General features: G+C 70.3%; 48 protein-coding genes and 3 tRNA genes (1 of these 51 running past the window's edge). 28 read left to right on the top strand and 23 right to left on the bottom strand.

Annotated elements, in window-relative coordinates; genetic code table 11:
- The 6 genes from ABD250_RS12590 to ABD250_RS12565 all read left to right on the top strand — a co-directional run.
- Positions 1-142, top strand: the end of a protein-coding gene (locus tag ABD250_RS12590; protein ID WP_344392581.1) for an alpha/beta hydrolase-fold protein. 1850 nt of this gene lie to the left of the window's left edge; only the last 142 of its 1992 coding nucleotides appear in the window; the start codon falls outside the window, past its left edge; the stop codon is at positions 140-142.
- On the top strand, positions 139-630 hold the full coding sequence (locus tag ABD250_RS12585; RefSeq protein WP_095717075.1) for a hypothetical protein: 492 nt from the start codon (positions 139-141) through the stop codon (positions 628-630). The genes ABD250_RS12590 and ABD250_RS12585 overlap by 4 nt, the downstream gene beginning before the upstream one ends.
- 240 nt (positions 631-870) lie before the next feature.
- Entirely contained in the window at positions 871-1836 is a 966-nt protein-coding gene (locus tag ABD250_RS12580; RefSeq protein ID WP_182659222.1) for a cutinase family protein, read from the top strand.
- Positions 1837-1947: 111 nt separating this feature from the next.
- Entirely contained in the window at positions 1948-3948 is a 2001-nt protein-coding gene (gene fadD32 / locus ABD250_RS12575) for a long-chain-fatty-acid--AMP ligase FadD32 (RefSeq protein ID WP_182659223.1), read from the top strand.
- An 87-nt stretch (positions 3949-4035) separates the two neighbouring features.
- Positions 4036-9120 carry a polyketide synthase Pks13 gene (gene pks13, locus ABD250_RS12570; RefSeq protein ID WP_344392576.1) on the top strand — a complete coding sequence of 1695 codons (5085 nt, stop codon included), beginning with the start codon at positions 4036-4038 and terminating at the stop codon, positions 9118-9120.
- Positions 9117-10670 (top strand): carboxyl transferase domain-containing protein, encoded by a 1554-nt coding sequence (locus ABD250_RS12565; protein ID WP_182657979.1) that lies wholly within the window; start codon positions 9117-9119, stop codon positions 10668-10670. Before pks13 ends, ABD250_RS12565 begins: the two co-directional genes overlap by 4 nt.
- Before the next feature lie 179 nt (positions 10671-10849).
- On the opposite strand, the gene ABD250_RS12560 is transcribed toward ABD250_RS12565, so the two are convergent.
- The 7 genes from ABD250_RS12560 to ABD250_RS12530 all read right to left on the bottom strand — a co-directional run bounded on the left by ABD250_RS12560 (position 10850) and on the right by ABD250_RS12530 (position 24382).
- Positions 10850-14176, bottom strand: coding sequence for an arabinosyltransferase domain-containing protein (locus tag ABD250_RS12560; RefSeq protein ID WP_182657980.1), 3327 nt, complete (start codon positions 14174-14176; stop codon positions 10850-10852).
- Positions 14177-14198: 22 nt separating this feature from the next.
- Entirely contained in the window at positions 14199-17561 is a 3363-nt protein-coding gene (locus ABD250_RS12555; protein ID WP_344392573.1) for an arabinosyltransferase domain-containing protein, read from the bottom strand.
- Positions 17562-17573: 12 nt separating this feature from the next.
- Entirely contained in the window at positions 17574-19535 is a 1962-nt protein-coding gene (locus tag ABD250_RS12550) for an arabinofuranosyltransferase (protein ID WP_344392571.1), read from the bottom strand.
- 2 nt (positions 19536-19537) lie between these two features.
- Positions 19538-20299, bottom strand: coding sequence for a decaprenylphospho-beta-D-erythro-pentofuranosid-2-ulose 2-reductase (dprE2, locus tag ABD250_RS12545; protein WP_017837464.1), 762 nt, complete (start codon positions 20297-20299; stop codon positions 19538-19540).
- A 285-nt stretch (positions 20300-20584) separates the two neighbouring features.
- Positions 20585-22033 (bottom strand): decaprenylphosphoryl-beta-D-ribose oxidase, encoded by a 1449-nt coding sequence (dprE1, locus tag ABD250_RS12540; RefSeq protein WP_182659396.1) that lies wholly within the window; start codon positions 22031-22033, stop codon positions 20585-20587.
- Positions 22034-22239: 206 nt separating this feature from the next.
- Entirely contained in the window at positions 22240-22854 is a 615-nt protein-coding gene (locus ABD250_RS12535) for a hypothetical protein (RefSeq protein ID WP_182659397.1), read from the bottom strand.
- 127 nt (positions 22855-22981) lie between these two features.
- A complete protein-coding gene (locus ABD250_RS12530; protein ID WP_344392567.1) occupies positions 22982-24382 on the bottom strand; it encodes a lipase family protein in 1401 nt (466 codons plus the stop codon).
- 93 nt (positions 24383-24475) lie between these two features.
- Here ABD250_RS12530 and ABD250_RS12525 point away from each other — a divergent pair, with 93 nt between their 5' ends.
- On the top strand, positions 24476-25246 hold the full coding sequence (locus ABD250_RS12525) for an ABC transporter permease (protein ID WP_338404227.1): 771 nt from the start codon (positions 24476-24478) through the stop codon (positions 25244-25246).
- 88 nt (positions 25247-25334) lie between these two features.
- Here ABD250_RS12525 and ABD250_RS12520 read toward each other — a convergent pair whose 3' ends face one another.
- On the bottom strand, positions 25335-25517 hold the full coding sequence (locus ABD250_RS12520) for a hypothetical protein (protein ID WP_182610805.1): 183 nt from the start codon (positions 25515-25517) through the stop codon (positions 25335-25337).
- Positions 25518-25845: 328 nt separating this feature from the next.
- Between ABD250_RS12520 and ABD250_RS12515 the strand changes: the two genes are divergently transcribed.
- Positions 25846-26352 carry a GtrA family protein gene (locus ABD250_RS12515; protein ID WP_338404226.1) on the top strand — a complete coding sequence of 169 codons (507 nt, stop codon included), beginning with the start codon at positions 25846-25848 and terminating at the stop codon, positions 26350-26352.
- A gap of 112 nt (positions 26353-26464) precedes the next feature.
- On the top strand, positions 26465-28336 hold the full coding sequence (locus ABD250_RS12510) for a glycosyltransferase (protein WP_182659178.1): 1872 nt from the start codon (positions 26465-26467) through the stop codon (positions 28334-28336).
- A gap of 46 nt (positions 28337-28382) precedes the next feature.
- Here the strand turns inward: ABD250_RS12510 and ABD250_RS12505 are convergent, their stop codons facing one another.
- Positions 28383-29879: a metallophosphoesterase family protein gene (locus ABD250_RS12505; RefSeq protein WP_182659177.1), complete on the bottom strand. Its 1497-nt coding sequence runs from the start codon at positions 29877-29879 to the stop codon at positions 28383-28385.
- A 236-nt stretch (positions 29880-30115) separates the two neighbouring features.
- Here ABD250_RS12505 and ABD250_RS12500 point away from each other — a divergent pair, with 236 nt between their 5' ends.
- Positions 30116-31138, top strand: coding sequence for a hypothetical protein (locus ABD250_RS12500; protein WP_344392563.1), 1023 nt, complete (start codon positions 30116-30118; stop codon positions 31136-31138).
- A 7-nt stretch (positions 31139-31145) separates the two neighbouring features.
- Here the strand turns inward: ABD250_RS12500 and ABD250_RS12495 are convergent, their stop codons facing one another.
- Together ABD250_RS12495 and ABD250_RS12490 are read right to left on the bottom strand one after the other, a co-directional pair.
- A complete protein-coding gene (locus ABD250_RS12495; RefSeq protein WP_095717090.1) occupies positions 31146-32345 on the bottom strand; it encodes a TerC/Alx family metal homeostasis membrane protein in 1200 nt (399 codons plus the stop codon).
- Between the two features lie 68 nt (positions 32346-32413).
- Positions 32414-32887, bottom strand: coding sequence for a DUF4442 domain-containing protein (locus tag ABD250_RS12490; RefSeq protein ID WP_017837455.1), 474 nt, complete (start codon positions 32885-32887; stop codon positions 32414-32416).
- A gap of 204 nt (positions 32888-33091) precedes the next feature.
- Between ABD250_RS12490 and ABD250_RS12485 the strand changes: the two genes are divergently transcribed.
- Positions 33092-34606 carry a fatty acid desaturase gene (locus tag ABD250_RS12485; RefSeq protein WP_182658088.1) on the top strand — a complete coding sequence of 505 codons (1515 nt, stop codon included), beginning with the start codon at positions 33092-33094 and terminating at the stop codon, positions 34604-34606.
- 53 nt (positions 34607-34659) lie between these two features.
- Positions 34660-34854, top strand: coding sequence for a ferredoxin (locus ABD250_RS12480; RefSeq protein WP_095717092.1), 195 nt, complete (start codon positions 34660-34662; stop codon positions 34852-34854).
- Between the two features lie 16 nt (positions 34855-34870).
- Here ABD250_RS12480 and ABD250_RS12475 read toward each other — a convergent pair whose 3' ends face one another.
- The 4 genes from ABD250_RS12475 to wzm all read right to left on the bottom strand — a co-directional run bounded on the left by ABD250_RS12475 (position 34871) and on the right by wzm (position 38191).
- The gene (locus ABD250_RS12475) at positions 34871-35470 is read right to left on the bottom strand and encodes a maleylpyruvate isomerase family mycothiol-dependent enzyme (protein WP_182658087.1); all 600 of its coding nucleotides are present in this window, start codon (positions 35468-35470) and stop codon (positions 34871-34873) included.
- Positions 35467-36363 (bottom strand): galactofuranosyltransferase GlfT1, encoded by an 897-nt coding sequence (gene glfT1, locus ABD250_RS12470; RefSeq protein ID WP_241730517.1) that lies wholly within the window; start codon positions 36361-36363, stop codon positions 35467-35469. The genes ABD250_RS12475 and glfT1 overlap by 4 nt, the downstream gene beginning before the upstream one ends.
- A gap of 109 nt (positions 36364-36472) precedes the next feature.
- The gene (gene wzt, locus ABD250_RS12465; RefSeq protein WP_182658086.1) at positions 36473-37291 is read right to left on the bottom strand and encodes a galactan export ABC transporter ATP-binding subunit Wzt/RfbE; all 819 of its coding nucleotides are present in this window, start codon (positions 37289-37291) and stop codon (positions 36473-36475) included.
- Positions 37292-37303: 12 nt separating this feature from the next.
- Complete coding sequence (gene wzm, locus ABD250_RS12460) at positions 37304-38191, bottom strand: galactan export ABC transporter permease subunit Wzm/RfbD (RefSeq protein WP_182658085.1); 888 nt, start codon at positions 38189-38191, stop codon at positions 37304-37306.
- Positions 38192-38257: 66 nt separating this feature from the next.
- Here wzm and ABD250_RS12455 point away from each other — a divergent pair, with 66 nt between their 5' ends.
- The 4 genes from ABD250_RS12455 (at position 38258) to ABD250_RS12440 (ending at position 42344) form a co-directional block, all read left to right on the top strand.
- Positions 38258-39274: an NADP-dependent oxidoreductase gene (locus ABD250_RS12455; RefSeq protein WP_182658084.1), complete on the top strand. Its 1017-nt coding sequence runs from the start codon at positions 38258-38260 to the stop codon at positions 39272-39274.
- A 49-nt stretch (positions 39275-39323) separates the two neighbouring features.
- On the top strand, positions 39324-40703 hold the full coding sequence (locus ABD250_RS12450; RefSeq protein ID WP_344392556.1) for a polysaccharide pyruvyl transferase family protein: 1380 nt from the start codon (positions 39324-39326) through the stop codon (positions 40701-40703).
- A 119-nt stretch (positions 40704-40822) separates the two neighbouring features.
- The gene (locus tag ABD250_RS12445; RefSeq protein WP_182658089.1) at positions 40823-41788 is read left to right on the top strand and encodes an NAD(P)H-dependent flavin oxidoreductase; all 966 of its coding nucleotides are present in this window, start codon (positions 40823-40825) and stop codon (positions 41786-41788) included.
- A 4-nt stretch (positions 41789-41792) separates the two neighbouring features.
- The gene (locus tag ABD250_RS12440; RefSeq protein ID WP_182658090.1) at positions 41793-42344 is read left to right on the top strand and encodes a helix-turn-helix transcriptional regulator; all 552 of its coding nucleotides are present in this window, start codon (positions 41793-41795) and stop codon (positions 42342-42344) included.
- A gap of 69 nt (positions 42345-42413) precedes the next feature.
- On the opposite strand, the gene ABD250_RS12435 is transcribed toward ABD250_RS12440, so the two are convergent.
- On the bottom strand, positions 42414-42869 hold the full coding sequence (locus tag ABD250_RS12435) for an SRPBCC family protein (RefSeq protein WP_182658106.1): 456 nt from the start codon (positions 42867-42869) through the stop codon (positions 42414-42416).
- A 74-nt stretch (positions 42870-42943) separates the two neighbouring features.
- Entirely contained in the window at positions 42944-43984 is a 1041-nt protein-coding gene (locus tag ABD250_RS12430; protein ID WP_182658091.1) for an NAD(P)H-quinone oxidoreductase, read from the bottom strand.
- Positions 43985-44122: 138 nt separating this feature from the next.
- Here ABD250_RS12430 and ABD250_RS12425 point away from each other — a divergent pair.
- Positions 44123-44208, top strand: a tRNA-Ser gene (locus ABD250_RS12425).
- A 238-nt stretch (positions 44209-44446) separates the two neighbouring features.
- A complete protein-coding gene (locus tag ABD250_RS12420) occupies positions 44447-45934 on the top strand; it encodes an ATP-binding protein (RefSeq protein WP_182658092.1) in 1488 nt (495 codons plus the stop codon).
- A gap of 303 nt (positions 45935-46237) precedes the next feature.
- On the opposite strand, the gene ABD250_RS12415 is transcribed toward ABD250_RS12420, so the two are convergent.
- Positions 46238-46492, bottom strand: a complete 255-nt coding sequence (locus ABD250_RS12415) for a hypothetical protein (RefSeq protein WP_182658093.1) — start codon at positions 46490-46492, stop codon at positions 46238-46240.
- Positions 46493-46587: 95 nt separating this feature from the next.
- Here ABD250_RS12415 and ABD250_RS12410 point away from each other — a divergent pair, with 95 nt between their 5' ends.
- Positions 46588-47859 carry a lipase family protein gene (locus tag ABD250_RS12410; RefSeq protein ID WP_182658094.1) on the top strand — a complete coding sequence of 424 codons (1272 nt, stop codon included), beginning with the start codon at positions 46588-46590 and terminating at the stop codon, positions 47857-47859.
- A 30-nt stretch (positions 47860-47889) separates the two neighbouring features.
- On the opposite strand, the gene ABD250_RS12405 is transcribed toward ABD250_RS12410, so the two are convergent.
- The 3 genes from ABD250_RS12405 to ABD250_RS12395 form a co-directional block, all read right to left on the bottom strand.
- Positions 47890-48804, bottom strand: a complete 915-nt coding sequence (locus tag ABD250_RS12405; RefSeq protein ID WP_182658095.1) for an alpha/beta hydrolase family protein — start codon at positions 48802-48804, stop codon at positions 47890-47892.
- Between the two features lie 218 nt (positions 48805-49022).
- Entirely contained in the window at positions 49023-50819 is a 1797-nt protein-coding gene (locus tag ABD250_RS12400) for a bifunctional metallophosphatase/5'-nucleotidase (protein ID WP_182658096.1), read from the bottom strand.
- 129 nt (positions 50820-50948) lie between these two features.
- Positions 50949-52007: a pyridoxal phosphate-dependent aminotransferase gene (locus ABD250_RS12395; protein ID WP_182658097.1), complete on the bottom strand. Its 1059-nt coding sequence runs from the start codon at positions 52005-52007 to the stop codon at positions 50949-50951.
- Positions 52008-52112: 105 nt separating this feature from the next.
- Here ABD250_RS12395 and ABD250_RS12390 point away from each other — a divergent pair.
- Positions 52113-52204 (top strand) — tRNA-Ser (locus ABD250_RS12390).
- A 48-nt stretch (positions 52205-52252) separates the two neighbouring features.
- A tRNA-Arg gene (locus ABD250_RS12385) sits at positions 52253-52325 on the top strand.
- A gap of 82 nt (positions 52326-52407) precedes the next feature.
- Here ABD250_RS12385 and ABD250_RS12380 read toward each other — a convergent pair.
- Together ABD250_RS12380 and ABD250_RS12375 are read right to left on the bottom strand one after the other, a co-directional pair.
- Positions 52408-53532, bottom strand: a complete 1125-nt coding sequence (locus tag ABD250_RS12380) for a tyrosine-type recombinase/integrase (RefSeq protein ID WP_182658098.1) — start codon at positions 53530-53532, stop codon at positions 52408-52410.
- A 79-nt stretch (positions 53533-53611) separates the two neighbouring features.
- A complete protein-coding gene (locus ABD250_RS12375) occupies positions 53612-54130 on the bottom strand; it encodes a helix-turn-helix domain-containing protein (RefSeq protein WP_344392705.1) in 519 nt (172 codons plus the stop codon).
- A 157-nt stretch (positions 54131-54287) separates the two neighbouring features.
- Between ABD250_RS12375 and ABD250_RS12370 the strand changes: the two genes are divergently transcribed.
- From ABD250_RS12370 to ABD250_RS12340, 7 genes are all read left to right on the top strand, one after another.
- Positions 54288-54485, top strand: coding sequence for a helix-turn-helix transcriptional regulator (locus ABD250_RS12370; protein ID WP_206685728.1), 198 nt, complete (start codon positions 54288-54290; stop codon positions 54483-54485).
- A complete protein-coding gene (locus tag ABD250_RS12365) occupies positions 54482-54775 on the top strand; it encodes a hypothetical protein (protein ID WP_182658100.1) in 294 nt (97 codons plus the stop codon). Before ABD250_RS12370 ends, ABD250_RS12365 begins: the two co-directional genes overlap by 4 nt.
- Positions 54772-54966: a hypothetical protein gene (locus tag ABD250_RS12360; RefSeq protein ID WP_182658101.1), complete on the top strand. Its 195-nt coding sequence runs from the start codon at positions 54772-54774 to the stop codon at positions 54964-54966. Before ABD250_RS12365 ends, ABD250_RS12360 begins: the two co-directional genes overlap by 4 nt.
- Positions 54967-55007: 41 nt before the next feature.
- A complete protein-coding gene (locus ABD250_RS12355; protein ID WP_182658102.1) occupies positions 55008-55160 on the top strand; it encodes a hypothetical protein in 153 nt (50 codons plus the stop codon).
- Positions 55161-55205: 45 nt separating this feature from the next.
- Entirely contained in the window at positions 55206-55415 is a 210-nt protein-coding gene (locus ABD250_RS12350) for a hypothetical protein (RefSeq protein ID WP_182658103.1), read from the top strand.
- Between the two features lie 142 nt (positions 55416-55557).
- Positions 55558-57288 (top strand): DUF3987 domain-containing protein, encoded by a 1731-nt coding sequence (locus tag ABD250_RS12345; RefSeq protein ID WP_182658104.1) that lies wholly within the window; start codon positions 55558-55560, stop codon positions 57286-57288.
- The gene (locus ABD250_RS12340) at positions 57285-57533 is read left to right on the top strand and encodes a hypothetical protein (RefSeq protein WP_182658105.1); all 249 of its coding nucleotides are present in this window, start codon (positions 57285-57287) and stop codon (positions 57531-57533) included. Before ABD250_RS12345 ends, ABD250_RS12340 begins: the two co-directional genes overlap by 4 nt.
- Positions 57534-57671: the final 138 nt, after the last annotated feature.

The raw sequence follows: 57671 nt of genomic DNA, 5'->3' as shown, positions 1-57671 counted from the left end.
CGACGCCTGGGGCACGGTCGACTACGAGCGCGGCCGGCTCGGCTATCCCACCAGCGCGCTGCGCACCACCCGGGACGGCCAGGTCATGGATTTCGAGGGCGGCCGGATCACGGTGACCGGCGGCCGGGCGGAGATCTCGTGACGGCCAGGGCGGCGGCTCTCGGCGCGGCGCTCGTGGTGGCGGGCGGGATGCTCACCGCGTGCGGCGGAGGCGACTCGACGGTGTCGGGAGTCCCCGACTCCGAGACGATGGCCCCGCCCCCGGGCGGCGCCGCCACCTCGCAGGCCCGCGTCCCCGCCACCGAGGACTCGGGGCGGTTCACCGAGGCGCCGGCACCGGTGGGCTCGGACGCCCCGGGGTACACGGCCCCGGTCGTGGGGGCGCGGGAGCGCGGGTACCTCGCGGCGCTCGAGGCCCAGGACATCGAGACCGCGGAACTGTCCGACTCGCTCGTGGCCGCCGGCAACACGATCTGTCGGATCCGGACCACCGGCGGGGCCGCGGGGGAGACCACCACGATCGCCGACGCCGTGGCCGGGCAGATCTCGGTGGGCGGGTACTCGGACCGCGAGGTCGACGAGATCTCCCGGATCGTCGTGGACTCCGCGGCCGGGCAGCTCTGCCCGTGACACCGCTCGACCCCTGACACCGCTCTGCCCGTGACGCCGGTTTACCCCTGACGCCGGTTCACCCCTGACAGAGCCCGACCCCAGACGCGCGTGCGCCCCGGGCGCCGCCCGCGCCGCCCGGGGCGGTGCGTCGTGACACGTGCCACGACCGCCGGCGGAACCCGGCGGCCCCGTGGCGCGTTGGACCTGTCGTCGGCCGCCCGCGGACTCGTGTCGGGCGCCCGGGAAGGAGTTCGTATCGTGGCTCGTGGATCGCGTCGTGGAGGTGGCCGCCGTCTCGGGTGCTCGCTCGGAGCGCTCGTCATGGTGGTCCTGCTGGTGCTGGGGATCGGCTGGTGGATCGGTGACCGGGGGCTGCCGACGGGTCCGGACGGCCCGCTGCCCGGCCCGGCGGAGCCGGAGCTGACCCAGCCCGCGGACTGCCCCGACGTGCAGATGATCGCCGTGCCGGGGACCTGGGAGAGCAGCCCCACCGACGACCCCTACGCGCCGTCGTTCCTGCCCAACGCGCTGCTCAAGACCATCACGGACCCGCTGGGGGAGCAGTACCCCACCGAGCGCCTGGAGGTCTTCACGGTCCCGTACGTGGCGCAGTTCCGGAACCCGCAGCGCCCCGACGAGATCACCTACGACCAGAGCCGGGCCGAGGGCACGGATCGCGCGCGCGCCGAGCTGGTCGCGGTGCACGATCGCTGCCCGTACACCTCCTACATCCTGCTCGGCTTCTCCCAGGGGGCGGTGATCGCCGGCGATCTCACCAGCGAGATCGGCACCGGCAACGGGCCGGTCCCGGCGGAGCTCGTCCGGGGTTCGGTCCTCATCGCCGACGGTCGGCGCCTGCCCGGTGAGGGCCAGTCCCCGGGGCTGTCGCCGGGGACCGGTCAGGGGATGGAGATCTCGCTCCAGCCGGTGACGGGCTTCACGCAGCTCATCGCGGGTGCCACCATGACCGGCCCGCGGCCCGGCGGCTTCGGGGCGCTCGACGACCGGACCGCCCAGATCTGTGACTCCCGGGACCTCATCTGCAACGCCCCGCTCAACGTGGTGGACGGGGCGGCCCGGTTCCAGGAGTTCGTCGCCAACAACGCCATCCACGCCATGTACGCGACCAACCCGGACGTCGTCATGGGGACCACGGTTCCGGAGTGGACCATCGGACACGTGCGGGAACTCGTCGACGCGGCACCGGAGATCGCCCACGACTGACCGCCCGACCGAGTACCGTGCATGGGCGCGACACGCCTGGCCGGGTCGGGGATTCGGAGTTCGGATGTGCGCCGGGGCACGCTGTAAGATCGACCAAGCTTGTCGCCCGGTATGTCCGAGGTCGGCGACGTCGACCATCCAGTCATCGGTTCGGAACGGAGCAACGTGGAGTTCGAGCAGTACCACGACGCCAGCGGGGCGATCGTCATCCCTGATCGCACCACCCTGGTCGACTTCGTCGAATCCAACGTCTCCGCAGCACGCCGGGACCCCGCGGCGGACGGGCTGATCTACCGCTACATCGACTACTCCTCCTCGCGGCAGGGTGAGGTCGCCGAACTGTCGTGGTCCAACTTCGGTGACCGGCTCTACGCCATCGCCGCACGGCTGCAGCAGGTGGCGCAGCGGGGAGACCGCGTGGCCATCCTGGCGCCCCAGGGACTCGACTACATCGTCTCGTTCTTCGCCGCCATCCACGCCGGCCTCACCGCCGTCCCGTTGTTCGATCCGGACGAACCCGGCCATCACGACCGACTCCACGCGGTCCTCGGGGACTGCACGCCGTCCGTCATCCTCACCTCCACCGAGTCGGCGGCGGGGGTCCGCACGCTCTTCCGCGACCTGCCCGCCCGGGAGCGGCCCCGCACGGTCGCCGTCGACGCGATCCCCGCCGAGCTGGGCTCGGGCTGGACCCGGCCCGATCTGGGTGCGGACGACATCGCCTACCTGCAGTACACCTCCGGGTCGACCCGCGTCCCCGCCGGCGTGGAGATCACGCACCGCAACGTCGTCACCAACGTCATGCAGCTCTTCGACGGGCTGGGCCTGACCCGCGCCTCCCGCGGCGTGACCTGGCTGCCGCTGTTCCACGACATGGGTCTGCTCACCGTGATCCTGCCGGCGATGGGCGGCGCCACGATAACCGTCATGAGCCCCCGGGCCTTCGTGCAGCGTCCCGGGCGGTGGGTCACCCAGCTCGGGGCGATGTCCGACGGCGACGGGGTCTTCGCCGCCGCCCCCAACTTCGCGTTCGAACACGCGGCCCGTCGTGGCCTGCCCCGGGAGGGCGAGTCGCTCGACCTCTCCGGGGTCACCAGCATCATCAACGGGTCCGAGCCGGTCACCCCCGCCTCGATGCGCGCGTTCAACGAGGCGTTCGCCCCGTACGGGTTGGCGCCGACCGCCATCAAGCCCTCCTACGGCATGGCCGAGGCGACGCTCTTCGTCTCCTCGCCCCGCAAGGACGACGAGGCGATCGTCATCCACGTGGACCGGGAGGACCTCAACAAGGGCGTCATGACCGTCCTGGACCCCGACGCGGTGGAGGGCAACGAGGACGCCATCCCGCAGGTGGCGTGCGGGTACGTGGCCCCCAGCCAGTGGGCGGTGATCGTCGAGCCGGGTGTCGACGGGTCGACGGGCGAGCACGACGGCACCGGCCGGGAACTGCCCGAGGGCCGGGTCGGGGAGATCTGGCTCTACGGCACCAACGTCGGGCGGGCCTACTGGGGTCGGCCGGAGGAGTCCGAGGCCACGTTCGGCAACAGGCTCACGGAGCGGCTCCCGGAGCACTCGAGGACGGTGCGCGAGTTCGGCACCGTCCCCTCCGGCGCACGGTGGCTCCGCACGGGTGACTACGGCGCCTACGTGGACGGCCAGCTGTACATCACCGGTCGGGTCAAGGACCTCGTGATCGTCGCCGGACGCAATCACTACCCGCAGGATCTCGAGAACACCGCGCAGGACGCCTCCGCCTCGCTGCGCCCGGGCTTCGTCGCCGCGTTCTCCGTGCCGGCCAACCAGCTCCCGATCGACGCCCGTAACGGCGCCGTGATCCCCTCCGATGACTCCTCGGAGACCCTCGTGGTGGTGGGCGAGCGCGCCCCCGGTGCGGGGAAGGCGGATCCGGGACCCATCGCGGACGCGGTCCGCTCGGCGATCTCGGCGAGGCACGGGGTCACCGCGCAGGACGTGATCCTGGTCCCCGCCGGGTCCATCCCCCGAACCTCCAGCGGCAAGATCGCCCGCCGCGCCTGCAAGACCGCCTACGTCGACGGGACCCTGCGGGGAGGCCACCAGCAGACGGCCTTCCCCGACGAGCCGGCGGAGTAGTTTCCGGGCCGCTTCACGGCACCACCGGTGCGCGGCGGCGACGGGCGAGCACACCGGACGAGACCCGATGGAAAGGCGATCCCCACGATGGCACAGAGCGAGATGACGGTAGTAGAGCTCCGCGACTGGTTGCGGGGCTGGGTCTCCCGGGCCACCGGGCTCGACGTCGCCAAGGTGACCGACGACCGCTCCCTTGAGGAGTTCGGGCTGTCCTCCCGGGACGCGGTGACCCTCTCGGCGGATCTCGAGGACCTGCTCGGCCGTCCCCTGGACGCGACGGTGGCCTACCAGCACCCCACCATCGCCTCTCTCGCCGAGTACGTGGTCAACGGACCGGCCGAGATCGACGAGCCCGGAGACCTCCACACCTTCCGCCACCGTGGGGCGGGGATGGAGTTCGACGTCGCCGTGATCGGCTTCGCCACCCGTTTCCCGGGCGGCGCGGACTCGCCCGAGGCCACCTGGGAACTGCTGTCCGAGGGCCGGGACGCCACCAGCCCGCGTCCGGCGACCCGCTGGTCCGAGTGGGCGGGTGACTCCTACGTCCAGCAGGTCCTGGCCGAGGCCCCGGACCGGGGCGGGTGGCTCGACGACTCCGAGGTGCGGGACTTCGACGCCGAGTTCTTCGGCATGAGTCCCCGCGAGGCGGAGATGGTGGACCCGCAGCAGCGGCTCGCACTCGAGCTCACCTGGGAGGCCCTCGAGCACGCGCACCTGCCCGCGAGTGACCTCAAGGGCCACGAGGTGGGCGTGTTCATCGGTTCGTCGTCCAGCGACTACCAGGTGTTCCTCACCTCCGACTCCGCCGCCGCCTCCCCGTACGCGGTCACGGGCGCCTCCAACTCGATCATCTCCAACCGGGTGTCGTACACGTTCGACTTCCGTGGCCCCTCGATGACCCTGGACACGGCGTGTTCGACCTCCCTGGTCGCGATCCACGAGGCCGTCAACTCGCTGCGTCTGCACGAGTCCGACCTGGCCGTGGCCGGTGGCGTCAACATGATGCTGGCGCCCGCCGCCACCATGGGCTTCGCCAAGACCGGGGCCGCGCTCAGCCCCGACGGGCGCATCAAGGCCTTCTCCTCCGACGCCAACGGCATCTGCCGGGCGGAGGGCGGGGGACTGTTCATCCTGAAGCGCCTGTCCGAGGCCGAACGGGACGGGGACGTGGTCCTCGCCGTCATCAAGGGGTCCGCCGTCAACTCCGACGGACGTTCCAACGGGATGACCGCCCCCAACCCGGACGCCCAGGTGGCGGTGCTGCGCCAGGCGTACGCCGATGCGGGTGTGGACCCGAGGGACGTCGACTACATCGAGGCCCACGGCACGGGCACGATCCTCGGTGACCCCATCGAGGCCACCGCGATCGGACAGGTGCTCGGCCGCGGCCGCGACGCCGATCGACCCACCCTGCTGGGCTCGGCCAAGACCAACTTCGGGCACATGGAGTCGGCGGCCGGTGCCGCGGGCCTGGCCAAGATCATCCTGGGGATGGGGCACGACTCGCTCCCGCCCACCCTCAACTTCGCCGGCCCCAACCCGTACATCGACTTCGACGCCGCGCGGCTGAGCGTCGTCACGGAGAACCGGCCGTGGCCGCGCTACAGCGGCCGGGCGCTGGCCGGTGTCTCCGGATTCGGCTTCGGCGGGACCAACGCCCACGTCGTGGTGGCCGAGTACCAGCCCGCCCCGGTCCGGGCCGCTCAGCAGACCGATCCGCAGACGGTCGACTCGCAGACGGTCGACTCGCAGGCGACCGGCGCCGAGGACACCGTCGCGCGGACGGCCGACGCGGGGGACACCGCCGCAACGGAGGCCGCCCCCCGGGACGACGTGGCCCGCAGTGTCGCCGAGGCGGTCGCGCGCAACGCCGAGGTGCTCGCCACCACCGGCACCTCCGCCCCGGGCGCGGCCGCCACCGTCCTCGTGGTGTCCGGTTCGCTGCCGTCCCGCCGCAAGGCCACCGCCGGCCAGCTCGCCGACTGGCTCGAGGCGCAGGACGACTCCGTGGACCTCGGTGCCGTCGCCCGCACCCTGGCCACGCGCAACCACGGCCGCTCCCGCGGCGCCGTCGTGGGCCACACCCGCACCGAGCTGGTGGCGGGGCTGCGCGCCCTGGCGGCCGGCGACCCCGGCCCCGGCGTCTTCAGCGCGGACGCCCCCGCCGGCACCGGCGACGTCTGGGTGTTCTCGGGCTTCGGCGCCCAGCACCGCAAGATGGCCAAGGAGCTGTACCTGTCCAACCCGCTGTTCGCCTCGTGCCTGGACGCGGTGGACGAGCTCATCGACTTCGAGGCCGGCTACCGGATGGTCGAGATGTTCCTCGACGACTCGGTCACCTACGAGGTGGAGAACGCGCAGGTCGGGATCTTCGCCGTCCAGGTCGCGCTCGTCGACACGCTCAAGGCCCTCGGTGCCAAGCCGGAGGCCGTGATCGGTCACTCGATGGGCGAGGTCGCCGCCGCCTACGCGGCGGGCGGACTGAGCCTCGAGGACGCGGTGCGGGTGATCTGCGTCCGCTCGCGCCTCATGGGCGACGCCGAGCAGCAGGTCTCCGACGAGGACGCCGGCGCCATGGCGCTGGTCGAGTACTCGGCCGAGGAGATCGCCCAGATCATCGCCGACAACCCGCAGTTCGCCTCGATCGAGCCCGCGGTCTACGCCGCCCCCACCCACACCACGGTCGGGGGCCGCGCCAAGCCCGTCGCCGAGTTCGTGGCCTGGGTCGAGGAGCAGGGCAAGTTCGCCCGTCAGCTCCAGGTCCGAGGAGCCGGGCACACCTCCGACGTCGACATGCTGCTGGGCGAACTGGCCGCCGAGATCGCGGGCCTGGAGCCGCGCGAGCTCACCTCCGGCCTGTTCTCCTCCGTGGACAAGGAGACCTTCTACCGCGCCGGCCACGAGCCGATCCACGCGGAGGAGTACTGGCTCAAGGGCATGCGGCACTCGGTGTGGTTCACCCACGCCGTGCGCAAGGCCGTCGAGGCCGGGTATGTGACGTTCCTGGAGTTCGCGCCCAACCCGGTCGCCGCGATGTCCGTGGCGGCGACGTGCTTCGACGCCGGCCTGATGGAGCCCAACCTGCTCCACACGCTCAAGCGCAAGGAGTCCGAGGCCGACACCCTGCTCCACGCGATCGCCCAGCTGTACGTCCACGGCCACGAGGTCAACATGGACCAGGTCGTGGAGATGCTGCACGGCTACGTCACCGGCCCCGGCCGTTACGCCCCGGTGCCGGGCACGGCGTGGAAGCGCCGGACGCTGTGGCCGACCGTCACCGCCGGCGGCGGCTCGGGCGAGGGCCGCATGCCGGGCTCCCACGTGGCGCTGCCCGACGGGCGCCACGCGTGGCAGGTGCGCGCCGAGGTCGTGCCCAGCGTCGACGCCCTGATGGGCGCCGCGGCGGCGTCCGTCCTCGAGGGCGCCGTCCTGACCGCGGTCCACCGCCCCGGCGTCCTCCCGGTGGCGGGCGCGGTCACCACCACCATGACCCCGCACCCCGGGGGTGCGTCGCTGCAGGTGCACGCGCACACCGGTGACGGCGCCACGCAGTCCTTCACGCTCGTCGCCGAGTGCGCGGTGAGCGGCGGGACGCCGATCGACCCGGAGGACCAGCCGGGGCCGCACTACGTGTCGGCCGAGTCCGACGCGCCGGTGGTGGATGGTGACGACGACGACGAGGCGGACCACCGCTGGAGCCCGGACTCGGACGAGTCGATCGGCGACCGCCTGGCCCGGATCGTCGGCTCCTCGATGGGGTACAGCCCCGATGACCTGCCGCGGGAGCTGCCCCTGCTCGACCTGGGCCTGGATTCGCTCATGGCCGTGCGGATCAAGAACCGGGTCGAGCACGAGTTCTCGATCCCACCGCTCGAACTGCAGGCCATGCGGGACGCGTCGATGAACGACGTCGCGGCGATGGTGACCTTCGCCGTCGAGAACCCCGACAAGGTCGGCGAGCTCGCGGACCAGCAGGCCCGCGGCGAGGGCGTCGTCGACATCGCCGCCCTGCGAGGGGACGCGCCCGCCGGTGGAGGCTCCGCGGCAGGGGCCGGCGCCGGTGACTCCGCCGCCTCCGACGTCGCCATCGCGCCCCGTGACGACACCGAACGGATGGCCTTCGGCGCGTGGGCCGTGGTCACCGGTGCCTCGGCCCCCGGGGTGACCGGCACGCTGCCCGCGCTCGACGAGTCCACCCGCACCGCCCTGGCCGAGCGGCTGTCGACCCGTTGTGGCGGCGAGATCACCGCCGAGCAGCTGGCCGGGGCCACGACGATCGCGGAGGTCGCCGACCTGCTGCGTCCGTTCACCGAGGTGGCGGTCGAGGGCAACATCCGCGTCCTGCGCGAGGGCTCCGCCGACAGCACCCCCCTGTTCCTGTTCCACGCGGCCGGCGGGTCGTCGTTCGTGTACGAGCCGCTGGTCGATCGCCTGGACGGTGACACCCCGGTCTACGGCGTCGAGCGCACCGAGGGGCCGCTGGAGGAGAGGGCCGCCGGGTACCTCGACAGGATCCGGGAGATCGCCTCGGGACGGCCCGTCGCGCTCGGCGGCTGGTCCTTCGGTGGCGCCCTGGCGGTCGAGGTCGCCCGTCAGCTGCGCGCCGCGGACGACGTCGTGGCGCTGGTGGCACTCCTCGACACCGTGCAGCCCTCCGAGCCGATCCCGGACACCCTCGACGAGGCCGAGGCGCGCTGGAAGCGGTACTCCGAGTTCGCCAAGCGGACCTACGGGTTGGACGTGGAGGTGCCGCGGGAGTTCCTCGCCGAGCACGGCGAGGACGGCGTGCTGGGGATGCTGCTCGAGGGCCTGGGCGCCGAGGCGAACGCGATGGGCGGCGGGGTCATCGAGCACCAGCGGGCCAGCTTCGTCGACAACCGCATCCTGCAGAGCGCGGACCTGTCCACGTGGTCGGGCGTCGGCGCGGAGGTCTCCTTCGTGCTCTACCGCGCGGAGCGGATGCACGAGGGCGCGATCGAGCTCGAGCCCCGCTACGCGCGGGTCGACACCGATGGTGGCTGGGGCCGGATCGTCAACGATCTCGAGGTGGTCCAGCTCAAGGGTGACCACCTCGCGGTGGTGGACGAACCCGTGGTCGGTACGGTCGGTAAGCATCTGGCGCGTCGTCTCTCGGAGATCGACGCGGGAGTACTGAAGGGATCGGACGCGTGACGGCTAGGACCACCGCGGAGAAGCTCGCGGAACTGCGGGTCAAGACCGAGCAGGCCCGGGACCCGGGCAGCGAGCGGGCCAGGGCCCGCCGGGACGCCGCGGGTCACACCCCGCCGCGGGAGCGCATCGCGGAGCTGCTCGACGCGGGCAGCTTCGTGGAGATGGGCCAGCTGGCCAAGGCTCCCGGCAGCCCGGACAACCCGTTCGGGGACGGCGTGGTGACCGGCCGCGGCACCATCGACGGTCGTCCGGTGGTCGTGTACGCGCACGACAACACGGTCTTCGGCGGGTCGGTGGGCGAGGGCTTCGGCAAGAAGGTCTGCGCGATCATGGACTTCGCCCTCAAGGTGGGGTGCCCGATCGTCGGGATCAACGACTCCGGTGGGGCCCGCGTCCAGGACGCCGTCACCTCGCTGGCGTACTACTCGGAGATCTCCAAGCGTCAGTACCCGGCATCGGGGTACATCCCGCAGATCTCGATCATGCTGGGCAAGTGCGCCGGCGGCGCCGTCTACGCGCCCGTGACCACCGACTTCGTGGTGGCGGTCAAGGACCAGGCGTACATGTTCGTCACCGGCCCGGACGTGATCAAGCAGGTCACCGGCGAGGACATCTCCATGGAGGACCTCGGCTCCGCCCTCCAGCAGGCTAAGAACGGCAACGTCAACCACGTCGCCGTGAGCGAGCACGACGCCTTCATGTACGTCCGGAACCTGCTCAGCTACCTGCCCTCCTCGGCGGCCGAGAAGGCGCCGCGGATCAACCCCGGTCTCGAGCCGGCACCCACCGGGTCCGATCTGGAGCTCGACTCGATCATCCCGGACTCGGACAACGCGGCGTACGACATGCACGACGTGCTCATCCGGATGTTCGACGACGGCGAGTTCATCGAGACCTCGGGCCAGTTCGCCCCCAACATCATCACCGGCTTCGCCCGGGTCGACGGCGAGTCGGTCGGCGTGGTCGCCAACCAGCCGCTGCACCTGTCGGGGTCCCTGGACATCGACGCCTCGGAGAAGGCCACGCGCTTCATGCTGCTGTGCGACGCCTACTCGATCCCGATCGTCTACGTGGTCGACACCCCCGGGTACCTGCCGGGTGTCCAGCAGGAGAAGCTCGGCATCATCCACCGCGGGGCCAAGATGGGCTACGCGGTCGCCGCGAGCTCCGTGCCAAAGGTGACCTTCGTCGTCCGCAAGGCCTACGGCGGCGCCTACGCCGTGATGGGGTCCAAGAACCTCGGCGGCGACCTCAACTTCGCCTGGCCCACCGCACGCATCGCGGTGATGGGCGCCGAGGGCGCGGTGGACCTGCTCCAGCGTCGGCAGATCGAGGAGGCCGGTCCGGAAGAGGGGCCCAAGCTCCGCAAGCAGCTGATCGACATGTACAACGAGTTCATCGCGACCCCGTACTCCGCGGCCGAGCGCGGGTACATCGACGCGGTGATCGAGCCGTCGCAGACTCGTCTGGTCCTGCGCGGCGCGTTGGCCCAGCTGCGCGACAAGGTCCGCAACGAGCCCCCGCGCAAGCACCCCATCGCCCCGCTGTGACCCTTCAGGGCGGCTGACCCGGTTCCACCCGGCCCGCCCTTCCTCGGATCCGCGTCGGCCCGGATCCGCCCGGCCCGCCCTCCCCGGGGGCGGGCCGGTCCTCGTCTGCGTCGTCCCGGTGGGTCCCAGGGGCCCTGGGCGGGCCACAGAGCCCCTCGAGGCCCCGCCGTCAGCCCTGCCTAGGACTCCGGGTCGGTCACGAGGATCGGGCCCTCGGGCTGCCACCAGCCCCAGCGGGTCTCGGTCCCGGTGGTCACCTCGGCCGGCGCCGGCGGGTCCTCCTGGTAGGTCCCCAGCGGGGTGTACGCCTCGATGGAGCCCCAGTCCCGGTTCCAGTCGTGCCGCAGGTACGAGGGGATCGTGCGGGCGCGCTGGGCGACCTCGATCCACCCGAGCGGGCCCCCGGACTCGTACGACTGCCACGTGCTGGTGGCGGCGACCGCCAGCGGCCGGTCCGGGAGGATCCGGTACTCCGGCAGCTCGGCGACCCCCGCGTAGTGCGAGAACGGCCGCTGGCACGGGAACTGCAGGCTCACCGCCCAGTCCAGCATGACGGGCGACTCCGACCCGACCAGCTCCTGGACCGTGACGAGTTCGGGCGCGCGCGGCGGGGTGATCGCCGCCCACTGGTCGGGGGTCAGGTCGTCGTCGTCGACCAGGATCCGCATGACGTCGGCCTCGGCCGGCACATCCTGCATGTCGACCCGGAGGTTCCGCCAGGTCGGGGCGGGGCCGATGTCGAACGGGACGACGGGCTCGCCCACCACGTCCGCGCCGCCCTCGGTGGCGCGGCCGAACTCGACGATGACCTCCTGCCCGTACTTGTACAGGCCGTCGGCGTCGTAGCGGCCGATCCGTCCGGCGGCCGAGATCACCAGGAGCGGATGCGTCTCACGGTTCTCCGGGAGCCGGTACCAGCCGGTCTCGAGGTTCGCCTCGCGCTGCGGACCCACCAGGTACGACCCGAGCACCGGGGTGGTGGCGGGATCGAGCCCGAACGGCAGGGCCACGGTCGACTCGTTGACGCCCTCGGCGCCCTGGCCGCCGGCGGTGCCGGCACTCTCGCCGGTGGTGACGGAGGGGCCGCCGCCGGGCTCCTGGGTGGTGTTGGCGGCACCGGGATCGGCCACCACCGCGTCCGCGGAGAGGTCGGGCGCGACGCCGTCCGGGGTGAACCCCGAGTTGTCGCCGGCCTCGATGGCCGCCGCGCGGTCGGCGGGGTCGATCGACCCGTCCGGTCGGGGGGTCGCGGCGAGCGGGGTGAGCATGCCGGCGTTGGCATCGGGTTCCACCAGCACACGGTCGGCGAGCATGCACGGGTTCCCGGCGAGCGCCGAGAAGTTGCCGGCCGCGATCGTGTACGCCGGGTACTGCTTGTGGACCCCCTTGGCGAACGAGGCGACGGAGAACACGACGAGCAGACCCGCGACCACCGCGATGGGTGCGGCGGCGATCGTCCTCATGCGCCGCCGGCCCTCGCGCGTCCTGGGCGCCTGCGTGCCGGTGTAGTCCTGGCGCAGATGCTGCCATCCCGCGTAGGCGAAGGTCAGCACGGCCAGGCCCAGGAGGACGGTCGCGGCGTCGATGCCGCGGACACTGGGCGCCTTGTCCCACCAGGGGATGCCGTAGCTCGAGACGTACCACCAGCCGTTGGGGCCGGCGAAGGCCAGCGCGAGCACCACGAGGATGACCCCGAGGAACACCGTCCGGTTGCGGGCGGTGCGGACCGCGGACGCGGAGATGGCCATGGCGCCGAGCGCCGCGATCGCCGCCCCGATCCCCGCGTAGACGCCGAAGTGGTGGGTCCACTTGGTGGGGGAGAACATCATGAAGAACGCGGTGCCCACCACCACGCCGACAAGGCGCCAGACGGGCCCGGAGGCCGCGCCCGGGATCTTGCCGCGGCGCAGCAGGGTGCCGATCACCATGATGAGGCACAGCAGGACCAGCAGGACCGGGAGTCGGCGGGAGAGCGATCCGTCGACCGTCGGGATCATCAGGTAGTAGTAGCGGACGAACTCCTCGAACCAGTTCAGGTTGGGGCCGATCTCGCCGCGCACCCGGATCGCCTCGAGCACGGAGGCCAGGGACTGGATGCCGAAGACGCTGATGAGCACCATGGTCCCGGCGGCCAGCACCGGGGCGATGAGCGCGAGGTGCGAGCCGACCTCGCGTCCGCGCACCACGACGGTGCGCAGGACGGGGCGCAGCCCCATGACGAGTGCGGCGACGGCCATCAGGCCGGTGGGGCCGGTGGCCAGCGAGAACGAGGCCAGGATCACCGCGATGGCGTACGGCAGCATGCGTCGGGTCGCGATGGCGCGTTCGACGGAGACCCAGGTGAGCAGCGCGCCCAGGGCGATGACGGGCTCGGGCCGCAGGCCGTTGTTGAAGGCCATCCAGAAGGCGAGGAACACTGCGGCGGCGCTCCACACGACCACCGGGGTGGTGCGCGCGGCGCGGCCGAGCCGGGGCAGGACCTCGCGGCTGATGACGAGCCAGCACAGGATCGCGGCGATGAGGGCGGGGAGCCGCATCCAGGGGCTGGCGGTGGACACGTGCGCGAGCATCGTGAGCAGGTCGTAGTAGGGGGAGCCGAAGGGCGACTCGGGTACCCCGTACCAGCGGTAGTAGTTGGCCATGTAGCCGGCGGGGTCGGCGGCCCGGGCCATCGACATGATGTAGCCGTCGTCGGAGGTGTTGCCGCCGACGAAGTGCCACACACCGAGCGTGCCGATCACGGCCACGTCCGGGAGCCGGATCCTGAACCACCCGCGGGGCAGGAAGCGGCGGGACCGGCGGCCGTCGGTCTGGTCGAGCCCGTGCAGCGCCCACAGGGCCACGGCCGTCGCGATCAGCCCGATGACGATGGCCGCCCACTTGAGGAGGGTCGGATCGGTGGTGAAGCGGGAATCGACCTCCACGGCCACCTCGAGGCCGTCGGGGACCGCGGTGTCGGAGGGCAGGTCGGTGTAGATACCCACGACCATCGGTCGGAGGTCGTCGGCGTCGACCCGGCGGGCGGCATCGTCGATGCCCTCGAACTCCGCCTCCACGAAGGTCGGGGCCGCGGTCAGGGTCAGCTGCGTGCACTCCCCGGCGGCGACCTCCTCCCGCGGGGCCGAGACGACGACCCGGTTGCGGGAGACCACGTCGACCGTGTCCTGGGAGGCCCGGACGAACAGCGCCCGGTCACCGGAGTCCTTGCCGCCCGCCGGAGCGGTGGACAGGAGGATCCCGCCGTCGGCGGGCAGGTCCGCGACCAGGGTGCAGGGCACGGTGGCGGTGAACCGCTGAGGCGAGTGCGCCATCAGCGGCGCGGTCACCGAGTCGACCGATCCGTTCTGTGGCCACTGCACGCTCGAGGTGGTCTGGTTGACCGGCAGGAACGGCAGGGAGAGGAAGCACAGGGTGCCCAGGAGGCCGCTGACGATGGCGACGAGGCGGAGCCTCGCGACACGGGCGTCGGCGGCGACCGGGCCGGAAGCTGCGGTGGAGTCTGACACGACGCCCGATTCTAGGCGACGGTCACTTCATGGGACCCGGCGTGGTCCAGCCCCACTGGACGGAACTGCTGCGTACGAGGTCCGCGGGCGTCGCCCCGGGGTCGAGGGGTTCGAACCGCTGGAGGGACCCCCAGTCCCTCGACCAGTCGTGATCGAGGTAGGTGGGGACGGTGACGGCCTCCACCGTCTGGGTGGTCCACAGCAGTGGTCCGCCGCCACCCGCGCTCTGCCACCAGTTCGCGGCGGCCGAGGACTCGCGGTCGGCGAGGATCCGGTAGCGGGGGATCTCGGCGACCCCGCCGTTGTGGACGAAGGGACGCTGACACGGGAAGGCCAGGGCCACCACCCAGTCGACGAGCACCGGGTCGGAGTGGCCCACCACCTCGTCGAGGGTGCGCAACCGGGGGTTCCGGGGCGGGGTCACGGCGAGCCACCAGTCGGGGTCGAGATTGCCGTCGGTCGCCACCACTCGCACGACCTCCGCGTCGGCGGGGATCGACTCCAGCGGGATCCTGAGGTTGCGCCAGGCGGGGGCCGGACCGATGTCGACGGGGGTCGTGGAGCCCATGACCTCGAAGTCGGTGGGGCCCGCCGCACCGACCCGGCCGGGCCGCCCGTACTCGATCGTCAGATCGCCGTTGCCGATCCGGCCCGCGGCGGCCATGACCAGCAGGGGGCTGTTGGGGCGGCGGGCGGGCAGCTCGTACCAGGCCGACGTGAGTTCGGCGGCGACCTGGGGCCCGCGGCGGTAGGAGCCCAGGACCGGTGTGGTCTCGGGGTCCAGACCGAAGGGCAGCGCGACGGTGGAGCCGTTGACGGTGACCTCTCCCCGGCCGCCGGTGGTGCCGGCGTCGACGCCGTCCCCCGGCTCGCGTTCACCGGAGTCGGACAGGGCCAGCGACCCCGACGACTCCTCGCTGTCGACCGTGATCGTGTCGGGGAGGCCGTTGGGTGCGAACCCGTTGACCACCCCCGCGCCCAGGGATATCTCCGGTCCCGCGCCCACGGCCCGGAGCAGGCCGTCGTTGGAGTCCTCCTCGACGAGCACCGAGTCGGCGAGCGAGCACGGCTCCCCGCTGAGGGCGCGCAGGTTGGCGCGCCCGACCGTGTAGGCCGGGGTCTGGACGAACACGGCGGTCACGGCGGAGACGAGTTCGAAGATCACGACGGAGAACGCCACGATCGTCAGCGGGGCGCCGTCGATGCCGGGGCCCCGTCCGGCCCCGACGCGGCGGCGGTCGCGGGTCCGGGCGGCGGGGGTGTCCGGGCCCGAGCGGCGGAAGGGGACGGCCCGGGCGACCCCGCGGGCGACCGCCCCGTCGGGCGAGTCCGGGAGGATCCCGGCGTGGATGAGCCCGGCCACCAGCAGGCACACCAGGCCGCCGATGAACGCGACGTACTGGACCTGGACCCCCAGCACGTCGGGGAAGGTGTCGGAGAACGGGATGCCGTAGTCGGAGACGTACCACCAGGTGTTGTTGGTGGCCGTGGACAGGCCCACGACGAGGCACAGCGCGGCGCCGACGAGCCACCGGCTGCGGCGCAGCGAGACGGTCGAGGACCGCAGGGCGATCACCGCCAGGACGGCCAGCGCCCCGGCGAGCCCGGCGAAGACCCCGAAGTGGTGGGTCCACTTGGTCGGGGTGAACACGAGGAACAGCAGTGAGCCGGCGATCACGCCGATGAGTCGGCGGGACGGTCCGGCGGCGGCCCCGGGGATCCTGCCCCGGCGCAGCATCACGGCCGTGACGAGTGCGAGGCACATCAGCATGAGCAGGACGGGGAAGCGCCGGGCCACACCGCCGTCGGCGGACACCCCGAACAACGCCTCCCAGCGGTCCTTCTCCCCGTACCAGGGAAGGCTCGGGCCGAGCTCGGTGCGGATGCGGGTGGCCTCGAGGACGGCGGCGAGGGTCTGGTCGGCGAACACGGTGTAGAGCAGGGCCAGTCCCACCGCGAGGACCGGGCCGAGGATGGGGGCCCAGCCGACCACCAGGGCGCGGCGGCGGACCATGCGGACGAACTCGCGTGCGCCCGCGGCCAGGGCGGCCACGCACATGAGCCCGGTGGGTCCGGCCCCGAGGGAGAACGCGGCCACCCCGATCGCGGCGACGCCCGGGACGAGCCTGCGCGTGGCGATGGACCGCTCCACGAGCGACCAGGTGAGCAGCGCGCCCAGCGCGATCACGGGCTCGGGCCGCAGTCCGTTGTTGAAGGCCATCCAGAAGGCCAGGAAGAGCGCGGCGCCCGTCCAGCGCGGCCGGTGCCAGGTGCGGGCGAGCCGGCCCAGGCGCGGGACCACCTCCCGGCTGATGATCAGCCAGGCCAGGATGCCGCACGCCAGGGTGGGCAGGCGCATCCACGGGCTCGCGGTGGACACCTCGGCGAACAGCCGCAGGATCTCGTAGTACCACCCCACGGGCGACTCGGGGGATCCGAGCCAGCGGTAGTAGTTGGCCATGTACCCGCTGGGTCCGGCCGACCGGGCCATGGTGAGCAGGTAGCCGTCGTCGGAGGTGTTGGCGCCGACGAGGTGCCAGAACCCCAGGACGCCCACCACCACGCCGTCCACCGCCGACAACCGGGTCCACGAGCGGGGGACGAACCGGCGGTCGGACCGTCCGTCGATCCCGTCGAGGCGGTGCAGGAACACCACCGAGGCGAGGGTCGCCAGGATCCCCAGCACCATCAGCGCCAGCTTGAGCACCGTGGGGCTGGAGGAGTAACGGGAGTCGACGGTGATCTCCACCGTCGACCCGCCCAGCCCCTCGGGCGCGGAGGTGGGCGTGAGGTCCGTGAACACCCCTGTCACCTGCGGTCGCATGGTTCCCGGGACGGCCGCGCTGACCGGGTCCTGCCCGTTCTCGTCGTCGTCCCCGCCCCGGTCCCCGTCCTCGGACAGGCCGGTGAGCTCGGCCACCAGCACCCCGACCTCGGCCCGGACCCGCAGCGACTCGCAGGCCGGGTCCCGGAGGGTGGACAGGGGGACCGAGAGCAGGGTGGTGTTGCGGACCGCCACCTCGATGGCGGGGTCCCCCGCGGCGTCGGCCGAGCGCTGGACCACGAGGCCGTCGGAGATCCGACCGGGTGCGCCCTCGGGCAGGGTCGAGAACACGATCGTGTCGTCGGGAACCTGCGACAGCGGGCCACACGGTGCGGTGATGGTCAGGTCCAGCGGTCTCCCGGAGACCAGTGGGGCGGTGACGGAGGCGTAGTCGGGTCCGGCGGTCCAGCGCACCTCGGTGGTGTTCTGGTGGACCGGGAGGAAACCGGACAGGATCGCCAGGAACGCGCCGAGGAAGCCGGTGATCACGGCCAGCCGTCGGTCGCGGTCCATCCCCGGGTACGGGTGCAGCCCGAGGGGGCGCCCGCCGCTCGCCGTCACAGTGGGGTCACCTCATCGCACCACGATCACGGCGAACGGTCCGACGTCGTGGACCTCGAAGTGGGGGCCCTCCACGGCCTCGGCGGGGATGGTGACGCCGAACCGGCGCACGTTGGGGTCGTTGGGGTAGGTGTCCTCGGCCAGGCGCAGCGCGTACCCGGAACCCGAGGGGCGGGCGACCACGGCGTCCGGGCGCCGCCACGGGGTGGCGTTCATCATGGCGTACAGCTCGTCGCCGCTGGTGGCGTCCTCCCAGCCGATCATCGCCTCGTTGCGCTCGTCGTACCGGCCGAGCGGGTTGGCGTAGTGGGAGGTGACGGCCTGGTAGGCCAGGTACGGGTGGTAGGCCAGGAAGGCGTCGGCGGTGCTGACGACGACGAGGTCGGTCTTCTCCCGGCCCGGGAACGCCTCGAGGATGACCCTGTCGACCTCGGCGTAGTGGGACTCGGGCCCGGGAGGGAAGCGGTCGGCTCGCTCACCGTCGCCGTCGGTGTCCGTGTAGGCCAGCCGGATCTCCTCGTGCAGGTGATCGGGGATCCCCTGCGCGTGGGCGAGTGCGGCGAGGGTGGCCACGACGCCCACGACGGCGGTGGCCCGGCGACGCCGGTCGGCGGCCTCGGCGGCGGGTCGGTCGGCGCCGCCCTGGCGTCCCGCGGCCCGCACCGCGAGTCCGGCGAGCTCGGCGATCGCGAACACCCCGGCCACCACGAGCAGCAGGATGAGCACCGGCTCGAGACGGAAGCCCAGCATGGTGGTGCCCAGCACGGTGACCGCCATGGACGCCAGGCTCCACAGGTACACGGCCACGACGCCCAGGCCCAGTGCCTGAGCGCGGCGCGAGGTCCACGCCCGGGCGACGATCCACACCAGTCCGGCCAGGCACACCCACCCGGTCAGGCCGCCAGCGGTCATCGGCAGCGGCAGGCGGGCGCCGGCGTCCGGGAGGTAGTGCATGGCGGTCCCGGAGTCCGCCGGGGCACCGCGCAGCGCGGCGAGCAGGTAGGGCGCCCACACCACCAGGGCGATGAGGACCGACCCGACACCGATCGCCACGAGCCGGGCCGTGGGCAGCCACAGCGGGAACGTCGCGGGCCGGGCGCCCCCGGGGTGCCGGCGGTGTCGGCGGGCCATCGCGGCGACGGTGGCGACGAACGCCATGAGGACCACGGTGCCCGCGGCCAGGCCCGTGTACAGCGTGTACGTGCTGGCCGAGGCGCCCAGGAACAGGGTGGTGGCCACCGCCGCACCGCGGCCGGCGCTCGGGGCGGTGGGGTTCACGGCGTGCCAGGCCAGGATCAGTATCGGCGGGATGAACAGCGCCACCACCGCCCCGTAGGGCTCCGGGCTGCCGTAGGCCAGCATCACCGCCGTGGAGACCACGCCGACCACCGCGCCGAGGTCGGTGCGCAGCAGGCGGGTCCAGAGCACCGTGACCAGCGCGGCGGCCACCGCGAGCGAGAGGATCGACCACGGCTTGTACGCGGCCCAGCCCTCCAGACCGGCGAGGTTCGCGAAGCGTCCACCCAGCCAGAACCACCCCGACGGGTAGAAGGACGGCAGGTCGGCGTAGGCCATGTCGGGGAGCCCGAGTGAGGTTGCCGAGCGGCCGAGGAACTGGGTGCGGAACTCCTGGTCCACGCTCACACCGTGCAGGTACAGGCGGGACGCGGCGAGTGGGATGCCGAGGGTCGAGGCCACGAGCAGAGCCGACCCGGTGGGGGCGGCGAGCTTGCCCACGCGGACCAGTGCCGCCCGACCGCCCGGCCGCTCCCCGGCGCGCGCGCACAGCACGCCCGCCACCACCATCGCGAACGCGGCGGTCTGGCCCACGACCGTGAGCGCCCGCAGGACGTTGGAGTTGCCGTAGGCGGGGAACGAGACGAGGGAGAAGCCGATCAGGACCACGGCGGTGACGGCCGCGGCCAGCAGCGTCGCCGCGGCCGCCAGGCCCGGCCCCCGGAGCGCCACCGGCATGGTCAGAAGGGGAGCTTGCGGAAGATCGGGCGCGGCACGTGGGTGAGCACGGCCATGACGCCGCCGAACGCGGCGGGGGCGAAGACGGCGCCCTTGCCCGCCCCGGACTTCTTGACCGCGATGCGGGCGACGTCGTCCTTGTTGATGGTGAGCGGTGCCTCTTTGACGTGCGCGGACATGCGGGTGCGGACCTGACCCGGGCGGATCACCAGGACGTCCACCCCGTACTCGTCGAGCGCGTAGCCCAGGCCCGTGTAGAAGGAGTCGAGTCCGGCCTTGGTGGAGCCGTAGACGAAGTTGGAGCGGCGGGCGCGGAGTCCGGCGGCCGAACTCATGGCGATGATCCGGCCGTAACCCTGCGCCTTCATCCGCTCGGCGAGCAGCACGCCCACCGAGACGGCGCCGGTGTAGTTGACCTGGGCGATCTGCACGGCCTTGCGCTGATCGGACCACAGTTCCTCGTTCTCCCCGAGCAGGCCGAACGCCACGATCGCCACGTCGACGTCGCCCCCGGCGAAGATCTGCTCGAAGGCGGCCGGGTGGGAGTCGGTGGCGGCGGCGTCGAAGTCCACCACGTCGACGGCGGTGGCCCCGGCGGCCGTCATCTCGGCGCGCGCGTCCTCGATGCCCGGGTCTCCGGGGAGGCAGGCCAGCACGACGCGCATCGGCCCCTGCTGGAGGTATTCCCCGCAGATCGCCAGGCCGATCTCGGAGGTGCCCCCGAGCAGGAGCAGGGTCTGGGGGACGCCGACGGCATTGATCATGCGCAGGAGTCTACCGAGGCCTTCCCGCCGGATCGGGGAAGGTGGCCGGGACTACCCGTCGGAGCCCGGACCCCGTGAGGGCGGACGGACCTCGGGAGGCGCCGGGGGCGGCCTGCGCGGTGCCCGTCTCCACGCGGTGGACGGCGGGGAGACGGCGACGAGGACGACGGCGGCGGCGACAGTGCGGAGGATCATGGCGGACTCCCGATCGGCCTCCGGGCGACCCTCGTCGTCCGGGGTCACCCTATTGTGGGCCCGCCGACGACCGCCTGTACAGCCCCCGGGTCAGAGCAGTTCGAGACGCCGGCCCATGTCGGAGACGAAGACCCCGTGGGGGTCGATCCCGCGGCGCGTGGCGATCCACGAGTCGATCTGCGGGTACATGGCGTGGAAACGCTCGGCCGGGACCCGCGAGTCCTTGGCGGTGTAGAGCCGGCCGCCCATCGACATGACCTTGGCGTCGAGCTCGTTGACGAACGCGTTCAGGCGGTCGTTGATGGGGAAGTCCACGCACACGTTCCACCCCTCCATGGGGAACGAGAGCGGGGCCTGGTTGCCGGGTCCGAAGAGCTTGAACACGTTGAGGAACGAGTAGTGGCCCGACCGCTGGATGTCGCCGATGATTTCCTTGAACCCGTCGACCGCCCCGGGCGGGACGATGAACTGGTACTGCAGGAAGCCGTCGGACCCGTACGCGCGGTTCCACTCCCCGAAGAGATCGAGCATGTGATAGAAGGCCGGGAGGGTCTTGATCTTGTTCCGCGAGGTGCCGCCGAGGCGGTAGTAGACCTCGCCGATGGGGCCGAAGGTGAACTTGTTGGCCAGACCGTTGGGGAACACGTCCGGGAACGTGACCAGCGGCTTGGCGTTCATGGCCAGCGGGTCCTTGGCGAGCGTGGGTGCGTATTCCTCGAGCTGGGCCAGCGTGGCGAGCGACCCGCGGGAGACGGCGGCGCGGCCGAGCTTGGGCGGCGCGCTGATCGCGTCGAACCACGCCGAGGAGTAGGTGTACTTCGACTCGGAGCCGTCGGTGTGCAGCGCGATGGTCTCGTCGAGCGAGGCCGTCTGATCGGAGTCGGCCAGGAAGAAGGCGGTCTCGGTGCGGGTCATGGCGATCCACACCTTGAGGACCACGCCGGTGAGGCCGTTGCCGCCCACCGTGGCCCAGAAGAGCGTGCCCCCGGGGTCGTCGGACGTCCCGCCGGGCTCGAGGGTGAGGACCCGGCCGTCCGCGACGAGCAGCTCCATCCGGGTGACGTGGTTGCCGAACGACCCCGCCGAGTGGTGGTTCTTGCCGTGGATGTCGTGTCCGATCGCCCCGCCCACGGTGACCTGGCGCGTGCCCGGCAGGACCGGCACCCACAGGCCGAACGGCAGGGCGGCGCGCATGAGCTGGTCCAGGTTCACACCGGCGTCGACCACGGCGAGCGCCTTCTCGGCGTTGAGCTCGTGGATGCGGTTGAAGCGGCTCATGTCCAGCACGAGGCCGCCGGAGTTCTGCGCGCTGTCCCCGTACGAGCGGCCGAGTCCCCGGGCCACGACCCCGCGCCGCAGGTGTGCGGGACCGGAGGCGTTGGCGTCGTTGACCGCCGCGACGGCCGCCGAGATCTCCTCCACCGAGCGCGGGGTGAGCACATGGCTCACGGCCGGCGAGGTGCGTCCCCAGCCGGTGAGTCGCTTGAGTTCGGTGTCCAGGGCGGACTCGGCCGGGGGGGTCTGCTGCGTGGTGCTCACCCGGTCGAGGTTACCGCTCGCGGGCATCGAACCCATGCCGCAGCGGCCCGGCGTGACGCGCACGACCCTCCCGCGGGCATCCGCGCCCGCGCCTGACCGCCCGTGACACAGTCGCCCCCGGCGGTGAACTGGCGCCTGCGCAGCGGGACGGGCCGGACGCCATCGACGGGGGCGCTCGTGTGGGAGAGAGCGCCGCAGGACGTGCCCTAACGGCTCCCGGGCAGGGGTGGGGTGACGGGGCCGAACGGCCACGGGTAGTCGCCGAACGCGACCCCACCGGCGATCGTCCCGGGCACTCCCGGGACCGCCACCTGAGGGGTGGTGCGCATCGTGGCCAGTCGATCCAGGGAGGTGAGGCGGGTCCCGGGGCTGAGCTCATAGTCGCGCGGGTTCGCGCCGACCCAGCCGGTGCCCGCCTCGACGTCCAGGTAGACGGTGGGGGGCAGGGCGACCCCGGCGATCGCGTACTTGGCGTGGGTGGGGGTGTCGAGCGGGGACCCGATCCGCTCCAGCCTCTCCCAGCGGCACGAGGTGCGGTAGTAACCGAGGATGCCCACGCAGAACGTCTCCACGCCCACCACGCGGTAGACCTGCACCCCGGGTGCGAGTTCGCCACCGCGGGACGAGCCGGCGAGAGCCGATCCCGCATCGAGAAAGCCGGCGCCGGCGTCGTACGAGCCCAGCGCGGCCACGCCCAACGACCCCCACGGGCTCTCCGGCGGCGGCGTCGCAGATGCCGGTCCGATGCCCGCGGTCACTCCCAGGGCGAGCGCGGCGGCCGCCAGTACCGCGGCTGTGCGTGTCCGGTGGGGGCCCCTCATGTCCGTGGATCGTCCGTCGCCCGACCCGCGTTACGCGTGGCACCTAACCGGCGTCGCCTGTCCGGGGCGCTCCCCCGGGGCTGGTTCGGACGCGGGACGAGACGTCTTCCCCGACTCGCGCGCCTGGTCAGCGGCACCCCGTGGTGAACGGCACGCCGCGGGCGCGGTCGTCGACCCAGTCCAGCGCCGGTCCGACCGCTGTGTAGGCGGCGAGGACGTGTTCACCGGCGACGGGCGTGTACTCCACGTCCGCCCCCGCCACGCACCACTCGTCGGCCAGCCTGCGGGCGGTCCACTCGGGGATGAAGGGGTCCCCGGGCCCCTGGGAGGATCCGGGACCGGGACCGATCGGGACCGTCGCGTCGCCGTGCCATACCTGCACCGGCCCGGTGGGGACCTCACGGGGATCCGCCCCGTGGGCGGGGTCGGCCCGGCCCAGCCGGTTCCGGGCCAACACCTCCCGCACCGTGGGGTCGGTCCGGGGGTCGACGTCGGTGAGCGTCGACAGGGGGAAGGGCGCGAGTCCGCCCGCCGTGTTGGCGGCCGCGCAGGCGTCCCGGAGGTGGTGCGCCACCACGTCACCGGTGTCGCTGAGTAGCGGGTACAACTGCGGGTACTCGCGGGCCAGCCCCAGCACGGCGGCTCGGTAGAGGCCGGAGGCGAGGTTCCCGTCCATCGTGTCGACCAGGTCCGCGTAGTCGGCGGGGACCCCGCCGACGGAGGATCCGACCAGCACCCCGGTGAGCTCGGGCGCGTACACCGGCTGGAGTTGCGCGGCCCACCCCGTGGCGATGCCCCCACCGGAGTAGCCCACCTGGACCACGCGCGCGTCGGCGAACAGCGGGCCCGGGCCGCCGGGCGGGACGAAGTCGCGGGCCGCCCGGATCCCGTCCAGCACCGCACGCCCGTTGGCGCGCCCCGCGGCGTATGCGGCCCTGGGGCCCTGGAAGTCCGTGATCACGAGTCCGTAGCCACGGTCGGCGAGGATCTGCAGGAAGGGCGGCAGTTCCAGGTTGAACTCGTGGGGCAGGACGTGCGAGGGCATGCACGTCAGCCCCAGCGAGTCGATCGTGACGTTGAACGAGACCAGCGGTCGCGGATCCGGCCCGGGCCACGGCGTGGCCGGTTCGATGATCGTGGACACGATCTGCTGCGGGCGGTCGTGGGAGTCGGAGCTCTGGACCAGGACCTGCCACCCGCGGCCGAAGTTGCGCACATTGTGCGGAGGGATCGTCACCGGCCGTGTGGCCAGGACCGTGCCGGGCGCGGTGCGGGGGTCCACCTCGGGCGGGGAGGAGTACCAGGGGTCCGGGGAGGGGCTCGGCAGGTACCGCTCCGGGGTCCGCTCGTGGGGTGGGGCCGGACGGAACGCGGCCAGGGGATCGGGCGGGTCGGCCGAGAGCGCGCTCGGCGGTCGATCCACCGGCCCGGGCTGGGCGACGGCGGGGGAACCCGCGACCACACACGCCGCCGCGAGAACCACGGTGGCGATCACGGTTCCGGGACGAGAGGGGTGTCGCGAGAACATGCGCGTACCGTAGCGCGGACGATCCCGGTGGCCCCGGAGATCGGTACGTCGGGTGTGCGACGAAATGCCCGACCCGCGACGTACGCTCCTCGAGTGGGCTCCACGATGATCGAGATCGGCCCCGCCCTCGCGGTGGCCGTCGTGCTGTTCGTCCTCATCGGGGCCGTGGTCGCCTGGTTGGGGCGGACGGGGTTGGAGCGCGAGGTCCCGTGGGCCTCGATCCGCGCCGCGCTACAGCTCATCGTCCTCGCCCTCGTCATCGGCTACGTAGCCGACCGTGTGTGGCTGGTCGGTGTGTTCGTGCTCGTGATGGCGACGACGGCATCGTGGGCGGCGGCGAGACGACTGGCCCAGCGCAGCGCTCCGCGGACGGTCACACCCCGGGCCACGGTGCGCGACGCGCTGTGGTGCGCACTCCCCGTCGCGGTGCCTCCCGTCGTGGTGGTGGGTGGCCTGCTCGCCGCGGGGGTGGTGCACCCGAACGGTCTGTCGATCATCCCCGTGGTGGGCATCTACATGGGCAACGCGATGGCGATCGTCGGGTTGGCGGGGCGGCGTGCCCACGATGAGCTGGACGCGCGCCACGGTGAGGTGGAAGCCGCGCTGTCGCTCGGGTTCACCGACTACCCGGCGAGGATGATGGTGTGCCGTGAGGCCGCCGCGACCGCACTCTCCCCGTCATTGGACCAGACGCGGACGATCGGCCTGGTGACCATCCCGGGGGCCTTTGTGGGCATGGTCCTCGGCGGCGCCGAGCCGTGGCAGGCCGGCGTCATGCAACTGTTCGTCTCGACCGGGATCCTCGCCTGCGGCGCGATCGCACTGGTCGTGACCACCGCGCTGGTGGCCTCGGACCGGTTGTAGGGCCGAGGGACGCCTCGCGCGCGACATCCATGCCCGGCCGGTGGGCCTCGGTGGACGCCGCGCGCGAGAGCGGCGTATCGGCCTCGCCTCAGGCGGAGCCGCGCGTGGTCGGCGTCGAGAGGACCACGCGACCGGTGGGTGTGCACGACGGCGCCGCCGGGCGACGGTTGGGCGTGCGCAGGGGGGAGGACGTCGGGATCGCCCGCCCGGTCGGCGTGTAGGAGAACACGGTCGGCGCGGTGTTGAGGGTCGGGTTGCGGTACTGGGACACGGGGTTCCTCCTGGTCGTCGGGAGAAGGATCGACGACGGGCCGCCACGGGCGGTGCCGACGGGTCCTTCCGGCGATGCGGTGCGGAGGCGACGACGGCTCACCCGGGGGAGTGGCGCGGACCTGGTGGTGTGGACGCCGTGAGGAGATGGGGTGGCCGGAACTGATCGCTCCTGCGGAATCGAACGCTTTCGGCGGAGGTGCCGCCCGTCTGTTCGACCAGAGGCGCGCTGGTGGGCGCGCGATGGAACGACAATGGCACGTCCGGCAGACGAGCACAAGTCGTCGTGCCGGTGTTCGTGCGGGGCGGCCGGGACCTACGCTGTCCTGGTGAGTACACCTACCGGCGGCGCGGACTTCCCGGACGATTCCGTCCTCGACTCCCTGCGCGGGGCCGTCGATCCTCTCGAAGCCCGACACGAATCCGATCCGGCGCGACCTACCGACCTGAAGACGCAGGTCACCAGGTTCTTCGTGACCGGTGTCCTGTCCGCGGTCGTCGACTACGGCCTGCTGCAGTTGTTGATGCTGTTCGGTCTGGGCTACGGACCGGCCAAGGCGCTGTCCTTCGTGGCGGGCACCCTCACGGCGTACTCGCTCAACCGCCGGTGGACGTTCCAGGCCGAGCCCTCCCGCGCCCGCTTCGTCGCCACGATGGGCCTGTACGCGCTGATGTTCGGCGTGCAGTGGGGCCTGTTCATGCTGCTGGTGCCGTGGTTCCACGGCCTGGGCTGGAGCACCTTCTGGGCCACGACGATCGGCTACGTCATCGCGCAGGGCGTGGCCACGGTCACCAACTTCATCGTCCAGCGGACCGTGATCTTCCGGGTGCGCTGACCGCCCTCCCGGGTTACCGCCCGGCCGGGGTTAGCCTGGACGGCGCGTCCGGGCCACCAGCCGCCCGGGAGTGAGACGACCTCCGCACCGATTCCCCAGGAGCACCCGCCACATGGACGCCACCACCGTGACAGCCGCAGGTGCCGACGCCGGTTCCGCCCCCGACGAGCGCGACCTGCTGTTGCAGCGCACCCTGTTCTCGGGCCCGCGAAAATGGGTCAACGACGACCTGTACTCGCGGATCGTGCGGGGGGTCGTGCGCCGCACGCGCGCCGAGGTGCACCTGGACGCCGGGGCCGTCGTCGACACCAACACCTACTTCGGCCGGTTCGAGGCCTCCTACTGGCAGCGCTGGACCACGGTCACCAGCCTCACCGTGCGGGTCGCGGTGGAGTCCGAGGGGCGACTCGACGTCCTGGTCCGCGCGTCCGACATCGGGTCCCACGTGCGCACCGTGGACGTGTTCCACCACCACGGGGACGGCATGGCGGTGTTGCACGTACCGGTGGACACCTTCGTCGACGGCGGCGCGATGTGGCTGGAGTTCCACGCCGTGGACGCGGCGGCGACCGTGTCCGAGGTGACGTGGAGTGTGACGACGACGAGCCCGGCCCGCCGCGCGGCGGTGGCCATCTGCACCTTCAACAGGGCGGACGACTGCGCCGCGACCGTCGACTCGCTGGCCTCGGACCCGTTGGTGGCCGAACTCATCGACGACCTCTACGTGACGGATCAGGGCACCGACCTGGTCGAGACGCGGGAGGCGTTCCGGCGCGCGGCCGGGGAGTTCGGCGAGCGGCTGCACTACCTGCGCCAGCCCAATCTCGGCGGCGCCGGCGGGTTCAGCCGCGGGATGTTCGAGGCCACCGCCCCCGGGTCCACCGGGCCGGTGGACGTGCTGCTCATGGACGACGACGTGAGGGTCGAGCCCGAGACGGTGTTGCGGCTGTTCGCCTTCGCGGCCGTCACCCGCGAGCCGATGCTCGTCGGCGCGCAGATGCTGTACCTGTTCAACCCGGACTACCTGCTGGTCTCGGCCGAGCGCACGCAGCTCGACCAGCTCGAGGGCGGCCTGGACGCGGACGAGTTCGCCCTGCGCGACCAGTCCGTGGTCGAGAACCGGCAGGAGCGGCGGGTGGACGCCGAGTACAACGCGTGGTGGTCCTGCCTGGTGCCCGGGGAGGCAGTGGAGAGGGTGGGGCTGCCCCTGCCGTACTTCTTCCAGTGGGACGACATCGAGTACGGGTTGCGGTGCCGACAGGCCGGGATGCCCACCTGCACCCTCCAGGGGGCGGCCGTGTGGCACGCCGACTTCTACTGGAAGGACGGCGACGACTTCGGTCAGTTCTTCTCGATGCGGAACTCGCTGACCACCGCCGCCCTCCGCCAGGGGATCGACCCGCGCGCGATGGCCAGGGTCCTGGGCCGGAGCGTCCTGCGGGCGCTCGTGGCCATGCAGTATGGCCTCGCCGCCACCCGCATGCGCGGAATCGAGGCGTTCCTCGACGGCCCCGACGGTGCCCACGGCGTCGGCGACGGCGGGCAGGCCGCCCTGGCCGCGATCCGCGCCGAACGCGCGGGATACCCCGAGACGGCCAAGCTCGCCGTCGACGCCCTACCCGCGGGGATCAGGGTGGAGCGCAAGGTGGGGATCCCCCGAGAGGACCGCGAGGACCAGGTGCTGGTCAAACGGCTGCTCGTCCAGAAGCTCGGACGGCAGCGCGGCGGCGTCGTGGCCGTCCCCTACGAGGACGCGGCCTGGTGGCACGTCTCGCTCTTCGACGAGGTCTACGTGACCGACGCCTCCCAGACCGGGGTGCACCACCGCAAGGTCGACCCGCAGCGGGTCACGGAACTGCAGAAGCGCCTGGCCGCCCTGCTCGCGCGGTTCATCCGCGAGGCCCCCGCGGCCCAGGAACGGTGGCGCGAGGCGCAGGCCCGCCTCACCACGCGGGAGAACTGGGCGCGGCTGTACGGGGTGTAGGGGAGTTCCCCTTCGCCTGGTGTCCGGTTCCGGCCGGGTGGCCCGGCTACAGTCCGGAGAGATCCCGGTGGACGACGTAGTTCCGGTGGTCGGTCGTGCCGAGCAGGTACTCGGCCTCGAGGCCGTAGGCGCCCCACCGTGATCGCGAGGTCCACTCGATGGCGTGCTCGTGGGCGATCCGGTGGAAGTTGACCATGTAGCCGCCCTCGAACAACGTCAACAGTGTGTACCCGCCGGGGTAGGCCTTGGTGGCACCAGTCTCGACGAAGTCGACGCCCGGCGCCCGGTCCGGCGCGGTCCGGCGTGCACGGTGAGTGTGCCCGGCGCCCATGAGAAAGACCCCCGGTGCGTGGGCGAGGTGGGTCTGCAGCGTGATCGAGTCCGACTGGTTGAGGACGAACCCGCGCTGGCCGACGTTCGTCCTGGCCGCTTCTTCCGTCACGGGGTGATGCGCGAACAGGATGGTCGGCCGGTCCGGGTCAGCCTGGAGTGTGGAGGCGATCTGATCCATCTGCCCGGGCAGGATCTCGCCTCCCGACGCGTCGAGCATGCAGCTGTCGACGCCGAGGATCCGCAGGTTCCCGACATCGGTCGTCCACAGTTCCTGACGCGGGACGAACTCGGCGCCCCACACGTCCCGGTGATCGGCCGTCCCGTCGAGCACCGGGACGCTCTCGTAGCCGGCGCCCGGGTCCTGTGCAGGACGGTGGGGCCGGTCGTGATTGCCGCGCGTCACGTTCCAGTCGACGCCGAAACGGCCGTAGCCGTCCATGATCCGGCGGAAAGTCTGCACTTCAGCGGGGCGTGCCTCGTCAGTGCAGTCTCCGTTGACGATGAGGGTGTCGGGACGTCGCGCGCGCAGTTCGGTCAGTGCTCCGACGAGCATGACCTCCGCGTACGGAGGCAGACTCTGCCGCTGCGTGATCGGCGTCGGCATGTCGTTGACGATGATGCCGTGGCGCGTCTCGCCGACATGGGTGTCGTTGAGAATCGCGATCGTGGAGATGCGGCGGCCCGACGGCGGCGTGAGAGTGGTGACCCTCCCGGTTCGCTCCGGCGACCACGCCTGGTTGGTGCCGACGAGAGACGCCTGCGCCCGGACACCGTGAGAGCGGCATTCGAACGCGTACTCGCGGCCGGGTTCGAGGCCGGTGATCGTGACGAGATGGACGCCGCGCGGAGCGGCGTCGTAGTGCACCACGCGTAGAGGGCCACGGGCATCGGCTGGGCCGAGCAGGACCTCGGAGTCGGCGGGCACGGTCTGCTGTTCGGGTCCGTACGGCAGCCGGGGGCCGTGGAGAGTCGCCCAGGAGAAGGTGACCGACGTGTCGGTCACCGTCACTACCTCGAGATCCGTCGCGACCATTCCGCCGTGCAACCCCGAGGGGACACCGGAGGTGGATCCCGGGCTGGAGCCCCAGTAGCCGAGCACGTTCGCTGCCGCCCCTGGTGCCCCAGGTGGCTGCGCGCCGGCCGCGCCACCACCGAGGAGCATGGACCCGGTCGCCCCGAGGCCGACGGCGAGGGCTTGACGGCGGGTCATCGGAGACCGGGGGTCCATGAGGCTCGAGCCTATCGGCACAAGAATCCTTATTCGCGTCATCGGAGTGACGTGGTTCCACGCGGACCCGGGTTCCTCTGGACCGCCGCCGGACTCGTCGACCGCCTCAGCCTGCCCATGTACGGATGTCATCCACAGGCCCCGTCGGTCCACAGGCACGCCCACCAGGGCACCTCCACAGCCCGGGGCCGACGGTGGCGTGCAGCACTGTGTCCGGTATGGACACTCTCACTTCCTTCCCGACTTCCCCGGCCGGTGGCGGGCCCGCCCCGCAGGGCCCGGAAGGGCTGCCACCGGGGCCGTTGACGACCGCCGAACTCGCCGCGGCCGTTCCCGATCCACGGGACCGCGGTCGCTACGTTCGGATCTGGCACGGGATCTACCGCCGGGATGACCAGGTGGACGACCTCCGCCTGCGCAGCGAGGCGCTGGCCAGGAACTGGCCCGAGGGGGTCTTGCGTGGGCGCAGCGCTGCGCTGCTGTGGGGGGACGACTCGGCTCCGGCCGATGCGCCGCCCGAGATCTGGCTCCCGGCCACGCGTCGGTCCCGCGAGGGACGGGTGTACCGCTACGGCGCGTTGCCACCGGCCTCCGTCACCGAACTGGGCGGGATCCGGGTCACCACGCCGCTGCGCACCTGCCGGGACCTGGCCTGCGATCTGAAGCTCGAAGACGCGGTGGTGGCGGTGGAGAGGGTGTGTGCGGCAATCCCAGGACTGGCGGGGCTGCTCGCGGCGGCGGCCGGGCACCCGTCCGGCCGGGGGGCCCGCCGGTTCGCGGACGTGGTCGCCGCGGTCGAGCCGCGATCGGGATCCGCGGAGTCGACCCGCGCCCGGCTCCGGTTGGCGGAGGCGGGGTTCGGCGGCTTCTCCGAGGGGAACACGATCAGGATCGCCGGGCGTGAGGTGTCGCTACCGCTGGCCGACCCGGCCGCCCGGTGTGTGGTGGTGTTCACGGGCGGGTCGAGGGGCCCGCTGGACGGGGTCGCGGCCGAGCGCTACCGCGCGGCGATCCGCCGTGCGGGCTGGTCGGTCATCGTTGTCCGGGGGCCGGCCGCTCCGGGAGGCGCTCGACGCCCGGCCCTGGGCGGCGCGCGACCGTGTGGGCAGGCCCCCGACCCGGGTGTGGGTGGCGTGCTCCCGGCGCTGCGGTCACTGTGGCCGGGGGCCCTGCTGCTCCCACCGCTTCCCGGGGAACCGGTCGCCGACCCGCTCGGGATGTGGGCCGGTCGGAGCGCGTAGTCGCCGGTCAGCGGGTGTAGTCGGTGGCGCGCTCGTAGCGGGCGTGATCGTCCCAGACCCTGCGCAGCAGCTGTTCGAGTTCCCAGACGTCGCCCTCGGAGCCGAAGTACTTCCGGTCGATCGACTTGAGCTTGTCCTCGTTGTCGAGGATCTTGGCCCACAGCTTGGCGCGCTCGACGGGGTCGTCGGTGAAGTTCTTGTTGAGGTACTCGTGCGAGTGCCGCTTGAGGTTGCCGAGCACGGTGAGCGCCTTGCCGGCCGGGCTCACGAGGGAGGCCACGACGGTGACCACGAGTACGGCCACGATGACGCCCAGTGACAGGTAGGTGGGTACCTCCACCACGTCGACGTGCTCGCCCTGGTTGATGAACGGCAGGTTGTTCTCGTGCAGGGCGTGGAGGATCAGCTTGACGCCGATGAAGCCGAGGATCGCCGCGAGGCCGTACTTGAGGTAGACGAGGCGGTCGAGAAGACCGTCCAGCAGGAAGTAGAGCTGGCGCAGACCGAGCAGCGAGAACGTGGTCGCGGTGAAGACGATGAAGACGTTCTGGGTGAGGCCGAAGATCGCGGGGATCGAGTCCAGCGCGAACATGATGTCGGTGCCGCCGATCGCCACCATGACGATCATCATCGGCGTCATGACCTTCTTGCCGTTCTCGATGGTGAACAGCTTGTCGTGGTCGTAGTGATCGGTCGCCGGGATGAACTTCTTGGCCAGGCGCACCACGACGTTGTCGGCGTCGTCGTCCTCGTCGTCCTCGGCCAGGAGACGGCCCGCGGTGATGATGAGGAACAGTCCGAACACGTAGAACAGCGCGCTGAACGCGTTGAGCAGCGCCGCGCCGACGAAGATGAACCCGGTCCGGGCGATGATCGAGAACACGATGCCGAACAGGAGTGCCTTCTGCTGTCCCGCGCGCGGGACCTTGAAGCTGGTCAGCAGGAGCAGGAAGACGAACAGGTTGTCCACCGAGAGCGCCTTCTCGGTGATGTAACCGGCGAAGTACTCGACGCCCATCTGGTTTCCGCCGAAGATCCACACGAGGAAGCCGAAGACGATCGCGATCCCCACGTACATCGCCGACCAGATGGCCGACTCCCTGAGCGTCGGGATGTGTTCCTTGCGAACGTGGAAGAAGTAGTCGAACAGGAGAAGTCCGACGATCAGTCCGACGGACAGCGACCAGGCGAGCGGGGTGGCTCCCAACGGGATTCCTTTCCGAGGAGGGCCGGGGACCGGATAATCCTACGCGCCTCGGGCCGGATCGCCTGCGGTCAGCTCTTCCGTCGGATGAACATCGTGTGCTGCGCCTCCACGACCGTCGTGCCGCGGCTGTCGCTCACCACCGCGGTGTGGACGACGCTGGTGCTCGGATGGTCGGCCAGTCGCTCCCGGATGGCGTCCGCCTCCGGGCCGGGGACGTCCACCACGCACCGCAGTCGGCCCCGGCCGGGGGCTCGGAAGTCGATCGTCGCGCTCTTGGTCCACACCTGGTACCCGCCACCGAGCTGCCCGGACAGCAGGGCCCCGTAGAGGACGTCGGTCGCGGCGAACAGTGCGCCGCCGAACGCGGTGCCGTTGGTGTTGGCGGTCCACGGTGCGACGTGCATGCTCAGCTCCCCGCGGGTCCAGTCCGGGGCGATGTGCCGGATGCGGATCCCGGACCCGAGCAGAGGGGGGTACAGCGAGGCCAGCAGGGGGAACGCGCGGGGACTGGAGGTGTAGCGGTGCAGCAGGGTCTTGGGCACGCGCCGATCCTAACTTACTCGTGAGTCAGTTCCGGCCCACGGTCGAGCGGGCGCACGGAGGCGGGCCTGCGGGGCAGGGTGCCCGACGAGGTCTCTGGACAAAAAGAGGGTCCCTGTCTAGACAAACGGCTACTTTTTGTCTAGATTTGACGCTCTAGGTGGCGTGCGACACATGCTGCCGGGTTCGATCAAGGGAGTCTTGTGATGCACACCGACCTACAGGCAAGGGAGACCGCGGCGCAGCCGTACCCCTGGACTGACGGCAAGCGATACCTGTGGCTGCTCGGGCTCATCCCCGCCGGCGCCCTGTTCATCTCTCTCGGGTTGTTCTCGTGGTTCTCCCACGCCGGGTGGGGCACCGCCGCGGTCGTGGCGTGGTTCGTCGCCCCCTTCGTCGTGTTCGTCTTCATCCCCCTACTCGACATGGTCGTCGGGGTGGACGGTCGGAACCCGCCGGAGGAGGTCATCGAACGCCTGGAGGCCGACCCGTTCTATCGGTGGTGCACGTACCTGTACCTCCCGGTGCAGTACGCCGCCCTGATCGTCGCCTGCTACCTGTGGACCGCGGACGACCTGTCGTTCTTCGGCCACGAGGGCGGGCTGGGTCTGGTGGCCAAGATCGGCGTCGCCTGGGCCGTGGGCATCGCGGGGGGCATCGGCATCAACACCGCCCACGAACTCGGACACAAGATCCAGAACTCCGAGAAGTGGCTGTCCAAGATCGCACTCGCCACCACGGCCTACGGGCACTTCTACATCGAGCACAACCGCGGTCACCACGCCCGCGTCGCCACCCCGGAGGACCCGGCCAGCTCGCGCCTGGGCGAGTCGTTCTGGGCCTTCCTCCCGCGGAGCGTCATCGGTTCCCTCATCTCGGCCTGGGAACTGGAGAAGAACCGTCTCGAGCGCCTCGGCAAGTCACCGTGGACCCTGCGTAACGACAACATCAACGCCTGGCTCATGACGCTGGTCCTGTTCGGCGGCCTCACCGCCGCCTTCGGACTCGAGGTCCTGCCCTGGCTGATCCTGCAGGCGGTGTACGGGTTCAGCCTGCTGGAGGTCGTCAACTACCTCGAGCACTACGGACTGCGCCGCAAGAAGCTCGACAGCGGCCGCTACCAGCGGTGCCGGCCCGAGCACTCGTGGAACTCCGACCACCTGGTGACCAACATCTTCCTCTACCACCTGCAGCGTCACTCGGACCATCACGCCAACCCGATGCGCCGCTACCAGGTGCTGCGCACCACCGACGACGCCCCGCAGTTGCCCGCCGGGTACGCCGCGCTCATCGTGGTGGCCTACTTCCCGCCGATCTGGCGCAGGATCATGGACCACCGGGTGCTCGACCACTACGAGGGCGACGTCACCCGGGCCAACATCCAGCCGTCCACGCGGGAGCGGATCCTCGCGCGCTACGCCGACCCGTCGGCCACCGGCACGAGCATCGCGACCACCCGGTCCTCCGCCCCGGCCGCCACCGCTTCTGCCACCACCGCGACCGCCGTCCTGGATCCCGAGCCCGACGTGGACGCCGTCCGCGGCGCCGTCTCGCCGATCGGCACCTATGCCTGCCCCAACTGTGGCCACCACTACGTCGAGTCGCTGGGTGAGCCGCGGGAGGGCTTCGCCCCCGGCACGCCGTGGTCGGCGATCCCCGACGACTGGCAGTGCCCGGACTGTGGCGTCCGGGACAAGGTCGACTTCGTGCCGGTGAGCTGATACCGCCAGGCCGTGACACCCGTGTACCCAGTGTTCCAACCAGGAGGTTTCCCATGAAGATCGCGATCGACCCGGACCGGTGCGAGGGGCAGGCGGTGTGCGTCGGCCTCGCCCCGAAGGTCTTCGCCCTGGGCGACGACGACGAGGTGGTGCGCCTGCTCGTGGAGGAGGTCCCCGAGGAACTCCAGAAGAGGGCTCGCAAGGCCATCGAGAAGTGCCCGATGGCGGCGCTCCGCGAGGCCGGGTAGGCCGTCGGCCAGAGCTCTAGGCCGCCGGCCAGGCGGAGGGGTCCCGACCGGTACGCGCGAGAGCGGCGTGCCGGGGCGGGACCCCTCCGCTGTCGAAGCCCGGTAGCGGCGCGGAGAACAACTCCGGGGCCGGGTCGTCGGCGAGATCGGTCCGGACGAAGTCGAGGACGGCGCGTTCGAGTTCGTCGCCCCACGGCAGGTCGACCCCCTGGGAGACCGACAGGTCCCAGGCGTGGACGGCCAGATCGAAGGTCTGCTGCGCGAGATAGTGCACCATCGGCGCCCGACCGTAGGAGAGGTGGACCTCGTCGTCGGTGGGGGTTCCCCGCCACGCGGCGGCCACCGGCGCGCGCAGGGTGTGCCAGAAGGCCACGAGGTCGGGGCCGCTGGCCCCGGTGAGCCGACGGAGCGGTTCCTCGAGGTCCCCGGCCACCTCGTCGACCGTCCCTCCGGCCAACAGTCCCGGGACCCACATCTGCTCGTCCACGACGTGGGCCAGCACCTCACGGGCGGTCCACTCGCTGCACGGGGTGGCGGCGTCCCAGTCGGTGACCATCGGCAGGACCCGGTCGTACAGGTCGGCGGCCCGGGACTGCAGGGCGATCCAGTCGGTCATGGCTTGTCGAACCGCTCGCCCGCGCCCAACCGCTGCAGACGCAGCCACTCGCGCAGGCCGGCCGGGTCTCGTCTGGTGACCAGGAAGTACCAGCCGAAGCGCAGGATCTCCTGCGGGATGAGGCGCCGGTTGCCGGGCTGGGTGAGCACGTAGCCGCGGTTGCGGTAGGTGAAGTGCCGCTTGACCGGGTCGTCGGGGAACTGGGTGTGCATGCGGCCGCCGAGGATCGGTTTGAACTCGTCCGACCCCTGCGGGTGCAGGTACGCGGTCGTCAGACACGTGCCGAAGGGCAGTCGGGAGCGCACCAGGCGCCGGTGCATCTCCACCTCGTCACCGCGGATGAACAGCCGCAGGTCCGGGACGCCCACACGGTCCAGGCAGTCCGCGGTGAACAGCGCCCCGTTGAACAGGGAGGCGATGCCGGGCAGCAGGTCGGTGTCGGTCCGGGAGGGGCCGGCGGCACCAGGGACGCCGGCACCAGGGTCACCGGCACCGCGGTCGCCGCCCTCGCCGTCGGCGAACAACTCGCTGCGCCAGCGTCGCCACACCACGCCGCGGCGCAGCGGGAAGGCGAGGCGGTCGGGCTCGGCGAGGTCGCACACCACCGGCGAGACCTCCGCCAGCCCGTGGCGGTCCATGCAGGCCATCAGCGTGGCCAGGACCTCGGGCCCCTCGGGCCTGCCGTCGTCGTCAGCGCACCACACGAGGTCGGCGCCGGTGGCCAGCGCGTGCAGCATCCCCAACGCGAATCCGCCGGCGCCGCCGAGGTTGTGCCTGGAGCCCACGTAGGTGGCCTCCACGGGCTGTGACTCGACGAGCTCGCGCACGGCCTGCTCGTCGGCGTTGTCCACCACCACCAGGTGGTCGATCGGCCGGGTCTGCCCGCACACCATCTCCAGCGAGGCGCGGAGTTGGTCGAGCCGTCGGTGGGTGACGACCACGGCCACGACCCGCCGGGAGTCCGCGCCGGACTCCGCGGCCCCGCCGGCCGCGCCGGACCCCTCAGCACTCACGCGTCATCCTCTCCATGTACGCGGCGATCGACCGCCCGGCCTCGGGGCCCTCGTAGGCGGTGACGATCTCCTCGATGCTGCCGCGCTGCCGGATGCGACCGTGGTCGATCCACATCGCCGAGTCGCACAGCTGCGCGAGGAATTCGTTGGAGTGGGAGGCGAACACCAGCATCCCGGATCGGGAGACCAGGTCGGCCAGCTTGATCCGCGCCTTCTTCATGAACTCGGCGTCCACCGCGCCGATGCCCTCGTCGAGCAGGAGGATCTCGGGGTCGATCGAGGTCACCACGCCCATCGCCAGCCGGACGCGCATCCCGGTCGAGTAGGTGCGCAGCGGCATGTCCAGGTAGTCGCCGAGCTCGGTGAAGTCGGCGATCTCCTCGACCTTGGCCTTCATCTGCTTGCGCGTCTGTCCCAGGAACAGGCCGCGGATGATGATGTTCTCGTACCCGGTGATCTCCGGGTCCATGCCCACACCGAGGTCGAAGACCGGCGCCACGCGCCCCCTGATCCGGGCGGCGCCGCGGGTGGGCTCGTAGATGCCGGACAGCAGCCGCAGCAGTGTGGACTTGCCGGCACCGTTGTGCCCGACCAGTCCGATGCGGTCCCCCTCCCGGAGGGAGAGGGTGATGTCCCTGAGGGCCTCGACGACGACGACGTTGGACGAGTTCCGTCCGATCGCGCCTCCGGCGGAGCCGAGGACCGCCTTCTTGAGGGAGCGCGACTTGGCGTCGAAGATCGGGAAGTCCACGCACGCGTCCACGCAGTCGATGGACACGCCGCCGGGGGTGGGTGTGGCGGGGCTCATGGGATATACCTCCTACACCCAGTACGGGACTCGGGAGCGGAACCGGCGCAGTGCGACAAAGGCGAGGATGAGCCCCACGGCCGTGCAGGCCAGGACGATCCACCAGTGGTACGCGGCGACGGGCTGGCCGATCATGGGGGCGCGCACGATCTCCAGGTAGTGGTAGAGCGGGTTGAGCTCGGCGATGCGCGCCCGGTCCGCGATGTCCCCGCCCTGCTCGTACAGCGTCTGCGTGGTCCACACGATGGGGGTCATGTAGAACAGCAGCTGAACCATGGAGTCCAGCAGGGGCGCGATGTCGCGGAAGCGGGTGGCCAGGATGCCGAACAGCATCGCCACCCAGACGCCGTTGACCATGAGCACCACCAGGCCGAGGACGGCCAGCAGCAGGTCCCAGCCCAGCGGTCGCGGGTAGATGAGCATCAGCACGACCCAGATCACCAGGTTGTGGCACAGGAACAGGAACTGCCGCCACACCAGCCGGTAGACGTGGACGCTGAGCGCGCTGGGCAACTGCTTGATCAGGCCCTCGTTGGAGATGAAGACCTCCGAGCCCTCCTTGATACAGCCGGAGATGAAGCCCCAGAGGATCAGGCCCACGGTGACGTGCGGGAGGAACTCCGCCAACGGGATCTGGAAGAGGATCGAGTACAACAGCCCCAGCGCCGTGGCCATGACGCCGGTGGCGATGGTGATCCACAGCGGCCCCAGTGTGGAGCGGCGGTAGCGCTGCTTGATGTCCTGCCAGCCCAGCGAGAGCCACAGCTCACGCTGGCCCAGCCCCTGGCGGAGGTCGGCCACGGCCCGGCGGAAGGTGTGGGAGTCGCTGACGATCTCACTGCGGACGCGCTCGTCGGGGAGCGTCGCCGAAGCGGGGTCGGGAGTGGGCTGGTCCTGCACGAAGGCGAAGCCTACTAGAGGTGTGGCCGGTGGCAGCCCCGCAGACAGGGCGCGTACACATGAGTGATGACGACCAGTACCCAGATCCAGCTCGTCAGCCGTCCCCGCGGCTGGCCGACCCATGACGACTTCCGCACCGTCGTCGTCGACCTCCCCGACCTCTCCGAGGGCGAGGTGCGCGTGACCAACGAGTTCCTCTCCGTGGACCCCTACATGCGCGGCCGGATGAACGAGGGCCGCTCCTACATCCCGCCGTTCGAGCTGAACGAGACCATGACCGGCGGCGCCGTCGGGCGTGTCGTGGAGTCCCGCTCGGACGCCCACCCGGTCGGGGCGGTCGTGATGCACGACCTCGGCTGGCGGGACGTCGCCCAGGGCGACGGCCGGCAGTTCCGGGTGGTGCAGGAGATCGAGGGCGTTCCCGTCTCGGCGTACCTGGGGATCCTCGGGACCACGGGCCTCACGGCCTACGTGGGGCTCCTGCACATCGGGCGCTTCCGGAAGGGCGAGTCCGTCTTCGTCTCCGGCGCGGCCGGTTCCGTGGGTTCGGCCGTCGGGCAGATCGCCCGGCTCATGGGCGCCTCGAAGGTCGTGGGCTCGGCCGGGAGTGCGGAGAAAGTCGATAAGGCCACCAGCAGCTACGGTTTCGACGCGGCCCTCAATTACAAGGACGGCCCGGTCCGCACGCTCCTGCGCGAGCACTTCGGCAGCGCCGACGGCGAGGGGATCGACGTCTACTTCGACAACGTCGGCGGGGACCACCTCGAGGCCGCGCTGGACCTGATGAACGACGACGGTCGCCTGGCGCTGTGCGGGGCGATCAGCTCGTACAACGCCACCGAGCGGTCGCCCGGCCCGGACAACCTGTGGCACGCCATCACCCGCGGGCTCACCCTCCAGGGCTTCACCGTCAACAAGTACATGCACCTGTTCAAGGAGTTCGCGGAGAAGGTCGGGCCGTGGGTGGCCTCGGGCGAGATCGTCTTCGACGAGACGGTGGTGGAGGGCATCGACAACTCGGTCGACGCGTTCCTCGATCTCATGCGCGGGGCCAACGTCGGGAAGATGCTGGTCAAGATCTGATCCGGAGGGTCAGTCCGGGCGCGGCCCCGCCGTGGGGCAGGGTGGACGCATGACGTCGACTCCTCGAGCCGCGCCCGCCTCCCGCCTGCGTCGACGGGCCCGCCGTCGGCTGGACGCCACGAGGGCCGCGGCGGACGCGCGCTGGGGTCGACCCCGCGGGGTCCACCGGCCCGTCTACCTCGTCGCCCCGGCCGGCCATCCCAACCACGGCGACGAGCAACTGCTGGCGGGGTGGCTGCGTCACCTCCGTCACCGGCTCCCGGGTACCCCCGTGGTGGTGGACTGCAACACCCCGGGGCAGGCGGCGGTCCTCCACCACGGTGAGCACCCGGACGTCCTGTTCACCGACACGCTGTGGCGTCTGGCGGCAGAGCACACCAGCGCAGGTGAGGCCGTCGGGTTCTGCCGCCGCGCGGTGGACGACCTCGGGGTGCGGCCCGCTCTCGCGTCGGGCATCGACCTGCTGCGCGGCGCGTCGGTCGTGCACCTGATCGGTGGCGGGTACGTCAACGATCTGTGGCCGCACCACCTCGGCGTGGTCGCGGCGGCGGGAGAGGCGGGCCGGCTGGCCGGGGCGCGCGTGGTGGCCACGGGTCAGGGGTTCGTGCCGTGCCGCGACCCTGAGCGGCTCGCGGGGGCGTTGCGCGACTACCGCCTGGTCACCGTCCGCGACGCCGCCTCCTTCGACCTCCTCGAGGGCACGGGGGTGCCCGTCCGCCACGTGGCCGACGACGGGTGGCTGGCGCTGTCCGGCGCGGGGGGAGTGGAGGTCGGTGACCACCCCGTCTACTCCTCCGATCCGGACACCTGCCGTGATCTGGTGCTCTGTGCCCAGTCCGACCTGGTCGAGCCGGAGGTGCTCGCCGACACCGTCGGTCGGGTGCTCGCCGAGTGGGCGGTGCCGGGCGAGAGGATCACCGTGGTCGAGTCGATCCCCGGTGGGGACCGGGTGGTGTGGGACATGGTGTGTGACCGCGCGGAGGCCGCGTCCGGCGCCGGTGGTGACGACGACGAGGTGGGTCGCGCCCTGGCGGGCCTGCACCTGCCCCGCGCGCGCTTCGTGCCGTTCCAGGAACTGTGGTCCACGGGACTTCCCGCCCGACCCGGGCAGGTCTGGCTGACCAGCCGCTTCCACCCACATCTCTTCGCGGCGGCACGCGGCGCCTCGGGTGTGGCCCTGCGGACGGGGTCGGCCTTCTACGACGTCAAGCACGGGTCGCTGCGGGCCGCCGGGTCCCCGTGGGGGTCGGTGAGAGCCGAGGCGGGGCTGAGGGCGGAGACCGCGGGGGCCGGTGAGCTCGACGCGGGCGTGTCGACGGGGATCCCCGCGATGCCCGACGCGGGCGGCTTCGCTCCCTCGACGGTCGCCGCACTCGTGTCGGGGGCGGAGCGGCTGGCGGAGGAGATCTACCCGGTCGGTGCGCGATGAGGTGATCAGGACGCTCCGTCGTCGTGCGACCGGATCTTTGTGCAACTAGTTGCACAAAACCGTGGGCGGCCGTACGGTCGGGGAAAGCCGACCTCATCCCGGTCCCGAAAGGACAGCTCATGGCCCTTCCCTCCGTCCTCGCCGGCCCGCTCACCGTGCCGGTGGTCGCCTCGCCGATGTTCATCTACTCCGGCCCCGAGCTGGTGGCCGCGCAGTGCCAGGCCGGGGTGATCGGGTCGTTCCCGGCGCTCAACGCGCGACCGCAGGCGGTCCTGGGGGAGTGGCTGGACCAGGTCACCGAGAGCAACGCGGCCTACGCCGCGGCGAACCCGGACCAGTACGTGGCCCCGTTCGCCGTCAACCAGATCGTCCACCGGTCCAATGACAGGCTCGAGCAGGATCTGGCGACCGTCGTCGAGCACGAGGTTCCGATCGTCATCACCTCCCTCGGGGCCCGTACCGAGGTCAACGAGGCCGTTCACTCCTACGGCGGCATCGTGCTGCACGACGTGATCAACGACAGGTTCGCCCGCAAGGCCATCGAGAAGGGCGCCGACGGGCTCGTGGCGGTGGCCGCCGGCGCCGGTGGACACGCCGGGACGCAGTCGCCGTTCGCCCTGATCCAGGAGATCCGCGAGTGGTTCGACGGCCCGCTTCTGCTGTCCGGGGCGATCGCGCACGGCCGGTCGATCCTCGCCGCGCAGGCCGCCGGCGCCGACCTGGCCTACGTGGGGTCGGCGTTCCTCGCGACCGAGGAGTCCCGCGCGGCCGCGGAGTACAAGCAGATGATCGTCGAGAGCTCCGCCTCCGACATCGTCTACAGCAACCTGTTCACCGGGATCCACGGGAACTACCTCCGGGGCAGCATCGAGGCGGCCGGGCTGAACCCGGACGACCTGCCCGTCTCGGATCCCACCGCGATGGATTTCGGCTCCGGCGGGGGCGCGGACTCCAAGGCGTGGCGCGACATCTGGGGCGCGGGCCAGGGCGTCGGCGCGGTCACCTCGACGGGCTCCGTCCGCGACCTGGTCGAGCGGCTCCGGGCGGAGTACGAGCACGCGGCGTCCGCGCTGGCAGCGCGCTGAATCCGTGTCGTTGAAGTTCGCGATCCTCACCTCCCTCACCGAGCGGGAGGGCAGCGGGATCGAGCTGGCACGGAGGTTCGACAAGTCCATCGGGTACTTCTGGCCGGCGACCCACCAGCAGATCTACCGGGAGCTGGATCGACTGGGGGAGTCCGGACTGATCCGGGAGCTCCCGCTCGCAGGCGCCCCCTCGCGGGGTAACCCGCGCCGTTTCGAGGTCACCCAAGACGGCCGGAGGCTGCTCACCGAGTGGATCCGCGAGCCCGACGAGCCCGATCCGATGCGATCCACAATGGCGGTGCGGGTGCGTGCCGCGGCCGCGACGGGGGCGGTCCACGAGGTCCGGGAGGCGCTGACGCACCACCGCGACCAGCGGGCCGCCAACCTCCGCCGGTACCGCGAGATCGAGGACCGGGACTTCGCCCGGCCCGACCCGGGGGACGCCCGCGACCTCCTCCAGCACCGGGTGCTCACGCTGGGCATCCAGGTGGAACAGGCCTGGGTGAGTTGGTGCGACGAGGTGCTCGAGATGCTGGACCGCCTCCCGGCGGGCTGACCGTCCGTCGTACCCGCTCATCGCGCCGGCTCATCGCACGAGCTCATCGCACGAGCGCATCGCGCCAGCTCAGGTCGCCAATGCCGCCTCGAGCGAGGCCAGGGACGCCTCGAGGAAATCGCGCCCGAACGGCGGCATCCCACCGATCTCGTCGGCCTGCTCCCGGGACGTCGCCGACCAGTCGTACCGAAGGGTGACCTCGGTGGAAGCACCCGCGGGGGCGAGGTCATATCTCCAGCGCCAGCCGCCGGTGGAGATCTGCCCGGTCGCGTCGGGCTGGCCCGGTTCCCATTCGATCGTGCGGTCCGGGTCGAAAGCCGTGACCACGTTGTGTATGACGTAGTCACCGCCCCCTGCCTCCCTGTACATGGTGATCGCGAAGACGTCCCCGACCCCGCTGATGGCCTCCGTCGTGACCGCATCGCGTACCCAGTCCCCGGGTTCGGTGTCCTTGTGGCGGGTCGGGTCGGCCAGCAGCGCGAAGATCTCCGACGGAGACGCCGGGATCGTGCGGCTCGCGGTCATGACGGTGGCTGGACCGTGTTCGGCACCGGGGTCGTCGGCGCCATCGGTGGTGGACATCGCCAGTTCCTCCTCGGTCACTCGACGGACAGCAGCATCTTGCCGTGGCTCTCGCCCGAGTCGAGCAGGCCCAGCGCCTCCGCTGCCCGCTCCAGCGGGATCTCACGCGAGACGCGGGTGGTCACGTCTCCCGCCGCGATCATCGGCCAGACGTGGTCCACCACCTCCCGGCAGATGCCGGTCTTGCCGCCGGGACCGTCCACCGGGCGGGCCCGGAGGTTGGTGGCCAGCACGCCGGCGCGGCGCGGGAGCAGGGCTCCCAGGTTCAGCTCGCCCTTCATCCCGCCCTGCATGCCGATCACGATCAGTCGGCCGTCCGGGGCGAGTGAGGCGATGTTGGGCTCGAGGTACTTCGCGCCCATCACGTCGAGGATCAGGTCGATGCCACGGCCTCTCTCGTCGTCGTCGGTCCACTCCCTGACCCGGTCGGGGAACTCCTCCTCGCGATAGTCGATCACCAGGTCGGCACCGAGATCGCGACACTTCTGCACCTTCTCCGGACCTCCGGCGGTGGTGGCCACGCGGGCGCCGAGCGCGCGGCAGACCTGGATGGCGTGGGAGCCGATGCCGCCCGCCCCACCGTGGATCAGCACTCGCGGGGCCCCGAGTTCGGTGTCGCCCCAGCGGGCGTGCGCCGTGAGGACGCCGCGGCCGAGTCCGCCCGTCATGACGAGGTTGGACCACACCGTGCAGGCCACCTCGGGCAGGGTCGCGGCCTCGTGCAACGACACCCCGACCGGAACGGGCATGACCTGCCCGGCGGGCACGGCGACCTTCTCGGCGTACCCGCCGCCGGCCAGGAGGGCGCACACCTCGTCGCCGACCGCCAGGCCCTCGACGCCCTCGCCCACGGCCGAGATCCGTCCCGAGCACTCGAGGCCGAGGATGTCCGACGCGCCGGGCGGGGGAGGGTAGTGCCCCTTGGACTGCAGCAGGTCGGCGCGATTGACGGCGGTGGCCGCCACGTCGACGAGCACCTCGCCGGGACCGGGGATCGGATCGTCGACCTCGGTCAGTCGCAGGGAATCCGGACCGTTGTCGTAGTCGATGGCCTTCATGCCCTCGACCGTAGCCGCGATGGCTCCGGCCGGCAGCCGGGCTGGGTGTGAGCGGGAGGGGTCCACTACGATGAGCACCGTCGTCCACGCGTGTTCCACGTGGAACCACGCGCCCGAGCGTGTCGTGGCGGACGACGAGGAAGTGTGGCAGAGCGGCCGAATGCACTCGCCTTGAAAGCGAGCGTGCCTCAACAGCACCGGGGGTTCAAATCCCTCCACTTCCGCCGTTGGTCACAGGACGTGCTGCTCAAGCAGGGTTTCGGGGTCAAGGCTGGCGTTCGTGGCTGATCTTGGCCACTCCCTTCTCGGGCCTCGCGCAACCAGGCTGGGCTTCGGCTGCCCGGTTGACTGGATGTAGACCGTCCTTGACAGGCGCTTCCTACGATCCCTGCTGTCCGAAATGGAGCCAATCGAGCTTCGGGCGCACCGCCTTCCGCGCTTGGATAGGGTTGCGGAGTGAATATGTCATCGGTCCCCCTGGGAGGAGACGCGTTCGGCGAGTTGCTCGAGCGACTCCGAGCGCAGCCGCAGGAATGTGAGTGGCTCGAGTTCAAAGTGGGTTTGTCCGACCCCCATGAGATTGGCCAGTACATTTCCGCGCTGGCCAATTCTGCTGCTCTCCACGGTGAAGCTCGTGCGTATCTTGTTTGGGGTGTTGAGGACCGCACACACAAACTGGTAGGCACGAAATTCGACCACACCATCCTGAAGAAGGGAAACCAGAGTTTCGAGCCCTGGGTGACTGGTTTATTGGAGCCTGACCCTGGACTCACGTACAAGGTAGGTCAAGTTCAGGGGATGCGATTTGTCATCCTTGAGATCGCCGCGGCTAGCCATTCTCCGGTGCAATTCAGCGGCACGTCGTACATCCGGATAGGTAGCCACAAGAAGAAGCTAAGTGACCACCCAGCGGAGGCGCGTCAGTTGTACCGCAATCTCGACCAGGTACCGTTCGAGTACAGAGTGGTGACTGGGGGCTTGGCAGAAGCCGAAGCGCTTAAGGCGATCGATTTCAGTGTCTACTTCGAACTCCAGAAACTTCCGGCTCCATCCGAGCTTTCTGTAGTGCTAGAAGCTCTGGTGGGTAGTAAGATCCTCGATCAAGAACCCACGGGGCGGTATGCCGTCACCAACCTCGGAGCTCTGCTTTTCTCGAATGCGCTGACTGATTACCCGACTCTTGAGCGTAAGGCGGCTCGGGTTGTGAAGTACCGCGGCAAGAATAAACTGACTGCCGAACGCGAACAACTGGGGGCACGGGGGTACGCGTGCGGTTTCGAAGGTCTGGTTTCGTATATTGATAGCCTATTGCCAGCGAACGAAGTAATTGGAAAAGCGTTGCGCACCGAAGTGAGCATGTTTCCTCCTACTGTGATACGTGAGCTCGTTGCCAATGCGTTGGTTCATCAGGACTTCTCTATCGGCGGTGCCGGCCCGATGATTGAACTTTACGATGATCGTCTGGAAATAACGAATCCTGGAACGCCCCTTATTGACCCCGCTCGTTTCGTCGATGCCGCGCCGAGGTCGAGAAATGAGAAGCTCGCATCGATGATGCGACGGTGCCATATTTGTGAGGAACGAGGCAGTGGCTGGGATCGGATCGCAGCCGAGATTGAGTTTCATCAGTTGCCAGCGCCTTTGATCCGGGTCGATGAGAACCACACGACAGTCGTTCTCTACGCCCATAAGGACCCACGGTCGATGGACCGCGAGGAACGGGTGCGCGCCGTCTACCTTCACGCCTGCCTGAGATACGTGAGCGGTGAACGAGCGGTCAACTCGTCAGTTCGTGAGCGCTTCGGCCTTGGGGACAGGGAGTCCTCAACTGCGTCTTCGTACATCCGTGATGCGCTAGATGCCGGGGTCATCGCTCCCCATGACCCCGACGCTGGCAGGCGGCACATGCAGTACGTGCCGTTTTGGGCGAAGCGGGCGTCATCCCTTTAGTGGGTAGCTGCCCGCCCGGGCCCTTCAGCGTGCTGACCAGCGCTGATCCTTTTCAGATGTAACTGCTGGCGCGCAACCGCGCGCGGTACCCGGTACGCGCCAGGCCAAGTTGGTTCCCGACGTCGGAGTCGTCCCCAACCCGGCCGAGGTGGTGATGACGGCCAACCGGGGGTAGCGCGCTCGCGGCATACTGCCGGCGCGACCTGCGGTCACCCGCCCAGACACCAGAACTCGATCCAGGGTCATAGGCCTCTGGCGGTGAAGTTCGCCGCGACACTGCTGGTGAACCGGTGCCCGTGTGCTCTAGCGGGCCCTGACCTGGTGACGGGAAGCAGGACCGGTCGCGAGCGACACCTGTCGCTCGCGCCGCTGCCGATCAAGCGTATCCACGACCGGTGGATCGGCGACTACGCGCGCGGCGGTCGATCTGCTCAACGAGCTCGACTGCTGAGTGCGGACACGCGTCGGGGTCACGCCGGTGATCGCGACGATGCGGACCGGGCGCATAACGACCTGTTTACAAACCGCGTGTGCTGCTGGGATGATCTGCGACAGCATCGTAGTGAGCGTGCGGGTCCGTCCACCGCTGTCGACCGGCGACCCGGTCCCCACCGCACCATCCGTCGAGCGCGACGAGACGCCGGGAGTGCGCCATGACCGGGACCAGGACCGCCATCCGTCAGACGCGTCGGGGTGCCGCGTGCGCCCTCGCCCTCCTGCTGTTGTTCTGCGCGGGTCTCGTCGCCGGGGTGGGATCCGCGGCGGCTCAGTCCGCCGCCCCGCCGCCCGTGCCGCTCCCGTTCGCCGACCCGTTCTACACTCCCGACGGGCCGATCGCCGATCTCGCGCCGGGGACGGTGATCGAGAGCAGATCGATGTCCTACGGTTCGCTCGAACGCGCCACCCCGCTCACCAGCACCCAGGTGCTCTACCGGACGACCGACCAGGCGGGCGGCCCGAGCGCCACCGTCGCGACGATCCTCAGACCGCTGGTCCCGGGGCCCGCCAGGCTGATCTCCTACCACATGGCCTACGACGCCCTGGGCTCCGAATGCGACCCCTCCTACACCCTGACCGGGAACGGAACGCCCAGCCAGGCGGGGATCGCGGAACAGGGGGTGATCGCCGGGTACCTCGCGGCCGGTTACACCGTCGTCGTCCCCGACTACGAGGGTCCCGACCTGGAGTGGACGATCGGGCGCCAGTCCGCCTACGCCGCCCTGGACGGGGTCCGCGCGACCATCGACCACCTCGGACTACCCGCCTCGACCCCGGTCGGACTGGCCGGATACTCCGGCGGGTCCGTCCCCACCCAGTGGGGCGCCGAGATGGCGCCGACCTACGCGCCCGAACTCAATATCGTCGGCGCGGCCGCCGGAGGGCTCCCGGTGAACGTGGCCCACAACCTCCCGTACGTGAGCGGGAGCACCTCGTGGGCCGGGGTCATCCCCGCGCTGGTCGTGTCCTATCAGCGCGCGTACGGACTGGATACGGCCAGTTTCCTGTCGGACTACGGCCGACAGCTCGTCGACACGGTCAGCTCGCAGTGCATCAACGCCTTCGCCGCCGACTACCCCGGACTCACCGATGCCCAGATGGTCCGTGCCCCGTACACGTCCCTTCTGGACATCCCGGCGGTGGTGAGCGCGATCGGGGACAACGTGATGGGCACGACGGGCACGCCCCGGGTTCCGATGCTGCTCGCCGTGGGCAACGTCGACGGGATCGGCGACTCGGTCATGGTGACCGCGGACGTCGCAGGCCTCGCGCACGAGTACTGCACCCGCGGGGTCGCCGTCACCTACGCGCAGTACGACCGCCTCGGCCACTCCGAGGCCTTCGTGCCCTTCCAGGCGCAGACAGCCCAGTTCCTCACAGACCGGTTCGCCGGCGTCGCCCCCACCTCCAACTGTCAGGGGGCCTGACCGCCGGGCCCGCCGCCCGCGGGATCGCGGTCAGGCGGTCGTCTCGTGCAGGTTCGCCGCCGACACGTGGCGGATGATCTCGAGCACCCGGGGGTAGGCGCGGGAGTCCCCGGAGACGAGGGAGACATGGTCCTCCTCGTTGAACAGGATCATCTTGGACTTCCCGCCGGCCCGGGCGACCGCATCCACGTAGCGCTGCGAGTTCTCGGGCGCCACGGTCACGTCGCGGGCCCCGTGCATCGCGACCACCGGGGTGGCGGGGTCGATGTTCTGGATGGGGTCCACCTTCGCGTACCGCCCCGGAACCTCCGCCGGGGTGCCACCCATCGCCGTGACGATCCTGTCGTCGCCGTGGGTGGCCGCGTAGGCCATGTCCAGGGGTCCGGCGATCGAGACCACCCGCGTCGGGCGGAACGCCGGCTTCGCGCCGACCTCGTCGTCGTCCAGCAGGTGTCGGGTGCCGCCCCACACGGCGAGCTGGGCTCCCGCGCTGTGTCCCACCACCAGTTCGTCGTCGGTGGTGATCTGCGGGAACCTCTTGTCCACCTCGACCACATGGTCCAGTGCGTTCGCGACGTCGTGGAAGGTGGTCGGCCATCCGCCGCCCGACCCCACACGTCGGTATTCGATGTTGTAGACGGCCATGCCGCGGCTGGCGAGCTTGCGGGCGAGCGGATCGAAGGAGTCGGCCCCGATCTGGTCCTGCCACGCCCCGCCGTGGATGAGGACCGCCAGGGGGATCGAGTCGACCCGCTGTTCCCCGGCCGGGAGGTAGAGGTCAGCCCAGTTCTGGTCCGGATCCGGGGCGTCGTGCGTGGGGTACTCGAACCGCTGGACGGTCACCTCGTCGAGCCTCGCCGGGGCACCAGGGTCGGTCACCACGACCGGCGCCGCGCCGGTGGAGACACATGCGGACCCCACCGCCAGGACCGTGGTCAGACCCATGCTGATCCGCGCGGCTCTCATCGGCGGTGACCAACGTCGTCGCTGTGGCATGGGCACCCAGTTTCTCAGGAAGAGTTCAGGTCGAGGGTGGACCGGCTTGTGCTGCACGCTTCGGCCGATCGCGTCGGTCCGGTGGGGGGCCCGGATCGAGTAGTGAAATCGATCTTAGAATGCGCGCCGCGAAAATACTAAGAGACCCCCGGTGTGAGAGGTGGTCGCTACCGGACGACCCGGACCCGTCCGGGTTCAGGTGCGCTCAGCGGGCCCTCGTCCTCCACGTACCGGAGCAGGGCGTCGATGTCCGTGAGGCCGGCCTCACGGCGATCCCCGCGCTCGGCGAGGGGCGAACCGTTGAACTCCGGTGAGGCGAGGAACTCGTTGACCACGACGGTGTACTCGCGGGCCGGATCGACCGGTTCGTCGTCGACGCGGAGTTCGGTGACCCTGGCACCGACCGGTCGACGGGCATCCACGGTGTAGCTCACGTTGGACGAGACCGCCGGGCCGTTGTCGCCGATGTCGTCGGCGAAGTGGTCGAACGCCGCCTGGAGCTCCTCGCCGGTCACGGTCACCAGGTAGAGGCGGTCGCCGTAGGGCTGCACGGTGTGCAGGGTCGCGTAGTCCAGGGGGCCCTGCGGCAGGTCCGTGCGCAGCGAGTCCGGGTTGGACAGCGCGAGCTGTGCGCCACGGCCCCGCGTGGCGTGGAGCTGGCAGTCGGCGATGACGTCCGCCAGGGGGGACTCCCCGTTGGCGTCCATCCGCCGGGTGATCGTCTCGGTGGCGGAGCCCAGGGGGGTGCGGGCCGCCGGTGCGGCGGCGGCACCGGCCTGGCGCACGAGCTCCTCGGTGCCGGGGTCGGGTTCGATGTCGAGGTTCACCGTCTGGTTGAACGCCGAGGTCTGCGGGCGGATCACGTCGCCGGTGGCGGGGTCGACGGCGAGGTCGACCACGGTGACCGACCGACCGTGGGACGCAGGCGCCACCACCACCCGCTCGTCGTTCTCCGCGTCCCGCACCCGGCAGGTCGCGGGACCGCCCGAGGCGCCGACGATCAGCGCGTCGACGGCGGGGTCCAGGCGCTTGACCAGGTCCAGCTCGGTGAGTTCGTCGGGGCAGGCGCCGGGGTCGAGGTTGCCGTGCACGGTGGTGGACTGCACCAGGCCCACGATCGCCTCCACGCCGAGGAACTGCAGCGCCTCCACGGTCTCGTTGACCGTCTTGACCGGGTCGGCGAGCCGGGTCGTCGTCTCCGGGGCGCTGTCGGAGGGGAGGGTGACGGCCACGACCCCCACGCGGACGTCGCCGATGCGGTGGATCGCGAACGGGAAGGTGGGAGCCGCGTCGGGGGAGGGGACGACGTTGGAGGCCAGGAACGGGAAGGCCGCGCCGCGGAACGGTGGCAGGGGCGGGTCCACCCGGCAGTCCTGCTCGGTGCGGCACCCCGGACGGACCAGGGAGCGGACGTGGTCGGCCCCCTTCTCGAGCTCGCGCCGCCCGACTCCGGCGCCGTCCACGCCGAGACGGTTGAAGAACTCGATCGTCGGCCGGTCGCCCAGCAGCGCCGCCTCCGGAGCGGTCCCACCGATCGAGTCACCGGTGGCCAGCAGCATCGCGTCACCGGCCTGGTCGCGCAGCTTGCCCACCGTGGCGGCCAGGTGGGCCCCACCGCCCGCCGGCCGAACGTTTCCCGAGCCGTCCCGGAGCTGGCCCTGGAACCCCACCGGCCGGGTCAACGCACCGGAGAACTCGCCGATGCCGAGGATGCGCACCGACTGCGTCTCCTCCGAGGGCGTCCAGGGTCGGCCGGACTCGCCGGTGCGGGCACCGGCGAGCGGGGTGGCGGCGAGGGTGAGGACCAGGGCGCCGATGGCCACGATCGCCAGCGTGACGATCGCGGTCCGGCGGAGCGAGGGGGAGCCCGGTCCGTGGTGGTCCGCCGGGGATGGTGAGCCGGACCATACGCGGGTGCCGACCAGCGAGGAGTTCATGTCGTCCCATGAACTCTGCTGTCTCATCCGGCTCCTTCGATGTCCTTCGGTGTCGATCCGTCGCTGACACGCGTGATCACCAGCGGGAGCACCGCTCTGCGCACGCGAACCTTGCCCACTGTGCCGGTGTGAGGTCACGGGAGCCCGCCGGAACAGTCACGTTCCGGTCACAAAAGCGCGTGCGGCGTCCAGGAGGCGGTCGTTCTCGACCGGGTCGCCGATCGTCACCCGCACCCCGTGGCCGGCGAAGCACCTGGTGACGACGAGGTGGCCGCGGCAGTGCGAGTCGAATTCGGCCGCGGCGTCACCGAGCGGCAGCCACACGAAGTTGGCCTGGCTCTCCGGCACGGCATGGCCGAGATCGATCAGCGCGTCCCGGACCCTCGTGCGTTCGGCCACCACCGCATCCGTGCGGGCGCGGAGCTCGTCGCCCGCGTCGAGGCAGGCGATCCCGGCGGCCTGGGCGAGCGAGCTCACCGAGAACGGGACGACCATCTTCCCCACCGATGTGATCAGGTCCGCCGGCCCGGTCAGGTAGCCCACGCGCAGCCCCGCCAGGCCGTACGCCTTGGAGAACGTACGCAGTGCCACGACGTTGGGCCTGGCCATGGACTCGGCCACCCCGTCGACCGGGTCCTCGGATCGGACGTACTCGTAGTACGCCTCGTCCAGCGCCACCGTGACCCGCTCCGGAACCCGGTCGAGGAACGCGGTGAGCTCGGCGTGGGAGACCGCCGGTCCGGTGGGGTTGTTGGGGGTGCAGACGAAGATCAGCCGGGTCCGGCCGGTCACGGCGTCGGCGATCGCGTCGAGGTCCAGGGTGCCGTCGGCCCGGTTCGGGACCGGGACCGGGACGGCGTGCGCGATCCGCGCGATGATGGGGTACGCCTCGAACGATCTCCAGCCGTAGAGGACCTCGTCCCCGGGTGCGCACACCGCCTGGACGAGCTGCTGGCACAGCGCCACCGAGCCGCAGCCCGCGGTGATGTTCCGCGACGGGATCCCGAGGAACTCCGACAACCGTGACACCAGCGCGCCGGCGGTGATGTCCGGGTAGCGGTTCACCCCGGCCGCGGCGTCCGCGATGGCCGCCGCCACGCTCGGCAGCGGTCCCGCGGTGGTCTCGTTCGAGGCCAGTTTGACCGCTCCCGGGACGGTGGCGCCGGGAACGTAGGAGGGGATGGCGTCGAGGTCGGTGCGCACGTCGGGGGACATGCGTACAGAGTAGGACCACCGGATGACGGCGGGCTGTCCGGCCGTTTTGCGCACCGCGCCGACCGGTGTGTACTGTTATCCCTCGTTGGCTCAGCAGAGCCTCCAGGAGGCGTGCCAGAGCGGCCGAATGGGACTCACTGCTAATGAGTTGTCCTCCTTAAAGGGGACCGGAGGTTCAAATCCTCTCGCCTCCGCCATGCCGGAGCACCGGGTGACCGGTTGAACTGGCACGACAGATGAATAATGCGCCCGTAGCTCAATGGATAGAGCACTTGACTACGGATCAAGAGGTTAGGGGTTCGAGTCCCTTCGGGCGCACAAGAGAAAACCCCCGCTGACCTGCACTAATGAGGCCGGCGGGGGTTTTTGTTGGTCGGTTATGGGTTCACCGATCCAGCACTTATCCCGTACTAACGTCGCGGGGGCCGAGCTGATCCAAGACCAGCGACATATCCGGCGCGACCGACGCCCGCTCGACGTAGTGCTTCTTCGTCACCGCAGTACCGGAGTGGCCGAGCACCGCCGCCGCAGACTCAACGTCGACCTCCCGGTCCACGAGCGTCGCCACCGTCCGCCGGAACGTGTGGGGAGTAATCCAGGCGTACTCGTCGCCCCGAATCTCACGCCACCTCCGCCGCCAGTTGTGCGGGTCGATTGGTCCGCCCACGGCGTTGACGAACACAAGGTTCTGATCGGAGCGCGGCGCGTTCACCTTCAGCGCCATGAGGGCGTCGACGGCAAACCGTGGCAGCGCCACCGTCCGGTAGCCGCTCGCAGTCTTAGGGGTCGGTTGACGAACCAAGCCGCCGCCTTCGGCCTTCGTGCCCTCCAGCCGGATGATGGTCCCTGACACTGTGACCGTGGGGGGAGTGGACGTGAGGTCGACGTCATCCCATGTGAGCGCCAGCAGTTCGCCGATGCGGCATCCGGTCGCCAGCATGATGTCCAGCGCGTGCCCCGTGTGTTGCCAGCGTGGCCGGCCACCCCGCGACGTGCGGTCCTCGCTCGCCTGCCATGCCGCGATCCGACGCCGTATCGCCTGGAGGTCATCGAGGGTGGCGGCGCGTGGTGCTGTCCGCTTGGAGCGAGTCAACCGCACCTGGCCTACAGGGTCGGGCCGATCCAGGTTCGCCCCCCGTTCATCGGCGAGAGCGAACGCCCCACGCACGATGACCTTGAACCTCTTAGCCAAACCGGGACGGGACGTCGACACATCCTTCAACCACGTCTGCACAATCTCAGCGGTGCAATCCTCCAGCCGCATGTCCGCGATGCCGCCCTTGTCGCCGGACATGGCGCGGGCGTCAGCACGGTATGTTTCTGCCGTCTGTACGGCGATCTCACCGGCTTCCAGCTTCCCGTCGATCCAAAGGTCGATCACCTTCGACAGTTTCGTCTGTGGGCCGATGCCGTCCTCGATGACGCCGGCGCGACGCTTGGCAGCGATACGAACAGCAGCGCGTGCCTTCTCGACGGACTCGCCGTCCGCCTGGACTTGCCGTAGTTGGTCGTCGCGGCAGCGCACATTGACGTATGCGCGGTAGGAACGCGGGCCAAGTTGCCTGACCCGGACTTCTCCGAGTTCTCCTACGCGGAGTCGACGCCTAGCCATCGGTGCCCGCCTTGTATCCGTGGACTGTCCAGCCGGCGGCCGCGGCCTCCGCTTCCGCCTTGTGGATCGCATCGTATGCAGCGGCCACGTCCTCCGGCGAGGGTTCGACCGCGTTCTTCCCGTGCCTGGGGTGCCGTTGCTTGGAGAACTTGGTCAGCACGTAGCGGGCATTAAGTAGACGCCGCAGCACTTGGAGTCTGGAGTATTGGCGGGCGGATTCTTCCGTGTTGGGTGGCAGCTCGCCAACTGTCCACCGGAACGCGGTACCTGCGGACTCGTGCACATCGGGGAAGAGTTCGACCTGGGTGTCTGGTGCGTCGTGCCAGAGGAGTGCGGCGGGGGACACCTCCAGGACGTTGGCGAGAACTACGAGTTCGGCGACGTCGACTGTTCCGCGACTGCCGGTTTCCATTCTGGCGATGGCACCCCGACCGATTGGGTGGCCGGCCTCGGCAGTGCGGTCTGCAACTGCTTGGGCGCTTAGTCCCAGTTCTGTTCTGCGCTTCTTCACTCCGGTTCCGATCCTCGCGATGAGTTGTTCGGCCCAGCCATTCGCTTTGTCTGCCACATGGCAAACGTACGTGGATTTTGGCTAGCCGCTAGCCAGGACAACGGTACTGTGCATAGGATGGACAAGCAAGGTCAATCTAGATTGGAAGGTGGACAGCATGAATCCCAACCGACTGCTCGCGCCCCCGGTGGTGGCGGAGCACCTAGACGTCAGCGTCCAGCGACTCGCGGAATGGCGGCACAAGGACATCGGCCCGAACTATGTGAAGGTCGGGCGTCTCATCCGGTACCGGGCCGAGGACGTTGCAACGTGGCTTGATGCTCAGACAGTCCAGACCGCAGGGGGTGCGGCATGAGCATCGTGGACAAGAGACTGGCAGCCCTGGCCGACGACATCACATTCTGGAAATCGCAGATCGTGGACGAGCCTCACCGGGCCGACCGCCTGCTGGATCGACTACAACTGCATCTTCGTGAGCGCGATCACTTGCTGTCGCTGACGGAGGATGAGCGTTCCAGGGCGCACGAGTTGTGGCAGTTGATGGACGGGTTTGAGTTCGCAGGGCCTGTGCCAGACCAGTCCACGATGGACAAGTTCGTGGCGATCCAGGACCAGTACAGCGCGATTGTCGACGGTGCGGCATGAGTGCCCGTGAGGACATCGACAGGGTGTGCCGTCGCGAGTCAAGTGCCGCGATGCTGGTCCACGACCAGGCGCACGCCTACGTGGCAGGGGACATCCTGGCCGAGGAACTGTTGACGGCCGCGTCGATCTATGCGGAGCGCCGACTGGAGCGGGAGCGCCTTCAGGACCAGTTGTGGGGCGGATCGTCGTGAGTTGGCACTCGACAGGGGGCATCGCTCTGGAGGTCCACCGCTTGCACGGCCTGCCTATCGGCGTAGCGCGGCGGCTTGTGGAGGCGGAGTTCCTGCGCCTCCAAGACGACGTGGCAGTTATTCGGTCGCACCTCACAGAGGCCGACCGGGAGCGGCTTCTCGACGCCATCGCCGAAGCCTTGGCAGAGCCGTGAATTTGCGTGCGACTCAGACCCCGCGCGTGTTGCGACCATAAGCCCATGACAACGACCGCGCCTCCTCCCGAGCCTCGCAAGTTCGGCACCCCGGTAGAAGCGGCGGCACGCGCCAAAGCTTCACGCAAATGGATATTTGACCGCCTCGCCGACGGCAGTCTCACCCGCTACAAACCGGCCCGCGACCGCCGCCTCACGCTGATCGACCTCGATGAACTCGACGCGCTGATCGGCGACATCCGACCAGCCGCCTAGCAAGACATCTATGAGGACGCCTACCGCGTCCGCCTGCCATGGACAAGAAAAACGGCCCCTCGCGCCGACACGCATCGAGGGACCGTTTAAACCAAACGAATACCTGGATCGTACCAGTCCGGGTTAGGTAGGAGAACCCGCTGTGACCCCCGAGCCGTACCTGATGCTCGAAGACCGCACCGACCCCAATAGCGCTGAATTCGCTGAATTCGCTGAAGGGGTGCCGACTCCGTTGGCGCGTGAGGTCGACACCCCAGACTTCCCCTTCTACGCCCTCCCGAAGCCGATAGGCGCGTTCGTTCACGCCCTCGCAGAGTCCACACAAACCGCGCCAGGACTAGCCGGTGGCGCAGCCCTTGCAGCCCTATCCGCTGCCGCTGGAGGCTTCTACCAGGTCCAGGTTCGCCCCGGATACAGCGAACCTGTACACCTGTTCATCGCCGTGATCGCAGGCTCAGGCGAGCGCAAGTCCTCGGTGATGAAGGCAGCTACCGCGCCCGTGCGTGAGGTAGAGCGAGACCTCTACCAGGAACTAGCGCCTGGACTTCTTGAACAGGCCACGCAGCGAGACATCGCCGAACGCTACGCCGAGAAGGCTAAGCGAGACGCTGGAAACGCATCCGACCCGGTGAAGCGTGACGAACTCATGTCGGCAGCCATCTCCGCAGCCGGCCAAGCCGAAGCCATGAAGATTCTGGCACCGCCCCGCATCATCGGCGACGACGTGACCGTCGAAGCACTCGACTCACTCATGGCCGAGCAAGGTGGACGGTTCGCCATCCTGTCGTCCGAAGGTGGACTGTTCACCGAACTGTCGGGCCGATACTCACCCAACACTGACATCACGAACGTCCTCATGGCGCACGCTGGCGACCCGATCCGCGTTGACCGCAAGGGCCGGCAATCCGAGTTCGTTGAAGACCCGGCGCTGACGGTGGGAATTATGATCCAGCCGCCCATCCTCGCCGAGGCGTTGAACAACCGTGCCTTCGTGGGTTCCGGCCTCATGGCTCGCTTCATGTACTCGTGGCCCCCGTCAATGGTTGGCCGCCGCAGCGTCGATCCCGAGCCAGTATCGGAGCACATCGCTCAGGGGTACCGGAACACCCTCTATTCGCTCGCCTATGACGCCCGCAAGTCCGGGGTGACCACAACCCTCACCCTGTCCCCAGAAGCCGATAAGGCGCGGCTGGTGTACGCCGAAGAGGTCGAACGAGAGCTAGGGCCGGGTGGGTCGCTGGCTCACATGCAGGCGTGGGCCTCCAAGGTGGTCGGCGCAGCGGTTCGCATGGCCGGCCTGCTTCATGCAGCCACCGACAGTAACTCCACCACCATCTCCGGTAACGCGATGGACGCCGGGATCATCCTCGCCAAGTACTTCACCGCACACGCCACCCGAGTCTTCGACGGACTCTCCGATGGCGCGGCAACCCACGCACTCGCACGCCGCGTAGTCAGTCTCATCCGCCGCAAGGAACTCGACTGGTTCTCCTTGCGAGACCTGATCGGCGCGGCACCCACGTGGCTACCGACCAGAGAAGTCGCTCAGCCTGTCGTGGAACTACTTGTCGACCTCGGATACCTCTTCGAGATTGAGCCGGAACGCAAGCCCGGACCAGGCAGGCCACCGGCAAAGAAGTACCGCGTTCACCACAGCGTGTTCGACGCCGACCCCCCTCAGCAAATTAAGCGAATTAAGCAAAACCCGAATTCTGCTGATTCTGCTGAATTAGCTGAACCGCCTACGACCCCCTATGACGACGTGCCTCGGTGCCCAACCCACCGCACGATCATCGGCACAACAGGCCGATGCGTGGAGTGCATCACCGAGAACGCAGCCATCAAGATCAGCAACCAGGAGCGCGCCGCATGAGCACCAACTCGTCCGCATGGACAACCACCGCAGTCACCCCGATCACCGACTACGTCAACACCTTCCAGACAAGCGCGAACCGGTACTACTCCGAGCCGTGCCCCGCAGTCCTGATCCAGACCAACGACCAGGGCAGCACCCGCGTCGTCGCCGCCGTCATGTTGCCGCATGGGGAACTTCGACCAGCCGAGGACGTGAAGGGGTACCAGGGCACCGACCCGATCCAGGCGGGAGCCGCAGCATGACCACCCCGTACGAAGAGAAGTTCATCGCCGACACGTTGCCGTTCGCTTGCCCAACCTGCAAGGCCCAGGCCTGGACCGTTCCCGTTCTGGTGGACACGCGGAGATGAGCGGAGAGTTCCCCCGAGATAGAGGGAGCAG

Source organism: Dietzia cercidiphylli (genome assembly GCF_039531545.1).
GTDB lineage: Bacteria > Actinomycetota > Actinomycetes > Mycobacteriales > Mycobacteriaceae > Dietzia > Dietzia natronolimnaea.
The sequence above is the reverse complement of the archived record's forward strand: the minus strand, read 5'-3'. Positions and strand labels throughout refer to the sequence as shown.

Excerpts from the sequence above, each read along its gene's own strand:
- fadD32 (WP_182659223.1), top strand. The coding sequence starts at position 1,948 with ATGTCCGAGGTCGGCGACGTCGACCATCCAGTCATCGGTTCGGAACGG.
- pks13 (WP_344392576.1), top strand. The coding sequence starts at position 4,036 with ATGGCACAGAGCGAGATGACGGTAGTAGAGCTCCGCGACTGGTTGCGG.
- ABD250_RS12550 (WP_344392571.1), bottom strand. The coding sequence starts at position 19,535 with ATGCCGGTGGCGCTCCGGGGGCCGGGCCTGGCGGCCGCGGCGACGCTG.
- dprE2 (WP_017837464.1), bottom strand. The coding sequence starts at position 20,299 with ATGATCAATGCCGTCGGCGTCCCCCAGACCCTGCTCCTGCTCGGGGGC.
- ABD250_RS12535 (WP_182659397.1), bottom strand. The coding sequence starts at position 22,854 with ATGAGGGGCCCCCACCGGACACGCACAGCCGCGGTACTGGCGGCCGCC.
- ABD250_RS12530 (WP_344392567.1), bottom strand. The coding sequence starts at position 24,382 with ATGTTCTCGCGACACCCCTCTCGTCCCGGAACCGTGATCGCCACCGTG.
- ABD250_RS12510 (WP_182659178.1), top strand. The coding sequence starts at position 26,465 with ATGGACGCCACCACCGTGACAGCCGCAGGTGCCGACGCCGGTTCCGCC.
- ABD250_RS12505 (WP_182659177.1), bottom strand. The coding sequence starts at position 29,879 with ATGACCCGCCGTCAAGCCCTCGCCGTCGGCCTCGGGGCGACCGGGTCC.
- ABD250_RS12500 (WP_344392563.1), top strand. The coding sequence starts at position 30,116 with ATGGACACTCTCACTTCCTTCCCGACTTCCCCGGCCGGTGGCGGGCCC.
- ABD250_RS12485 (WP_182658088.1), top strand. The coding sequence starts at position 33,092 with ATGCACACCGACCTACAGGCAAGGGAGACCGCGGCGCAGCCGTACCCC.
- ABD250_RS12480 (WP_095717092.1), top strand. The coding sequence starts at position 34,660 with ATGAAGATCGCGATCGACCCGGACCGGTGCGAGGGGCAGGCGGTGTGC.
- ABD250_RS12475 (WP_182658087.1), bottom strand. The coding sequence starts at position 35,470 with ATGACCGACTGGATCGCCCTGCAGTCCCGGGCCGCCGACCTGTACGAC.
- glfT1 (WP_241730517.1), bottom strand. The coding sequence starts at position 36,363 with ATGGTGTGCGGGCAGACCCGGCCGATCGACCACCTGGTGGTGGTGGAC.
- wzt (WP_182658086.1), bottom strand. The coding sequence starts at position 37,291 with ATGAGCCCCGCCACACCCACCCCCGGCGGCGTGTCCATCGACTGCGTG.
- ABD250_RS12455 (WP_182658084.1), top strand. The coding sequence starts at position 38,258 with ATGACGACCAGTACCCAGATCCAGCTCGTCAGCCGTCCCCGCGGCTGG.
- ABD250_RS12450 (WP_344392556.1), top strand. The coding sequence starts at position 39,324 with ATGACGTCGACTCCTCGAGCCGCGCCCGCCTCCCGCCTGCGTCGACGG.
- ABD250_RS12445 (WP_182658089.1), top strand. The coding sequence starts at position 40,823 with ATGGCCCTTCCCTCCGTCCTCGCCGGCCCGCTCACCGTGCCGGTGGTC.
- ABD250_RS12435 (WP_182658106.1), bottom strand. The coding sequence starts at position 42,869 with ATGACCGCGAGCCGCACGATCCCGGCGTCTCCGTCGGAGATCTTCGCG.
- ABD250_RS12430 (WP_182658091.1), bottom strand. The coding sequence starts at position 43,984 with ATGAAGGCCATCGACTACGACAACGGTCCGGATTCCCTGCGACTGACC.
- ABD250_RS12420 (WP_182658092.1), top strand. The coding sequence starts at position 44,447 with ATGTCATCGGTCCCCCTGGGAGGAGACGCGTTCGGCGAGTTGCTCGAG.
- ABD250_RS12415 (WP_182658093.1), bottom strand. The coding sequence starts at position 46,492 with ATGCTGTCGCAGATCATCCCAGCAGCACACGCGGTTTGTAAACAGGTC.
- ABD250_RS12410 (WP_182658094.1), top strand. The coding sequence starts at position 46,588 with ATGACCGGGACCAGGACCGCCATCCGTCAGACGCGTCGGGGTGCCGCG.
- ABD250_RS12405 (WP_182658095.1), bottom strand. The coding sequence starts at position 48,804 with ATGGGTCTGACCACGGTCCTGGCGGTGGGGTCCGCATGTGTCTCCACC.
- ABD250_RS12400 (WP_182658096.1), bottom strand. The coding sequence starts at position 50,819 with ATGAGACAGCAGAGTTCATGGGACGACATGAACTCCTCGCTGGTCGGC.
- ABD250_RS12395 (WP_182658097.1), bottom strand. The coding sequence starts at position 52,007 with ATGTCCCCCGACGTGCGCACCGACCTCGACGCCATCCCCTCCTACGTT.
- ABD250_RS12370 (WP_206685728.1), top strand. The coding sequence starts at position 54,288 with ATGAATCCCAACCGACTGCTCGCGCCCCCGGTGGTGGCGGAGCACCTA.
- ABD250_RS12365 (WP_182658100.1), top strand. The coding sequence starts at position 54,482 with ATGAGCATCGTGGACAAGAGACTGGCAGCCCTGGCCGACGACATCACA.
- ABD250_RS12360 (WP_182658101.1), top strand. The coding sequence starts at position 54,772 with ATGAGTGCCCGTGAGGACATCGACAGGGTGTGCCGTCGCGAGTCAAGT.
- ABD250_RS12350 (WP_182658103.1), top strand. The coding sequence starts at position 55,206 with ATGACAACGACCGCGCCTCCTCCCGAGCCTCGCAAGTTCGGCACCCCG.
- ABD250_RS12340 (WP_182658105.1), top strand. The coding sequence starts at position 57,285 with ATGAGCACCAACTCGTCCGCATGGACAACCACCGCAGTCACCCCGATC.